The 56,197-nt window shown below is 69.2% G+C and carries 54 protein-coding genes and 2 riboswitches (2 of these 56 running past the window's edge); of the genes, 40 read left to right on the top strand and 14 right to left on the bottom strand.

Annotation, left to right across the window (positions count from 1 at the left end; all coding sequences use genetic code 11):
- Window positions 1-227, top strand: partial view of a DNA mismatch repair protein MutS gene (mutS, locus tag VGU03_RS02910; RefSeq protein WP_327478475.1) — the 3' end only. It extends 2,407 nt beyond the left edge of the window; the window shows 227 of its 2,634 coding nt (coding positions 2,408-2,634); its start codon lies beyond the left edge, outside the window; its stop codon occupies window positions 225-227.
- 72 nt (window positions 228-299) lie between these two features.
- Here the strand turns inward: mutS and VGU03_RS02905 are convergent, their stop codons facing one another.
- Window positions 300-929, bottom strand: coding sequence for a glutathione S-transferase family protein (locus tag VGU03_RS02905; protein WP_327478473.1), 630 nt, complete (start codon window positions 927-929; stop codon window positions 300-302).
- A 143-nt stretch (window positions 930-1,072) separates the two neighbouring features.
- Between VGU03_RS02905 and VGU03_RS02900 the strand changes: the two genes are divergently transcribed.
- On the top strand, window positions 1,073-1,711 hold the full coding sequence (locus tag VGU03_RS02900; RefSeq protein WP_327478472.1) for a TetR/AcrR family transcriptional regulator: 639 nt from the start codon (window positions 1,073-1,075) through the stop codon (window positions 1,709-1,711).
- On the opposite strand, the gene VGU03_RS02895 is transcribed toward VGU03_RS02900, so the two are convergent.
- Window positions 1,692-2,093: an RNA-binding S4 domain-containing protein gene (locus VGU03_RS02895; protein WP_327478470.1), complete on the bottom strand. Its 402-nt coding sequence runs from the start codon at window positions 2,091-2,093 to the stop codon at window positions 1,692-1,694. The genes VGU03_RS02900 and VGU03_RS02895 overlap by 20 nt on opposite strands.
- 7 nt (window positions 2,094-2,100) lie before the next feature.
- A complete protein-coding gene (locus VGU03_RS02890; protein WP_327478468.1) occupies window positions 2,101-3,000 on the bottom strand; it encodes an AEC family transporter in 900 nt (299 codons plus the stop codon).
- A 214-nt stretch (window positions 3,001-3,214) separates the two neighbouring features.
- Between VGU03_RS02890 and VGU03_RS02885 the strand changes: the two genes are divergently transcribed.
- The 3 genes from VGU03_RS02885 (at window position 3,215) to pnuC (ending at window position 7,303) form a co-directional block, all read left to right on the top strand.
- Window positions 3,215-4,351 carry a phosphotransferase enzyme family protein gene (locus tag VGU03_RS02885; RefSeq protein ID WP_327478466.1) on the top strand — a complete coding sequence of 379 codons (1,137 nt, stop codon included), beginning with the start codon at window positions 3,215-3,217 and terminating at the stop codon, window positions 4,349-4,351.
- A 55-nt stretch (window positions 4,352-4,406) separates the two neighbouring features.
- A riboswitch (TPP riboswitch) is annotated at window positions 4,407-4,504 on the top strand.
- 61 nt (window positions 4,505-4,565) lie between these two features.
- Window positions 4,566-6,728, top strand: a complete 2,163-nt coding sequence (locus VGU03_RS02880; RefSeq protein WP_327478464.1) for a TonB-dependent siderophore receptor — start codon at window positions 4,566-4,568, stop codon at window positions 6,726-6,728.
- The gene (gene pnuC, locus VGU03_RS02875) at window positions 6,728-7,303 is read left to right on the top strand and encodes a nicotinamide riboside transporter PnuC (protein ID WP_327478462.1); all 576 of its coding nucleotides are present in this window, start codon (window positions 6,728-6,730) and stop codon (window positions 7,301-7,303) included. Before VGU03_RS02880 ends, pnuC begins: the two co-directional genes overlap by 1 nt.
- Before the next feature lie 117 nt (window positions 7,304-7,420).
- Here pnuC and VGU03_RS02870 read toward each other — a convergent pair whose 3' ends face one another.
- On the bottom strand, window positions 7,421-7,882 hold the full coding sequence (locus VGU03_RS02870) for a metallophosphoesterase family protein (protein ID WP_327478460.1): 462 nt from the start codon (window positions 7,880-7,882) through the stop codon (window positions 7,421-7,423).
- Window positions 7,883-8,169: 287 nt separating this feature from the next.
- Here VGU03_RS02870 and VGU03_RS02865 point away from each other — a divergent pair, with 287 nt between their 5' ends.
- On the top strand, window positions 8,170-8,325 hold the full coding sequence (locus tag VGU03_RS02865) for a hypothetical protein (RefSeq protein ID WP_327478458.1): 156 nt from the start codon (window positions 8,170-8,172) through the stop codon (window positions 8,323-8,325).
- A gap of 187 nt (window positions 8,326-8,512) precedes the next feature.
- Here VGU03_RS02865 and chaB read toward each other — a convergent pair whose 3' ends face one another.
- The 4 genes from chaB to VGU03_RS02845 all read right to left on the bottom strand — a co-directional run bounded on the left by chaB (window position 8,513) and on the right by VGU03_RS02845 (window position 13,123).
- Window positions 8,513-8,740: a putative cation transport regulator ChaB gene (gene chaB, locus VGU03_RS02860; protein WP_327478455.1), complete on the bottom strand. Its 228-nt coding sequence runs from the start codon at window positions 8,738-8,740 to the stop codon at window positions 8,513-8,515.
- An 82-nt stretch (window positions 8,741-8,822) separates the two neighbouring features.
- On the bottom strand, window positions 8,823-9,437 hold the full coding sequence (locus tag VGU03_RS02855) for a DNA-3-methyladenine glycosylase (protein WP_327478453.1): 615 nt from the start codon (window positions 9,435-9,437) through the stop codon (window positions 8,823-8,825).
- Between the two features lie 50 nt (window positions 9,438-9,487).
- Window positions 9,488-11,755, bottom strand: coding sequence for a DUF5916 domain-containing protein (locus VGU03_RS02850; protein WP_327478451.1), 2,268 nt, complete (start codon window positions 11,753-11,755; stop codon window positions 9,488-9,490).
- 111 nt (window positions 11,756-11,866) lie between these two features.
- The gene (locus tag VGU03_RS02845) at window positions 11,867-13,123 is read right to left on the bottom strand and encodes a multidrug effflux MFS transporter (RefSeq protein WP_327478449.1); all 1,257 of its coding nucleotides are present in this window, start codon (window positions 13,121-13,123) and stop codon (window positions 11,867-11,869) included.
- Window positions 13,124-13,357: 234 nt separating this feature from the next.
- Window positions 13,358-13,450, top strand: a riboswitch (Fluoride riboswitch).
- 73 nt (window positions 13,451-13,523) lie between these two features.
- On the opposite strand from VGU03_RS02845, the gene crcB reads away from it, so the two are divergent.
- The 11 genes from crcB to VGU03_RS02790 all read left to right on the top strand — a co-directional run bounded on the left by crcB (window position 13,524) and on the right by VGU03_RS02790 (window position 23,787).
- Entirely contained in the window at window positions 13,524-13,910 is a 387-nt protein-coding gene (crcB, locus tag VGU03_RS02840) for a fluoride efflux transporter CrcB (protein WP_327475772.1), read from the top strand.
- 15 nt (window positions 13,911-13,925) lie between these two features.
- Window positions 13,926-14,261, top strand: coding sequence for a DUF190 domain-containing protein (locus VGU03_RS02835; protein ID WP_327478447.1), 336 nt, complete (start codon window positions 13,926-13,928; stop codon window positions 14,259-14,261).
- 35 nt (window positions 14,262-14,296) lie between these two features.
- Entirely contained in the window at window positions 14,297-15,430 is a 1,134-nt protein-coding gene (gene cfa / locus VGU03_RS02830) for a cyclopropane fatty acyl phospholipid synthase (protein ID WP_327478445.1), read from the top strand.
- Between the two features lie 70 nt (window positions 15,431-15,500).
- Window positions 15,501-16,373, top strand: coding sequence for a TraB/GumN family protein (locus tag VGU03_RS02825; protein WP_327478443.1), 873 nt, complete (start codon window positions 15,501-15,503; stop codon window positions 16,371-16,373).
- A gap of 152 nt (window positions 16,374-16,525) precedes the next feature.
- Entirely contained in the window at window positions 16,526-18,763 is a 2,238-nt protein-coding gene (parC, locus tag VGU03_RS02820; protein WP_327478441.1) for a DNA topoisomerase IV subunit A, read from the top strand.
- 229 nt (window positions 18,764-18,992) lie between these two features.
- A complete protein-coding gene (locus VGU03_RS02815; RefSeq protein WP_327478440.1) occupies window positions 18,993-19,406 on the top strand; it encodes a hypothetical protein in 414 nt (137 codons plus the stop codon).
- 80 nt (window positions 19,407-19,486) lie between these two features.
- The gene (locus VGU03_RS02810) at window positions 19,487-19,774 is read left to right on the top strand and encodes a biotin--protein ligase (protein WP_327478438.1); all 288 of its coding nucleotides are present in this window, start codon (window positions 19,487-19,489) and stop codon (window positions 19,772-19,774) included.
- On the top strand, window positions 19,771-20,547 hold the full coding sequence (locus VGU03_RS02805; protein WP_327478436.1) for a lipoate--protein ligase family protein: 777 nt from the start codon (window positions 19,771-19,773) through the stop codon (window positions 20,545-20,547). Before VGU03_RS02810 ends, VGU03_RS02805 begins: the two co-directional genes overlap by 4 nt.
- A gap of 224 nt (window positions 20,548-20,771) precedes the next feature.
- On the top strand, window positions 20,772-21,797 hold the full coding sequence (locus VGU03_RS02800) for a glycosyltransferase family 2 protein (protein WP_327478434.1): 1,026 nt from the start codon (window positions 20,772-20,774) through the stop codon (window positions 21,795-21,797).
- Complete coding sequence (locus VGU03_RS02795) at window positions 21,794-23,284, top strand: lipopolysaccharide biosynthesis protein (protein ID WP_327478432.1); 1,491 nt, start codon at window positions 21,794-21,796, stop codon at window positions 23,282-23,284. Before VGU03_RS02800 ends, VGU03_RS02795 begins: the two co-directional genes overlap by 4 nt.
- 125 nt (window positions 23,285-23,409) lie before the next feature.
- Entirely contained in the window at window positions 23,410-23,787 is a 378-nt protein-coding gene (locus tag VGU03_RS02790; RefSeq protein WP_327478431.1) for a VOC family protein, read from the top strand.
- 19 nt (window positions 23,788-23,806) lie between these two features.
- Here the strand turns inward: VGU03_RS02790 and VGU03_RS02785 are convergent, their stop codons facing one another.
- Window positions 23,807-24,295, bottom strand: a complete 489-nt coding sequence (locus tag VGU03_RS02785) for an 8-oxo-dGTP diphosphatase (RefSeq protein WP_327478430.1) — start codon at window positions 24,293-24,295, stop codon at window positions 23,807-23,809.
- A gap of 123 nt (window positions 24,296-24,418) precedes the next feature.
- On the opposite strand from VGU03_RS02785, the gene VGU03_RS02780 reads away from it, so the two are divergent.
- The 5 genes from VGU03_RS02780 to VGU03_RS02760 all read left to right on the top strand — a co-directional run bounded on the left by VGU03_RS02780 (window position 24,419) and on the right by VGU03_RS02760 (window position 29,767).
- The gene (locus VGU03_RS02780) at window positions 24,419-25,222 is read left to right on the top strand and encodes a phosphodiester glycosidase family protein (RefSeq protein ID WP_327478429.1); all 804 of its coding nucleotides are present in this window, start codon (window positions 24,419-24,421) and stop codon (window positions 25,220-25,222) included.
- On the top strand, window positions 25,219-27,636 hold the full coding sequence (locus VGU03_RS02775; protein WP_327478427.1) for a penicillin acylase family protein: 2,418 nt from the start codon (window positions 25,219-25,221) through the stop codon (window positions 27,634-27,636). Before VGU03_RS02780 ends, VGU03_RS02775 begins: the two co-directional genes overlap by 4 nt.
- Window positions 27,637-27,960, top strand: a complete 324-nt coding sequence (locus VGU03_RS02770; RefSeq protein WP_327478425.1) for a hypothetical protein — start codon at window positions 27,637-27,639, stop codon at window positions 27,958-27,960. It begins immediately after the preceding gene.
- A 16-nt stretch (window positions 27,961-27,976) separates the two neighbouring features.
- A complete protein-coding gene (locus tag VGU03_RS02765) occupies window positions 27,977-28,402 on the top strand; it encodes a YciI family protein (protein ID WP_327478423.1) in 426 nt (141 codons plus the stop codon).
- A gap of 105 nt (window positions 28,403-28,507) precedes the next feature.
- Window positions 28,508-29,767 carry an RNA polymerase sigma factor gene (locus tag VGU03_RS02760; RefSeq protein WP_327478422.1) on the top strand — a complete coding sequence of 420 codons (1,260 nt, stop codon included), beginning with the start codon at window positions 28,508-28,510 and terminating at the stop codon, window positions 29,765-29,767.
- Between the two features lie 35 nt (window positions 29,768-29,802).
- On the opposite strand, the gene dapE is transcribed toward VGU03_RS02760, so the two are convergent.
- The 3 genes from dapE to dapD form a co-directional block, all read right to left on the bottom strand.
- Window positions 29,803-30,936: a succinyl-diaminopimelate desuccinylase gene (gene dapE / locus VGU03_RS02755; RefSeq protein WP_327478420.1), complete on the bottom strand. Its 1,134-nt coding sequence runs from the start codon at window positions 30,934-30,936 to the stop codon at window positions 29,803-29,805.
- Between the two features lie 187 nt (window positions 30,937-31,123).
- Entirely contained in the window at window positions 31,124-31,480 is a 357-nt protein-coding gene (locus VGU03_RS02750) for a Spx/MgsR family RNA polymerase-binding regulatory protein (RefSeq protein WP_327478418.1), read from the bottom strand.
- The gene (dapD, locus tag VGU03_RS02745) at window positions 31,477-32,304 is read right to left on the bottom strand and encodes a 2,3,4,5-tetrahydropyridine-2,6-dicarboxylate N-succinyltransferase (RefSeq protein WP_327478416.1); all 828 of its coding nucleotides are present in this window, start codon (window positions 32,302-32,304) and stop codon (window positions 31,477-31,479) included. Before dapD ends, VGU03_RS02750 begins: the two co-directional genes overlap by 4 nt.
- 145 nt (window positions 32,305-32,449) lie before the next feature.
- Here dapD and VGU03_RS02740 point away from each other — a divergent pair, with 145 nt between their 5' ends.
- A complete protein-coding gene (locus VGU03_RS02740) occupies window positions 32,450-33,565 on the top strand; it encodes an HD-GYP domain-containing protein (protein WP_327478414.1) in 1,116 nt (371 codons plus the stop codon).
- Window positions 33,566-33,613: 48 nt separating this feature from the next.
- Here the strand turns inward: VGU03_RS02740 and glnD are convergent, their stop codons facing one another.
- Both glnD and map read right to left on the bottom strand, forming a co-directional pair.
- Entirely contained in the window at window positions 33,614-36,256 is a 2,643-nt protein-coding gene (glnD, locus tag VGU03_RS02735; RefSeq protein ID WP_327478412.1) for a [protein-PII] uridylyltransferase, read from the bottom strand.
- A gap of 149 nt (window positions 36,257-36,405) precedes the next feature.
- On the bottom strand, window positions 36,406-37,170 hold the full coding sequence (map, locus tag VGU03_RS02730) for a type I methionyl aminopeptidase (RefSeq protein ID WP_327478410.1): 765 nt from the start codon (window positions 37,168-37,170) through the stop codon (window positions 36,406-36,408).
- 315 nt (window positions 37,171-37,485) lie between these two features.
- On the opposite strand from map, the gene rpsB reads away from it, so the two are divergent.
- The 17 genes from rpsB to dnaE all read left to right on the top strand — a co-directional run.
- Window positions 37,486-38,370, top strand: a complete 885-nt coding sequence (gene rpsB / locus VGU03_RS02725) for a 30S ribosomal protein S2 (protein WP_327478408.1) — start codon at window positions 37,486-37,488, stop codon at window positions 38,368-38,370.
- A 60-nt stretch (window positions 38,371-38,430) separates the two neighbouring features.
- Window positions 38,431-39,312, top strand: coding sequence for a translation elongation factor Ts (gene tsf / locus VGU03_RS02720; protein WP_327478406.1), 882 nt, complete (start codon window positions 38,431-38,433; stop codon window positions 39,310-39,312).
- A gap of 314 nt (window positions 39,313-39,626) precedes the next feature.
- Complete coding sequence (gene pyrH, locus VGU03_RS02715; protein ID WP_327478404.1) at window positions 39,627-40,349, top strand: UMP kinase; 723 nt, start codon at window positions 39,627-39,629, stop codon at window positions 40,347-40,349.
- Between the two features lie 63 nt (window positions 40,350-40,412).
- A complete protein-coding gene (frr, locus tag VGU03_RS02710; protein WP_327478402.1) occupies window positions 40,413-40,970 on the top strand; it encodes a ribosome recycling factor in 558 nt (185 codons plus the stop codon).
- Between the two features lie 211 nt (window positions 40,971-41,181).
- A complete protein-coding gene (gene uppS, locus VGU03_RS02705) occupies window positions 41,182-41,895 on the top strand; it encodes a polyprenyl diphosphate synthase (protein ID WP_327478401.1) in 714 nt (237 codons plus the stop codon).
- 34 nt (window positions 41,896-41,929) lie between these two features.
- The gene (locus VGU03_RS02700) at window positions 41,930-42,754 is read left to right on the top strand and encodes a phosphatidate cytidylyltransferase (RefSeq protein ID WP_327478399.1); all 825 of its coding nucleotides are present in this window, start codon (window positions 41,930-41,932) and stop codon (window positions 42,752-42,754) included.
- 23 nt (window positions 42,755-42,777) lie between these two features.
- Window positions 42,778-43,956, top strand: coding sequence for a 1-deoxy-D-xylulose-5-phosphate reductoisomerase (locus VGU03_RS02695; protein WP_327478397.1), 1,179 nt, complete (start codon window positions 42,778-42,780; stop codon window positions 43,954-43,956).
- Between the two features lie 39 nt (window positions 43,957-43,995).
- On the top strand, window positions 43,996-45,333 hold the full coding sequence (gene rseP, locus VGU03_RS02690; protein WP_327478395.1) for an RIP metalloprotease RseP: 1,338 nt from the start codon (window positions 43,996-43,998) through the stop codon (window positions 45,331-45,333).
- A 159-nt stretch (window positions 45,334-45,492) separates the two neighbouring features.
- Complete coding sequence (bamA, locus tag VGU03_RS02685; protein ID WP_327478393.1) at window positions 45,493-47,889, top strand: outer membrane protein assembly factor BamA; 2,397 nt, start codon at window positions 45,493-45,495, stop codon at window positions 47,887-47,889.
- A 132-nt stretch (window positions 47,890-48,021) separates the two neighbouring features.
- Window positions 48,022-49,065: a UDP-3-O-(3-hydroxymyristoyl)glucosamine N-acyltransferase gene (gene lpxD, locus VGU03_RS02680; RefSeq protein WP_327478392.1), complete on the top strand. Its 1,044-nt coding sequence runs from the start codon at window positions 48,022-48,024 to the stop codon at window positions 49,063-49,065.
- Entirely contained in the window at window positions 49,058-49,531 is a 474-nt protein-coding gene (gene fabZ / locus VGU03_RS02675; RefSeq protein WP_327478391.1) for a 3-hydroxyacyl-ACP dehydratase FabZ, read from the top strand. The genes lpxD and fabZ overlap by 8 nt, the downstream gene beginning before the upstream one ends.
- On the top strand, window positions 49,528-50,301 hold the full coding sequence (gene lpxA / locus VGU03_RS02670; RefSeq protein WP_327478389.1) for an acyl-ACP--UDP-N-acetylglucosamine O-acyltransferase: 774 nt from the start codon (window positions 49,528-49,530) through the stop codon (window positions 50,299-50,301). The genes fabZ and lpxA overlap by 4 nt, the downstream gene beginning before the upstream one ends.
- 111 nt (window positions 50,302-50,412) lie before the next feature.
- Window positions 50,413-51,636: a lipid-A-disaccharide synthase gene (gene lpxB / locus VGU03_RS02665; protein WP_327478387.1), complete on the top strand. Its 1,224-nt coding sequence runs from the start codon at window positions 50,413-50,415 to the stop codon at window positions 51,634-51,636.
- Between the two features lie 64 nt (window positions 51,637-51,700).
- Window positions 51,701-52,312 carry a ribonuclease HII gene (gene rnhB, locus VGU03_RS02660; protein WP_327478500.1) on the top strand — a complete coding sequence of 204 codons (612 nt, stop codon included), beginning with the start codon at window positions 51,701-51,703 and terminating at the stop codon, window positions 52,310-52,312.
- A gap of 70 nt (window positions 52,313-52,382) precedes the next feature.
- The gene (locus VGU03_RS02655; protein ID WP_327478386.1) at window positions 52,383-52,916 is read left to right on the top strand and encodes a TlpA disulfide reductase family protein; all 534 of its coding nucleotides are present in this window, start codon (window positions 52,383-52,385) and stop codon (window positions 52,914-52,916) included.
- 183 nt (window positions 52,917-53,099) lie between these two features.
- Window positions 53,100-53,309: a hypothetical protein gene (locus VGU03_RS02650; RefSeq protein ID WP_327478385.1), complete on the top strand. Its 210-nt coding sequence runs from the start codon at window positions 53,100-53,102 to the stop codon at window positions 53,307-53,309.
- A gap of 84 nt (window positions 53,310-53,393) precedes the next feature.
- A protein-coding gene (gene dnaE, locus VGU03_RS02645; RefSeq protein WP_327478384.1) for a DNA polymerase III subunit alpha crosses the window boundary here: on the top strand, window positions 53,394-56,197 show its 5' portion. Its footprint extends 739 nt past the window's final position; only the first 2,804 of its 3,543 coding nucleotides appear in the window; its start codon is at window positions 53,394-53,396; the stop codon falls past the right edge of the window.

Here is a 56,197-nt window from a genome sequence, read left to right as displayed (position 1 = left end):
TTCCCAAGAGCGTGATCGCTGATGCGCGCCGCACGCTGGCCGAGCTGGAACGCGGCGCGCAGCTGACGCCTGCGCCCAAATCGAAGGCGGATACCTCCCCGCAACTGGGCCTTTTCACGCCACCTGGCCCGTCCGCGGCGGAGCAGGCCTTGCGGGACCTCGACCCGGACGCCCTGGCGCCGCGCGAAGCGCTGGACGCGCTCTACCGCCTCAAAGCGCTGCTTTGAAACGGTAGGGCGCGCCGCGCCAGTGGATCGACGCGCCGGACGGCGGCGTTTTCCGCCGCTCCGGCGCCATCCTCAGGCTACGGCCGGCAGCGGTTCGGGGAACGGCTCGCGCCATCCCGGCAGCGCCATCATCCGCTCGTGCCAGCGAACGATGTTGGGGAAATCCTCGATCGGCAGCCTGATCTCCCTGGCCCATGGCAGCAGCACGCCCACGCTGAAATCGGCGACGCTGAGCTTGTCGCCGGCGACGAAATCCCGCGTTGCCAGATGGGCATCCAGCACTGCGGCGAAGTTCCGGAAAAAGCCGGTGGCTTCTTCGACGGCGGCAGGCTCGGGCTCGCCGCGACCGATGTAGCGCTTGATCAGGTTCTCGAAATAGAGCGCCGAGCCGTGGCGCGAGAAGTGCGTGAGATCCCAGCACAACCAGCGCAGAACCTCGACCTGCCCCGGTGCGTCCGCCGGCCACAGGTCGGAGCCGGCCTTCACCGCCAGGTGCACCATGATCGCCGTGCTCTCCCACAGCACCAGGTCGCCGTCGACCAGCACCGGAACCTTGCCGTTCGGATTCATGGCGAGGAAATCCGGCGTGCGGTGCTCGCCCTTGCGCAGATCCACCCGGACATATTCCACCGGGAGGTCCAGGTATTTCGCCAGGGCGCAGACCTTGCGCGGGTTCATCGTCTCTGCGTAATACAACTTCATGTCGTTGCCTCCGTGGGGATGAAGGAGCGCGTCGCCCCTTTGGGAACGAGCCGAGTTTGCCCACGCCCTACATATGTTCAAGAACATATTTTGCGGGCGCAGTAGGCTGGCGCCGCTTCGTTCCGTCCCCACAGGTGGCCACCATGCCCTACACCGCCGAACACAAGCGCAGCACGCGGGCGCGCATCGTCCAGAGCGCGCGCGAACTGTTCAACCGCAAGGGGTTCGTGGACGTCTCGATCGACCAGATCATGGCGCGCGCCGGGCTCACCCGCGGCGGCTTCTACAGCCACTTCAGCACCAAGGAGGAGCTGTTCGTCGAGGCGATCATGGCCTACCGGAATTTCAATCCCGCCACGCGCTGGAAGGGCTTGGCGTTCGATCCGGCCCGGCAGGGCAAGGCGCGCGCGCGGCAGCTGGTCGACGCCTATCTCTCGCAGGCGCACCTGGACGACCTGGAAGGGCATTGCCCGATGATCGCGCTGCCCTCGGACGTCGCCCGCGCCAGCCCGCGCGTGAAGCAGGCCTATCGCCAGTTGCTCGAAGGTATGGCCGGGATCTTCACCGACGGCCTTTCCACCGATTGGTCCGCCGACGCACGCAAGCGCGGACTGGCGCTCGCCGCGTTGTGCATCGGCGGCATGGTGCTCGCGCGCACGTTCGAGGACGAGTCGTTCCGCCGCGAGGTGCGCGAAGCGGCGCGCGGCACGGCGCTCGAACTGGTCGACCGCCGGCCCGCCGGGCGCCGACGCCGCGCCGGCGCTACGACTGCTCGTCCTTGAACTTCTGGATCAGCCGGCGCGCCTGCTTGTCCGGTCGCGTGGACGGTCGCAACAGCCCGCTCGCGCCGAGCCTGCGCTGCACTCGCGCCGCCTCGCGGCCGGCCAGGCTGGCCTCGGTCTCGCGATAGAGCGTCTGGGCGACCGGCGCGGAGCCACGCCGTTCGGAGAGCGCCTGCACCACCACCTCCAGGCGCTCCTCGCCGCGGCTGATCTGGAGCCGGTCGCCCGCGTGCAGCAGCTTGGCCGGTTTGCAGTCGGCGCCGTTGACGTCGACCTTGCCGCCGTCGATGGCCTGCTTGGCCAGGCTGCGCGTCTTGAAGAAGCGCGCGGCCCAGAGCCAGACGTCGGCGCGCACGCCTGCCGGTGTTTCGTTCGGGTCCAAGTCCACCTCAACGCAACAGGAAACTGCCCAGCGGCACGCTGAGCAGGGAAAGCACGATGCCCGCACCGAGGATGGTGTTGGCCAGCGGCGGATCCAAGCCGTATTCGTCGGCCAGGATGGTGGCCGACACCATCGGCGCCATCGCCGCCTGCAGCACGCCCACGGTCAGCACCAGCCCGCCGACGCCGGCGGCGATGCCGAGCGCCCAGCACGCCAGCGGCGCCAGCAGCAGCTTCCAGCCCAGGCCCAGGCCGGCCGCCGCGAGCTGGCGCTCGCCCGGGTGGAACTTGAACTGCAGGCCCACCGAGAACAGCGCCAGCGGCGTCAGCGTGGCGCCCAGCGGCGCGAATACCGCCGTTATCGCCGGCGGCCAGCCGCCGAACATGCCTACCGCGATGCCGACCAGCAACGCCACGAACGCAGGGAAGGTGGCTATGCGCCGCGCGATCGCCGCCGGTTGCGGCGTGCGTCCGGCGTACAGGCAGGCCACCACGATGCCGACCGAAGCCAGCAGCGGGAACGCGCCCAACTGGTCGGCCACCACCGCCAGCGTCAGCCCGCTCTGGCCGTACAGCGCCTGCATCAGCGGATAACCCATGAACGAGGTGTTGCCCAGGCCGCACACCAGGATCACCGCGCCGGTGCGCTCGCGCGACCAGCGCAGCCGCGGCCCCAGCCAGCCGAACAGCAGCCACGCGCCGCCGAAGGTGAGCCACATCGCCGCGACCGGAAACCACAGCTGCGGATCGAAGCTGAGCCTGGGTATCAGCTCCAGCACCAGCGCCGGCAGCGCCACGTTGATCACCCACCAGTTAAGCCCCGCGGCCAGCCCCGCAGGCGGCCGCGCAAGGCGCGCCACCAGCGCGCCCAGCACCAGGCAGGTGAACAACAGCAGCAGCGCGCTCATCGGCTCTTTGCGTTGCGGGGGAAACGTGCATTAGACGCGATCGGGCCGGGGCGCGGAAGGCTGCGGAAGACGCCACACGCCCGATCCTTTCGCCGCGGATCGAGGGAAAGGCGCGGACAGGTGGACAGGGCGCTCTTGGGAGAGACGCACAAACAGCAGCGGGAAAACCCGAACGCCAGTCCATAATGGTGAGCCCCGCCGCCGCCCGACACGCATGACCGACACCGAGCACCTCGTCCACGGCCTGGCCGCCGACGACGTACCACCCGACTGGCCGCCGCTCGCCCTGTCCGAGGTGTCGGCGCTGCTGGCGCGCTATCCGCAGCTGGCGCCGGCGTGCGCGATCGGCTGGCACAGTCCGCGGCCGCTCTCCGCGGCCGGACTGGTGGAGACCGGGCGCGGCCGGGTGTTCGTCAAGCGCCACCACCGCAGCGTGCGCACCGGCGCCACGCTGGCGGAGGAACACGCCTTCGGCGCGTGGCTGCGTGCGGCGGGCCTGCCGGTACCCGCGGTGCTGGCCGACGCCGACGGGCTGACCGCCATCGAAAGCGGCGACTGGACCTACGAGGTGCACGCGCCCGCCGATGGCGTCGATCTCTACCGCGAGACGATCTCCTGGGAGCCGCTGCCCAACCTCGCGCACGCCTACCGCGCCGGCGCCATGCTGGCGCGCCTGCACGACGCGGCCGCGGGCTATGCCGCGCCCCAGCGCAGCACGCACGTGCTGGTGGCGCGCAGCGAGATCATCGCATCGGCCGATCCGCTGGCCGCGCTCGCCGCGCAGCTGCCCGAACGCCCCGGCCTGGCCGCCTGGCTCGAACCGCGCGACTGGCGCACCGAGCTCGGCGAAGCGCTCGCGCCCTTCCACGCCCGCGCGCACGCTCGCCTGGCTGCGCAGCCGCGGCTGTGGACGCACGGCGACTGGCACGTCTCCAACCTCTGCTGGAGCGGCGCCGGCGACGGTGCCGAGATCACCGCCGTGCTCGATTTCGGCCTCGCCGCGCGCACTTTCGCGCTGTTCGACCTGGCCACCGCGATCGAACGCAACGCCATCGCCTGGCTCGCGCTCGATACCGGCCCCGCGGCGGCACACCCGGAAACCGCGCGCGCGCTCGTCGCCGGCTATCGCACGCAGCGTCCGCTCGGCGCGGACGATATCGATCTTCTGGCCGACCTGCTGCCGCTGGTGCACGTGGAGTTCGCGCTGTCGGAAGTGGAGTACTTCAGCGCCGTCACCCGCTCGCCGGCCAGCGCCGAGGTCGCCTGGCACACCTTCCTGCGCGGGCATGCGGCATGGTTCGCCACGCCGCCCGGACAGGCCATGCTGCAAGCGATCCGGTCGTTGCGCTGAGGCGCCGCGATCGCGCATCGGCTGGTTTGGACGTCCGTTCCGTGTTTCAATAGCCGCCTTGAAGCGGGGGTGCCCGGCGAACGGCCGGGCTGAGAGAGTCCCTTGGAACCTGATCCGGTTTGTACCGGCGTAGGGAGCTTGATTCGGAGTCGCGCGTCCGCCTGGGCGTGCGTTCCGCCGTCGCTTCGTCCATTCCCTTGACGACGAGCCGACGATGAACCTCCCCCGCACGCCCCTGCTGCTCGCCCTGGCCGCCGCACTGGTCCCCGCCGCGCGCGGCGCCGACCTGCCCGACGCCGCCCAGGCCAAGGACCTCGCGCCCGTGCGCGTGGAAGGCAAGACGCACGGCGACCGCCACGGCACCGCCATCGACGCCTACGGCAACGCCGCATTGCACGACACGCCCGCGGCCGTCACGGTGATCGCGCGCAAGCAGCTGGACGATCGCCAGATCCGCACCCTGAGCGAACTGGCGCGCGAGGACGCCTCGCTGGGCGACAACTACGCTCCGGTCGGCTACTACCAGGACATCGCCATCCGCGGCTATCCGCTGGACCTGGCCACCGGCCTGCGCTTGAACAATCTCACCATCGCCGGCGAACAGCGCATCGCGCTGGAGGACAAGCAGCAGGTGGAGGTGCTCAAGGGCCTGGCCGGCCTCGAGGCCGGCGTGATGGAGCCCGGCGGCGTGGTCAACTTCGTCAGCAAGCGCCCGGCCGAGGTGCGCGAGGCGACGCTGGGCACGGATACCCACGGCTCACGCTACGGCGCGCTGGACGTGGGTGGCTGGCTCACGCCGACGTTCGGCCTGCGCGCCAACCTCGCCTGGGAAGATACCCATTCGTACGTCCATCACGCCGACGGCCGCCGCAACTTCTATGCGGTCGCCGCCGACTGGCGCATCACGCCCGACGCCACGCTGGAGCTGGACAGCGACTACCAGACCAGCGCACAGCGCTCGGTGTCCGGCTACCAACTGCTCGGCGGCAACGCGATTCCCGGGCACGCCGACCCGACCCGCATGCTGGGCTTCGAACCGTGGCAGCGACCGGTCTCGATCCAGGCCGCCAACACCAGCGCGCGCTTCAGCTACGCCTTCAGCGACGACTGGCGCCTGCGCCTGGCCGCCGGCCACAGCCGCAGCGTGATCAACGACAACGTGGCCTTCGCCTACGGCTGCTTCTATTCGCCGGCTTGCGTCAGCGGCGAGCCCGGCAACTTCTTCACGCCCAACGGCGACTACGACGTCTACGACTACCGCAGCCCCGACGACACGCGCATCGATGACGAGGCCCGCGCGACCCTCGAAGGCCACTTCGATACCGGCGGCGCAAGCCACCAGCTCACCCTGGGCGCCAGCGCGTTCCGCCGCCTCAACGACCAGCGCGCGGATGTCTACGATTACGTGGGCACCGCCAACATCGCCGACGTCGATCCACCGTATTTCGCCCCCTCGCCGAACCAGCCCGGTCCGTTGGAACGCCGCCTGACCAGCTGGCAGCATTCGTTGTTCGCGCTGGACCGCCTGCACCTGGGCGAGCAGTGGCAGGTCATCGCCGGCGGCCGCTTCCTGCGGCTGCACGAGCGCGCCTATGACAGCGCCGGGGCGCCCGAGCGCGACACCCGCATGAGCCGCGCGCTGCCGCAGGCCGCCGTGCTGTGGCAGCCGAGCGAGCCGCTCACCACCTACGTCAGCTACAGCGAAGGCCTGTCGCTGGGCATGCAGGCGCCGTACTGGACCAGCAACGACGGCCAGACGCTCGCGCCGCGCCTCTCGCGCCAGCTCGAGGCGGGCGTGAAGTACCAGGTGGGCGGCGCGCTGGATCTCAGCGGCGCGCTCTACCGTATCCGCCAGCCCTACCAGTTCGCCCAGCCGGATGCCTCGCCCGCCGGCTTCACCTTCGTGCAGCACGGCGAGGAGGTGCATACCGGACTGGAGCTGGGCGCCCATGGCCGCATCAGCGAAAACCTGAGCCTGACCGCCAGCGCGAACGTGATCCGTGCCCGCGCGCAGGACACCGGCACCGCCGCGTACCAGGGTCACCAGGTCGCCAACGTGCCGCGCCTGCGTACCGCGGTGTATGCGGACTACCGGCTGCCCTTCGCGCCGCAGCTCAGCCTGCTCGGCGGCTGGCGCTACGCCTCGCCCAACGTCGCCACCCCGGACGGCCGCGTGCGCGTGGCGGCCTACCACGTGTTCGACGCCGGCCTGCGCTACGCCACCACCATCGGTGGCCATGCGCTCACCGCGCGCCTGTCGATCGACAACCTGTTCAACCATTTCTACTGGCGCGATACCGGCAGCGCGTACGGCGACAGCTACCTGTTCCCCGGCGCGCCGCGGCTGGCCCGCCTGTCGGTAAGCTACGCCTTCTGATGGACGCGATCGAGCTCATCGGAGCGGGCTTGAGCGCGTGGGCCGTGTGGCTCACCGCGCGGCGGCGTGCCTGGTGCTGGCCGGTCGGCTTCGCCTCGGTGCTGGTCTATGGCTGGATCTTCGTCCACGCCAAGCTCTACTCCGACGCGCTGCTGCAGGGTGCCTTCGCCGGATTGATCGTGTACGGCTGGCTGCGCTGGCTGCGGCACCTGGGCAACGACGGTCGCGTGGTGGTCGCGCCCCTGCCGCCGCGCCAGCTCGCCGCGCACCTGGCGCTGGGACTGGCCGCCGCGCTCGCGCTCGGCTACGTCATGCACCGCTGGACCGACGCCGCGCTGCCTTGGCTGGACGCCGCGCTGACCGCCTTCAGCCTGGTCGCCCAGTGGTGGCAGGGGCGGCGGCACGTAGCGGCGTGGTGGCTATGGATCGCGGTCGACCTGGTCTACGTGGGCGAATACGTCTACAAGGATCTGGCGATCACCGCGGTGCTCTATGCCGGCTTTGTGGTGCTGGCGGCGATCGGCCTGCGCGACTGGCGCAAGGCGCTGCCCGAAGCCCACCCTGCCGTCGGTTGAGTTCCGGCTGGCCGGAACCTGCAGCATCCTCCCGGGAGCCTCGCCCATGGCTGCATCGCAAGGGTTGGGGTTGCTGCCGGCCAGACGAGCCGCGCCGGCCTGTGGGCCGTCGATCGTTCAGCCGTCCAGCTCGACTACCCGCGGCATCACCTCGCGCCCGTCGATCAGCAGTTCGCCCACGCTGATCGGCAGCTTGAAGCGCCGCCGCCCGGCGCTGCCGGGGTTGACGTAGAGCACGCCTTCGCGTTCCTCCACCAGCGGGCGGTGCGAGTGCCCGGACACCACCACGTTCACGCCGAGCGCGGACGGCGATACCGCCAGTTGCTTGAGGTCGTGCAGCACGTACAGCCGAACCGGGCCGACCTCCAGCTGGGTGGTCTGCGGCAATGCGGCGATTTCCGCCTCGCTGTCGTTGTTGCCGCGCACGGCGGTGACCGGGGCCAGCGCGGCCAGCGCATCCAGCAGTGCGCCGCCGCCGATGTCGCCGGCATGGATGATGCGCTCGCAGCCGCGCAGGAATTCGACGGCCGCCGGGCGCAGCAGGCCATGGGTATCGGAGATCAGGCCGATGCGACGCATGGCGCGGGAACCTCGTGATGGGCGAAGGGCAAGCAGGCTAGCGCAGGCGGCGCGACCGATTCGTCACGGCGACCCGTCATGCGCGTATGCACGGCTCGCGACGCTACCCGGATCGCCGCGACCGCTGTCCGCCACGCTGTCCGTGTGCGGGCGTCCGCGGACAGCCGCGCGGCGCGGCGGTCTTTCGCAGAATCGCGCCGTAGCGCCATTTACGAGGGATCAAACCTTTGGCACGGCTTGTGCCATCCCATCCGCGAAAGACCTTCCATCCATCGCGGAGCACCACCATGAAATTCGAAACCCTGATGCTGCACAGCCTGTTCGCCGCCTGCCTGCTGCTGTGCGTGGGCGTGATGAGCGCCATGCTGGTCCTGCCCTCGCCCACTTCGCTTGCGGCCTCCAACGCGAAGGCCACGGCGGTGGTGGCCGATGCGGCCGGCTGAGCCGCCGGCGATGCACCGAAGTCAGGTCGTGATCACCCGGCCCTCGTTGGCCGTGGTCCGATCCGCCGGTGCATCGCCGACTCGCGGCTGGTACACGGCCGCATCGCCCAGGCCACACTGCGGCTGACCCGGATGACCGGCGGACCGAGCCACATCGCACGCACGCGCCCCGCGCCATGCCAGTCGCCTACTTGGGGTGCCACTTGTCGTCCTGGCCCTTCTCGTACTCATTCTTCACTGCCGACCAGGCGACCTTGAACGACACCTCTTCGCGCGACTCGCTGCCACGGCGCTTGTCCGGATCGGCGTATTCGTCCCAGGCGCTGTTGAACGCCTCCTTGAAGATCTCCTGCGCGTGGCTCGGCAGGTTGTCGCGCACCGATTCGGGCAGGTCGTGGGTGGATTTGTAGGGCATGGCGAGGCCTCCGGGTGGATCGGCCGCACCGTCTGCTCCGGCGCATCAAGACGATGTCAAGCGGCGATGGACGCGCGCGCGGCTATCTAGACACGTGCCGGTCGCCCATCACGTACCAGCGCCAGGGCTCCGCAGCGGCGCGGGTAATGCCGATGCGGGGAGAGACCCCGGGCTCGGCCGGCGGCGGCGTGCCGTCGTCCACCAGGGTGAAGCCGGCGGCGCCCTCGACCAGGTCGATGCCGTCCTGCGCGCCGGCGATGCCCATCGCCTGGCAGAGCCGCGCCGGACCCCGGCACAGGTCGCGATCGTGCCGGCAGGAGGGCCTCGCCGCGCGCATGGCCGGCAATCCGGTCAGCGGTGCCAGCGCCCGCAGCAGCACCGCCACGCCCTCGCCTTGCTCGCCGCACACCGGGTTGCAGCACCAGTGCATGCCGTAGGTGAAGTACACGTACAACAAACCCGGCGGACCGAACATGGTCGCGTTGCGCGCCGTGCGCCCGCGCCAGGAATGCGCGGCCGGGTCGATCGCCCCTGCATAGGCCTCGGTTTCCACGATGCGACCGCTGCGCCCGTCGACGCCTAGCAGCACCTTGTTGAGCAGCGCCGGCGCCACCACGCGCGGATCGCGCCGGTAGAAGTCGCGCGGCAGCACGGCGGCCGGGCGGCCCAGCAACGAGGCGATGAAGTCGGGAGTCATCCGCGCAGCATGCCGCGCACCGCGTCAACGGGTCGATGCCCTGCGCCGGCCTACAGCTCGAAGCGATAGGCCAGCTTGACCAGCAACTGCTCGCTGTCGCGCAAGGCGAAGCTGCGGCCGAACTGGCTGCCGGCCTCGTCGAAGCGCGGATCGAGCGCGTAGCCGCCGCGCCCGTACACCACGTACAGGTCCGACAGCGGCGCCAATTCGTAGCGATAGCGGATCTGGAAACCGAGCTGGCGCACGCTGAAGTCGGCCACCGGGTCGGCCACCGCCACCGCGCGCATGTCGCCGTTGACGCGGTAGGCCTGCAGCAGCCGTGCATCCAGCCCCAGCGCCTGCAGCCGCACGCGCAGTTCCTGGCGGTTGCCGATGTTCCAGTTGAGGCCCGCGTCCAGCAGGATCGAGTGGCCATCGAAGCTGCCGACCAAGTTGTCGTGCTGCCAGATCAGCCAGTCGGGGCTGAACTGGTAGTCGATGCCGGTGAACACGCTGAAGGCGTCGTTGATGAAGTAGGTGGGCTGGAGGATGGTCTCGTAACCGATGCGATGCAGGCCCACGCGGTCGCTGCCCTTCAGCGTCACTTCCGACTTCCACGACCAGTCGCCCTTGCGCGGGCTCTTGCGCTCCCAGTCCAGCAGCGCGGTGGGCGGCGTGTGCAGCGCGCCGTGGCCGCGGGTGAGCAGGTCGTCGTGGGCAGCCGCGTCGACCCTGAGCTGCCAGTCCGATTCGCCGCCGTCGCGCAACTGGCTTTGCAGGACCGTGCGGAACTGCCGCTGCAGCGGCAGGCCGTGGTCGTTGTCCATGGCGATGATGCGCCAGCGCCACAGGTGCGAGGCGTAGGCCGAATCGGCAGGCAGATCGGCGTAGCGCCGGCGCACTTCCCAGTGCGCGTAGTTGAGGCTGTTGCGCGGCAGGTAGCCGAAGTCGTTAAGGTCGAGCCGGTCGTCGAAATGCATCGCCAGCCACTGCTGGCTCCAGCGCTCGTTCATCTCGTACTCGACCACCGAGGTGGCGCCCATGCCGCGCACGGTGCGCCCCTGCTGGTCGATCGCGCTGCCGACCACGTTGCTGGTGACGGAGAGCTGCGCGTTGGGCTGCCAGCGGTGGTCGATGCCCAGCACGTCGGCGTCGCGGCCCAGCCAAGGGCGCTCCACGCGGGTGGCGAGCATGCCCAGCGTCTGCGTGCCGAAGTCGTGGATCAGCCGCAGCGCGGAAAAGCTACGCCCGGCATCGCCGCTTTCCTGCGCCGCCAGCACGCCATAACGGGTGGCGCCCACGCTACCGTTGAGCTTCACCGCGCCGGTCACATCGCCGGCGCCGTTGCCGTCGTCCGCCGGCCCGCCCACGCGGCGGGTGTAGATCAGCTGGCTGTTGTCGATCAGCATGCCGAAATCGAAGATGCCCTGGTTCTCGGTGAAGAAAGGCCGCTTGTCGGTGAAGAAGGTTTCCTCGGCGCCGAAGTTCACCACCAGGTCGTCGCTCTCCACCTGGCCGAAGTCGGGGTTGATGGTGGCGGTGAGCTGGGTCTGTCCGTTGGGCTTCCAGAAGATGTCGGCGCCGCCCTTGAAATTGTTGTCGCGGTGCACCTGGTCGCGCACGGCCACCATGTAGGGCGTCACCGCGAACAGCGGCTGCGTGTAGGCCGGCAGGGTCACCGGCCTGAAATCGGAAACGAAGCGCGGCTTGTTGAAGCTCGCCACCGGCCAGGCGTCGCGCTCGCCGGTGGAACCGATCACGCGGTCCAGGTACAGGCCGATGGTGCGCTGGCCGCCGACGGCGCTGCGCATCGGCGCGATGTACCAGGGGATCAGTATCTCCACGCTCCAGCCCTGCGCGTCCTCGCTGACGGCGTGCTTCCAGTTGCCGTCCCAGTCGGTGTTGAACTGGTTCTGCTGGGTCACCACCGCATCGTTGATGTCGTTGGAGAGGGTGACCATGAAGTTGTAGGCGGTGCGCCCGTCGCCGTCGAAATCGACCATCAGGTTCACGCGGTCGACCTGCGCCTGCTCGTCGCGGCGGATGCGCTGGTGCGTGCGCGGCACGCCCGGCGGCTGGATGCAGCGGAAGGCGATCGCCAGGCCCTCGGGCGTGGACAGCACCCACGCCTCGGTCGGCAGGCTGCCCGGCTCGCCGTTGAGCGGCTGGGTCTTGCGGAAATCGGTGATGTGCATGGCGCCCTGCCACTCCACCGGATCGATGTGGCCGTCCACCTCGACCGCCATGGCCGGCAGGGCCAGCAGGGCGACTGCGGCGGCCAGCGCGCGCGCGGCGAGAAGGCCACGGGGCCGGGACGGTCGGGGGGCGAAAGGGCGCATCGGAGACTTGGGCAACCGGGGACGAGGCGCAGCATAGACAGCCGGCGCTGCCCGGCCGACTGGCGAAAGTCACGCGAGGGCGCGTGTCCGCGGACAGCGCGGGCCGCGCGCTCAGCGCGGTTCGGCGATCTGCGCCTGCAGCTCGATGTCGCGCGGCTGGGGCTCGCGCCGGCGGCGGCTCATGCCCAGGTAGATCGCCCAGGTCAGCGCGCCGACCACCGTCACCACGCTGGCGCCCCACGCCAGATGCAGCATGTCCACCGACAGCAGCGGCGAGAACACGCCCGCCACCACGCTGCACAACAGCAGGCTGGCGAAGGCCTGCACCGAGGAGACGCCGCCGCGCTGGTGCGGGAAGCGGTCCAGCAGCAGCAGGGTCAGCGTGGGGAACGCCAGCTGCACGCCCACGCCGTGCAGCACCAGCGGCAGCATCGACCAGGGCAGCCGCGGCGAGGGCAAGGCCAACGCGAGCGCCAGATGCCCCACGCAGGCCAGCAGCATCACCCCATAGCCCAGGTTCACCGTGAAGCCCACGCCGCGCCGGCCGGCCAGCCGGCCGGAAATCCAGGCGCCGCCGACCAGCCCCGCCACCACCGGAATGAATAGCCACGGGAAGCCCTGCGCCGACAGTCCCAGCAAGCCGCGCACCACGCGCGGTGCCGAGGCGATGTAAAGGAACAGGCCGGAGAAGTTGACCGTCACCGATACCAGCAGCGGCCAGAACGGCCCGTCGCGGCCGAATGACGCGTAGCTGGCCAGCAGCGGCTTGAGCGCGAAGCGGGTACGCCGCTGCGGCGGATGGGTCTCCTCCAGCAGCAACACCAGCAGCAGCGCCAGCAGCGAGGTGAACCCCACCAGCACCCAGAAGATGCCGTGCCAGCCGTCCAGCCCGAGCAGTTGCGCGCCGACCATCGGCGCGATCACCGGCGCCACCGAAAAGATCATCATCACCCGCGACATCAGCCGCTGCGCCGCCTCGCCCTCCAGGCTGTCGCGGATCACCGCGCGCCCCACCACCAGTCCCGCGCCCGCGCAGGCGCCCTGCACCCCGCGGCAGAGGAGCAGCATGCCGAAGGACACCGACAGGGCCGCGCCCACCGAGGCCAGCGCATAGCCCAGCATGCCCGCCACGATCACCGGCTTGCGCCCGATCGCGTCGGAAATGGCGCCGTGGAACAGGCTCATCGCCGCGTAGGTGATCAGGTAGACGCTGAGCAGCTGCTGCAGCGCCACCGGCGCCACCCCGAACGCGGCCCCGATCAGCGGAAACGCGGGGAACACCGCGTCGATCGAGAACGGGCCGATCATCGACAGGCCCGCCAGCAGCCACGGGAGACTGCGCCGGATGGGAGGATGGGTGGTGGTCATGGGAGGGCGCCGGGAAGCGGTAGCGAGTATGCCACGCGCGTCGGCGCTGATCCGGCGTGCACGGCGGCTTCTCGCAGGGTTGCCCCATGCCTGTCGGCGCCTTCCCCACGCTCGCGGGGGAAGGGTTCGGTGGCCGGCGAGACGGCGGGTGATCCTCCACCCTTCCATGGGGAAGCTGCCCGCAGGGCTGATGGGAGCGCCCTTTGCCGCCCGCCTTCCCCATCCGCTAGCATCCTGCGCCGGGGAGATGGCATGCCTCCCGTTCCGCCGGAACGAACCGCCCACGCAGCACTTCAAGGATGCGGGGCTGATGATGCCTGCACACCGGATCGTCTCCGGGTGCGGGCGCGTGCCCGCAGCGCGGACGTCCGAACGACTCGGGTCTTTGAGGAGCGCTCTCGTGGGCTACACCGGATTTCTCGCGATCGGTTTCGGCGGCGCGCTCGGCTGCTGGCTGCGCTGGCTGCTGGGCAACCTGCTCAACCATGTCTTTCCCACGCTGCCGCCCGGCACGCTCGCGGCCAACCTGATCGGCGGCCTGCTGATGGGCTGCGCGATGGGCGTGTGGGACCACTTCCAGACGCTGCCGCCGGAGCTGCGCCTGTTCGTGTTCACCGGCTTCCTGGGCGGCTTGACCACCTTCTCCACTTTCTCGGCCGAATCCTCCACCCTGCTGCTGCGCCAGCAATACCTCTGGTTCGGCGGCCACCTGCTGATGCACCTGGCCGGCTCGGTCGGCCTGACCCTGCTCGGCATCGCGCTCACCCGCGGCCTGCTGCGCCATTGACCCAGGGAGTCCGGCATGAGCGAGACCACGATCGAGGGCGTGCAGTTGTGCTTCTACGCCCACCTGCGCGCGCGCCACGACGGCAGGCTGCTGTCCGAGTGGCTGCTGGAGCAGGCCCGGCGCCTGGGCATCGGCGGCGGCTCGGTGTTCCGCGCCACTGCCGGCTTCGGCCGCCACGGCGTGCTGCACGAGGAGGCGTTCTTCGAGCTGGCCGACGACTTGCCGGTGAAGGTGGAGTTCCTGCTGCGGCCGGAGCAGGCCGAGGCTTTCGTGGCCGCCGTGCGTGCCAAAGGTGTCGACGTGGTCTATGCAACCTCGGCCATACGCTTTGGAGTTCTGGGCGCGAAGTGAAGCGCGCCGCATCCGACAGGAGCGCTGGAATGCCGATGCGTCAGCAGTCCCTGCAACGCCGTGCCATCGACCTGCTCGCCCTGGCCGGCGTGCGCGCCGGCGAAGCGCCGCCCTGCGACCTGTGCGTCCACGACGAGCGCCTCTACGCGCGCGTCTTCGCGCACGGCTCGCTCGGCCTGGGCGAGGCCTACATGGACGGCTGGTGGGATAGCGACGACCTGCCGGGCCTGTTCACCCGCCTGCTGCGTGCGCAGATCGACGAGGAGCTCAAGACCCTCGACACGCTGATCGCCCACCTCAAGGCCCGCTTCATCAACCTGCAGCGCGGCGAGCACGCCTTCGAGATCGGCAAGGCGCACTACGATCTGGGCAACGACCTGTTCCAGGCCATGCTCGGCGAGCGGCTGGTGTACTCGTGCGGCTACTGGGCGCAGGCGAACAACCTCGATGACGCGCAGGTCGCCAAGCTCGACTTGGTCTGCCGCAAGCTGCGATTGAAGCCCGGCCAGCGCGTGCTCGACATCGGCTGCGGCTGGGGCGAGGCGCTCAAGTACGCGGCGCAGACCTACGGCGTCGAGGGCGTGGGCATCACCGTCTCGCAGGAACAGGCCGACTACGCGCGCACGCTCTGCGCCGGCCTGCCCATCGAGATCCGCCTGCAGGATTACCACCAGCTCGACGAACCGTTCGACGCGATCATGTCGATCGGCATGTTCGAACACGTCGGCGCGCTCAACTATCGCAGCTATTTCGAGGTGGCGCGCCGCTGCCTGCGCGAGGATGGCCCCGATGGCGGAGGGCTCTTCGTGCTCCATTGCATCGGCAACAACGGCGCGCCCTCGCGGCCGGACCCGTGGATCGAGAAATACATCTTTCCCAACTCGATGATCCCGGCCATGAGCCAGGTCGCGGCGGCGCTGGAAGGCCTGTTCGTGGTCGAGGACTGGCACAACTTCGGCGCCGACTACGATCGCACCCTCACCGCGTGGCAGGCCAACGTCGACGCCGCCTGGCCGGCTCTCTCGCACCGCTACGACGAGCGCTTCCGGCGCATGTGGCACTACTACCTTTCGGTGTCCGCCGCCGTGTTCCGCAGCCGGCGCGACCAGCTCTGGCAACTGACGCTGAGCCCGCGCGGCGTGCCCGGCGGTTACCGCGTGCCGCGCTGAGGCAGGCCCCCGTCGCATCCTTGCGGGCATGCAGGCAAGATCGGCGCCACCGCCGACTCCGGATGCGCCGATGAAGCTCCGCCTGATCCGCCGCCTCGCCTGCCTGGGCGTGCTCCTGGCCATCGCGCTCCCCGCGCGGGCGCACCCGGGCCTGTGGGTGGTCAAGGACGCCGACACCACGATCTACCTGTTCGGCACCGTGCATCTGCTGCCGCACGACACCGACTGGCATTTCCCGGCGCTCGACCAGGCCCTGGCCGGGAGCCAGAAGATGTATGTGGAGATCGTCGACGACGACCAGGCCAACATGGCCGCGCTGGTGCTGCGTTACGGCATGGACATGGCCCATCCGCTCTCCGGCCTGCTGACGCCGTTCGACCGCGGCCGCCTGGAGCGCGCCGCGCGGCTGGCCAAGGTGCCCGGCGGCATGGCCTCGCTGGAGGTGATGCGCCCGTGGCTCGCGGCGCTCACGCTGACCCTCGCCCCGCTCACCCAGGCCGGGCTCGACCCGGCCCAGGGCGTGGATCGCCAGCTGCGCGCGGCCATGGAAAAGGCCGGCAAGCCGGTCAGCGGGCTGGAGACGGCCGAGCAGCAGATCCGCTTCCTCGCCGACATGCCCCAATCCATGCAGCTCGCCCTGCTGCGCTCCACCCTGCGCGACACCGACCGCGCCAGCGTGGAGCTCAAGGCCTTGATCGATGCCTGGAAGGCCGGCGACGACGCGGCCATCGCGCGCCTGGAAAACGACCTCATGAAGCGCGAGGACCCGCAGCTCTACCAGCGCCTGCTGGTCGAACGCAACGAGGCCTGGGCCCGGCAGATCGCCGGGATGCTCAAGCAGCCTGGCACCGTGTTCATCGCCGTGGGCGCCGCCCACCTGGCCGGGCCGGACAGCCTGCAGGCCCAGCTGAGGAAGCAGGGCGAGACCGTCGAACGACAATAGCTTCGGGCCCGGGAATCCGGGAATGGCGCGTTCGCGCGGAGCCGTAGCCATCGACAGGCAAAGCCGGAGCGCTGCCACGCATCGGGCCACGCTGTCCCCTCTGCGGCCGATCTGGCACCATCGGCCGGTTACCCGTGCCAGAAACCCCCTGCATGAACCTGCAAGCCAATTTCGAACAGATCCCGCTCAAGGAATACGCCGAGCGGGCCTACCTCGACTACTCGATGTACGTGGTGCTGGACCGCGCGCTGCCCTTCGTCGGCGACGGCCTCAAGCCCGTGCAGCGGCGCATCATCTACGCGATGAGCGAGCTGGGCCTGGCGGCGACGGCCAAGCCCAAGAAGTCCGCGCGCACCATCGGCGACGTGATCGGCAAGTTCCATCCGCACGGCGACACCTCGTGCTACGAGGCGATGGTGCTGATGGCGCAGCCGTTCTCGTACCGCTATCCGCTGGTCGACGGCCAGGGCAACTTCGGCTCGCCGGACGACCCGAAGAGCTTCGCGGCGATGCGCTACACCGAATCGAAGCTGAGCCCGATCGCCGAGGCGCTGCTGGGCGAGCTGGCGCACGGCACGGTCGATTGGGTGCCCAACTTCGACGGCACGCTGGAGGAGCCCTCGTGGCTGCCCGCGCGCGTGCCGCACGTGCTGCTCAACGGCTCGATGGGCATCGCCGTGGGCATGGCCACCGACATCCCCCCGCACAACCTGCGCGAGGTGGTGGCCGCCTGCATCGAGCTGCTCGACAACCCGGGCGCGACCGTCGCCGACCTGGCCCAGCACATCCCCGCGCCGGACTACCCCACCGCGGCGGAGATCATCACCCCGCGCAGGGAACTGCTGTCGATCTACCAGACCGGCACCGGCTCGCTGCGCGCCCGCGCGGTGTACCAGGTGGAGGACGGCAACATCGTCATCACCGCGTTGCCGCACCAGGTCAGCCCATCGAAGATCCTCGAGCAGATCGCCGCGCAGATGCGCGCCAAGAAACTGCCGATGGTGGAAGACCTGCGCGACGAGTCCGACCACGAGAACCCGATCCGGCTGGTGGTGGTACCGCGCTCCAACCGCGTGGATGCGGCCGAGGTGATGCAGCACCTGTTCGCCACCACCGATCTGGAGAAGAGCTACCGCGTCAACCTGAACATGATCGGCCTGGACGGCCGCCCGCAGGTCAAGGACCTCAAGAAGATCCTCACCGAGTGGCTCAGCTTCCGCACCGACACGGTCACCCGCCGCCTCACCCATCGCCTGGGCAAGGTCGAGCGTCGCTTGCACTTGCTCGAAGGCCTGCACATCGCCTATCTCAACCTGGACGAGGTGATCCGCATCGTGCGCTCGGAAGACGAGCCCAAGCCGGTGCTGATGAAGCGCTTCAAGCTCTCCGACGAACAGGCCGACTACATCCTCGAGACCAAGCTGCGCCAGCTGGCGCGGCTGGAGGAGATGAAGATCGAGGCCGAGCGCAATCAGTTGGAGGAGGAGCGCGCGCGCATCAACGTGCTGCTCAAATCCCCGACCAAGCTCAAGGGCCTGATCAAGGAAGAGCTGCGCGCCGATGCGGCCAAATACGGCGACGCGCGCCGTTCGCCGCTGGTCGAGCGCGAAGTGGCGCAGGCGCTGGACGAGAGCGCGCTGGTGGCCAGCGAGCCGGTCACCGTGGTGCTGAGCCAGAAGGGCTGGGTACGCGCGGCCAAGGGCCACGACGTGGACGCCGAGGGCCTCAACTACCGCGAGGGCGACGGCCTGCTGGCGGCGGTGAAGGCGCGCACCACGCAGCAGATCGCGGTGATCGATTCCACCGGGCGCAGCTACTCCACGCCGGCGCACACGCTACCTTCGGCGCGCGGCAACGGCGAACCGCTGACCGGCCGCTTCAGCCCGCCGTCGGGCGCGAGCTTCGATGCGCTGGCCGCTGGCGACAACGACACGCGACTGATCCTCGCCACCGACCACGGCTATGGCTTCGTGACCCGCTTCGAGGCGCTCACCGGCCGCAACAAGGCCGGCAAGCAGATCATCAGTCTCACCGAGGGCGCGAAGATCCTCGCTCCCCAGGTCAGCGCCGACCCGGCGCGCGACCGCATCGTGGCGGTCACCACCGAGGGCCATCTGCTGATGTTCTCGGTGGCCGAGCTGCCAGAGCTGGACAAGGGCAAGGGCAACAAGCTGATCGACGTCCCCAAAGCCAAGCTCGCGGCGGGCATCAAGGTGGTCGGCATCGCCGTGGTGGCCGAGGGCAAGGGCGAAGTGACGCTCTACGCCGGCCAGCGCAAGCTGACGCTGAAGTGGTCCAGCCTGGTCGAATACGGCGGCAATCGCGCCACGCGCGGCGGCCTGCTGCCGCAGGGCCTGCGCCGTGTCGAGCGCATCGAGACCACGGGCTGAGGTGGCGCATCGGGAGACGGGGCGCGCTCCGGCCTGCCCCGTAAACCGGAGAAAGGACCCATGCAGCCGCCGCGCTGAATCCTCCCCTTGCGATCGCGGGAGGAGGGCCGCCAGACGGAATGGGGCGCCTGCGAGGAACCCGAACTTTCGCGCCGAGACCCACTCCAATGCCGGTACACCTGAAAGGTGCTCCGCACGTTCACCCAGGCACCGCCCCCCGGAACCCGCCATGCGCCCCCGATTCCCGCTCGCCCTGCTCCTCGCTTCCCTGCTGACGGCTCCGGCCTGGTCGCAAGACGCCAGGGCGCCGCTCAACCTCAAGCTGCCGCCCAGCGACCTCCCCGCCACCGCAAGCACGGCACCCAGGCCGGCCAGCGCGCCCGGCGTCTACTACGGCGACCACAGCGGCCGCACCGCCGCCGACGACCAGGCGGAAGCCACTCCCGCCTGCGATGACGCTACCTTCAACAAGCCGCAGCTCCACGGCAGCGTGGGCATGGGCGTGATGAGCGGCCGCCACGTCGACGGTAGCTACCAGCAGGGCACGGTCAATCTCAGCAAGGCGTTCGGCAGCTGCGACCACCCCACCGGCGGCGTCAGCCTGTCGATTGGCACGGGCAGCGGGCATTTCCACGGTCACTGACCGCTGACGCGCACGGCGCCGCTGCGCTAGCCTTCGCTTTGGGCATCGGCAGAGGGACATCCGTGCACGGCGAGTACAAGATGCCCGGCGGCAAGCTGGTCGTGGTCGACCTGCGACTGTGCGAGGGCTGCCTCCGGGGCGTGCAGGTCAGCGGCGATTTCTTCCTGGAACCGGACGAGGCGCTGCACGCCATCGACGCCGCGCTCGAAGGCCAACCCGTCGATGCCGACGAGCAGGCGCTCGCCGCCGCGATCCGGACCCAGCTCGCGCCCGGCGTGATGATGTACGGGGTTTCGCCGGAGGCCATCGCGGTCGCGGTCCGCCGCGCCATCGATCCATACCTCACCCGCCAGGAAAGCGACGCATGACCCGCACGCTGTGGCACGACCACGACTGGCACCTGATCCACGCGGCGCCGCAATCGCCCGCGCTGCACATGGCGCTGGACGAGGTGCTCACCCACGAGGTCGGCGCCGGCCACCGCCCGCCCACGCTGCGCGTCTGGGAGTGGGCCGCGCCCGCGGTGGTGATCGGCCGCTTCCAGTCGCTGCGCAACGAGGTCGACGCCGAGGCGGCCCGCAGCCACGGCATCGAGGTGGTCAGGCGCGTTTCCGGTGGCGGAGCCATGTTCATCGAGCCGGGCAACACCATCACCTGGTCGATCTATGCGCCGCTTTCGCTGATCAAGGGCATGAGCTTCCAGGAAGCCTATGCCTGGATGGATGCCTGGACGCTCGAGGCCCTGGGCGAACTGGGCATCAAGGCCTGGTACCAGCCGCTCAACGACATCACCTCCGAGGGCGGCAAGATCGCCGGCGCGGCGCAGGCGCACCGTGGCGGCGCTGTGCTGCATCACGTGACCATGGCCTACGACATCGACGCGGCCAAGATGCTCCAGGTCCTGCGCATCGGCCGCGAGAAGCTTTCGGACAAGGGCACGCAAAGCGCGGCCAAGCGCGTCGATCCGCTGCGCAGCCAGACCGGCCTGTCACGCGCGGCGATCATCGATCACATGATCGCCACCTTCCGCCGCCTGCACGGCCTGGCCGAGGACACCCTGCGCCCCGCCGAGCTGGCCGAAGCGGCGGAGCTGGCACTAGGCAAGTTCAGCCGCGAGGAATGGACGGCCGACGTCGCCTGAGCGCCCGCACCAGGCGGATCATTTACGTCAAAGCCGGCCAAATTGACGCCATCGTCAATTGGATTTCACGCCAATGCGATTATCGATCTGCTTAATCGACTGAAACGCTTTGCAAAAAACTCGTTGATAAGGGGCAACTAAGCTTGCGGGCGCGAAACTGTATGCGTGCGCCAGAGCTCGCCGGCGCATTCACAAAACCTTGTCGCCGACCCGGAAAACGCCTAGTGGCCTACATTACCAACGCTGCGCCCGCGCTCGCCGGACGGGCCAGCATCATTATTTCCGTCTACAACGTCGCTCCCTACCTCGCCCAATGCCTGGAATCGGCCGCGAACCAGGATTACGTCGAGGTGGAAATCATTGCCGTGGATGATGGTTCCACGGACAGCAGCCGGGCCGTGCTCGGGGATTTTGCGGCCAGCCATCGCAATGTGACCGTCGTGAGCACGCCCAACCAGGGCCCGTCCGCGGCGCGGAACACCGGCCTGAGGCTGGCCAAGGGCGAATACGTGCTCTTTCTCGACGGCGACGACTATATCGAAAAAAACACCGTATCCCTTTGCGTCGAGAAAATGAAGGATCATGGTGTCGACATAGTTTTCTTCGCCGCCCGCTCGTTCTGCGATGGCATGACCACGCCACCGACCGGTGAATTCAATTACGAGAGGCTGCCGGAACTTACCGGAAAGCCGATGCTTGCGGAGCAGTTCTTCATCCTGTCGAGGAAATACCACAATTACCTGCCGTCGCCCTGCCTCTACGTTTACCGCAGGGACCGGTTCGCGGGAATAACGTTCTACCCGGGCATCCTGCACGAGGACAATCTGTTCACGACGCGGCTGCTGCTGGAGCGCAGGGATGCGAAGGTCTACTGCCTTCCCGATCGGCTTTTCAACCGACGCCTGCGGCCCGATTCCATCATGACCCAGAAGAAGCAGCCCAGGCATGTGGAGGGCTACATGGAAGTGGCGCTGGAGCTTTCCCGGCTGGACGTCGCGCGCGAGAAGAGCGAAACCGGAAAGTCGCTCAACCATTTCATCCAGAACATGATCCGCAGTGGCCTCGCGCAATGGTGGATCGCGTATCCGCCGATGCTGCCGCTGGCGCAGCGCAAGCGGCTGCTGCGGGTGCTCTCCCGCGTGAACCCCAGGTACATCAAGCCGGTGTGCATCCTGATCTGCCTGTTTCCCGAACTGCTGCTGGTCGGACATCGGCTCAAGGGCGCGCTGCGCCGCGAGGCATACGAATGAGTGCGGCCACGCTGTACGCGGCGATCGCCAAGAGCATGCTCGGCCGTGCCGGCGTCTATGCGGCCAGCCTGTTGTCGATGGTGGTGCTGGCGCGCATCTTCACGCCGCGGGATTTCGGCACGGTGGCCTCCATCGCGGTGTTCTCCACCTTCTTCCAGCTGATGACCGAGGCGGGACTGGGTCCGGCGATCATCAACCTCAAGACGCTCACGCCGCGGGACCGGAACGGACTGTTCGGATTGACCGTGCTTACCGGCGCCGTGCTGGCGATGGTGTTCGAGGCGGCCAGGCCGTTGTGGCAGGCGTTCTACGGCATGCCGCGGGTGGGCGAGGTGGTGCCGTACGTGTCCGCTTCGCTGCTGTTCTATTCGGCCGCGATCGTGCCCACCGCCTTCCTGCTGCGTGACCAGGCGTTCTACCGCATCGCCAACGCCGGCATCGTGTCGGAGCTGGTGTCCACCGGGCTGTCGCTGGTCCTGCTGCGGCTGGTCGATCCGCTGCACGCGTTGGCGGCGAAGAGCGCCTTCAGCGCTGCCACCAACTTCCTCATGACCTACCTGTTCTCGGGCCGGACGCAGTTCGGCCGGCCCCAGTGGGGAACCCGTTTTTCGGCGATCCGGCCCCTGCTCTCGTTCTCCGGCTATCAGTTCGGCTTCAACGTCCTCAACTACTTCTCGCGCAACCTGGACAACATCCTGGTGGGCCGCTACCTGGGCACGGCGTCATTGGGCGTGTACGACAAGGCCTATCGCCTGATGCGCTATCCGCTGGTGCTGATCACCTTCGCCATGACGCCGGCCATCCAGCCGGTGGTGCAGCAATACGCCCACGACAAGGCCAGGGTCGAGGCGATCCACCGCGAGTTCATCTGGAAGCTTTCCCTGCTCGGCGCTGCCGCCGGCCTGCTCATCTTCCTGCTCGCCGGAGAGATCGTGGCGTGGCTGCTGGGCCCGCAGTGGACTGCCGTGGTGCCGGTCGTGCGGATACTCGCCATCGCCATTCCGGTGCAGGTGGTGCTTTCCACCAGCGGCAGCTTCTTCCAGGCGCTGGACCGCACCGACCTGCTGTTCGCCGCCGGCGTAGCTTCGTCCGTGGTAATGGTCTCGGCGATCGTGTGGGGCGTGCTGCAGCGCGACCTGTCCAAGCTTTCCTGGGCGCTGGTGGTGGCGTTCCACATCAACTTTTTCCTGGCCTACTACATCATGTACTCGCGCATCTTCGGCAAGGGCCTGCGGGCCTTCCTGGCCAAGCTCGCGCCAGCCGCCGTGGTGGTGATGGGCATGGTGGCCTTCCACCATTCGTTCTCCGCCACGGCCGCATCCGCCGTCCCTCCGGCCGCCCCCGCGTTGGATAGCCGTGCACGGCGGGTGGCCGGAACGCCGCCGCGTCTCCCCCCCTGCCATGTGCTCCGCAACGGTGGTTCGCCGCAGGGTGATGGCGAATCGAGCCACGACGGCTCCAACCTGCACGACTGCATCGACGGTTGAGCCGCCGCCGCCGGCCGGGATCGGCATCCGAATCACTTTGTTCCGCGCGGCAGGCACCTTACCTTTCACGTCGGCACGACGCGTGTTCGCAGGAAATCCGGTTCCACTCCAGCGAGGCCAAGGCTATGCGAAACCCCGTCGGCTGGTTCGAAATCTACGTGCAGGACGTGCGGCGCGCGAAGGCTTTCTACGAGGCGGTACTCGCCGTAAAGCTGGAAAAGTTGGACGCACCCGACTCTAGTCCGATCGAGATGTGGGCCTTCCCCATGCACCAGGACGGCGCCGGCGCGGCCGGTGCGCTGGTGAAGATGGATGGCGTGCCCTCGGGCGGCAACAGCACGCTGGTCTATTTCTCCTGCCAGGACTGCGCAGTGGAAGCCGGGCGCGTCGCCGCTCGGGGCGGCAAGGTCATGAAGGACAAGTTCTCGATCGGGCCCTACGGCTTCATCGCGCTCGTCGTCGACACCGAAGGCAACATGATCGGCCTGCATTCCATGCACTGATCGCTACAGCGGCCGCTGCTCAAAGGCGGCTGTAGGACCAGGACTGCATCCGGCCCTCCTTGTACGGCATCACGCCATGGAAGGGCCGCGGGTCCTGGTCGAACACCAGCGGCAGGAAGTGGCGGTCGCCCTCCCACATCGGCAGCTCCATCAGCCGCGCACGCGGTATCCATTCCAGCGTGCCCTCGTGGTTGCCGGCCAGGCAGCTGCCCTCGAACGCGTCGACGAGGAAGATGAAACCCAGCCAGTCCTCGCCCCGCTTGCCGAAGCCGGGCCAGTTGAGCGTGCCGCGCAAGCACATGGAGGTGCATTCGATGCCGGCCTCCTCGCGAATCTCGCGGCGCATGCAGGCGGCGATGTCCTCGCCCGGCTCCATCTTGCCGCCCAGGCCGTTGTACTTGCCCAGATGCTGGTCATCCGGCCGCGCGTTGCGGTGGATCATCAGGACCCGTTCGCGGTCGGGCGAGAGCACGTAGCCGAGCGTGGCGACGATGGGGGTGTAGGGCATGGCGGCGGCGCAAGGAAAACGCCAAGTCTAGCGCCCGCGCGCGTCAGTCCCCTGGCTGCATGCGTGAACGCTGCCGCTGCCATGGACTTGCACCGGCCGCGGCCGGGCGGCGACCATCGGGGCATGCCCCCTCTTGCATCACCCCTCTTTCACCTGCGCCGCCTGGCCTGGCTGGCGTTGCCGCTGCTGGCCGCGATGGCCGGCTGCGCGCCGCCGGCCAAGGCGCTCGACGGCGAGGAACGCGCGTTCGAAGGCCAGAACTACCAGGTCGTCAGCATCGACCTGAAGCGCGAGCCGCTGACGCTGCACTGGCGCACGCCGGGCAGCGGCGAGCCGTTCGGCGACATCGAAAACCTGCGCCAATGGGGCCAGAAACAGGGCCGCCGGCTGCTGTTCGCCGCCAACGCCGGCATCTATGACGGCGCCTCGCGGCCGCTGGGCCTGTACGTGGAGGACGGCAGGACGCTGGTGCCGCTGAACCTCGCGCACGGCAACCCCGCCTCGGGCAACTTCTCGCTGCTGCCCAACGGCGTGTTCGCGATCTATCCGGACGGCCACGCGGAGGTAAAGACCAGCGCCGCCTTCAAGGCCGACGGACGCAAGCCGCAGTGGGCCACGCAATCCGGGCCCATGCTGGTCATCGACGGCCAGCTCAACCCCGCCTTCGTGCACGATTCGGGCAGCCTGAAGTGGCGCAGCGGCGTGTGCGCGCGCACGCCGCACCAGGTGGTGTTCGCGGTGAGCGAGGCGCCGGTCAACTTCCATGCCTTCGCGCGGCTGTTCCGCGACGAGCTGGGCTGCCGCGACGCGCTGTTCCTGGATGGCACGATCTCGCAGTTCTACCTCGACGGCGAGGGCTATGCCGGCGCGCCGGCGTTCATGGTCAAGCCCTACGCCGGCATCTTCGCGGTGTTCGCGCCCGAATGAACGGCCGCCGCCTCCGCCTGTGGCGCGGCCTGCTGCTGGCGGCGCTGGTGCTGCTGGCGGCGGCCCTTGCGCTCGCCTGGTACCTGCTCGCCGGCAGCCGCGCACGGCTCGATGGCCGGCTTCGCGTGACGGCCCTCGCCGCGCCGGTGACGATCACGCGCGATGCCGCCGGCAGTGCCACCTTCGATGCGCGAAGCCGCGACGACGCCACCTTCGCGCTGGGCTTCGTGCATGCGCAGGAGCGCTTCTTCGAGATGGATCTGATGCGCCGCGCCGCCGCCGGCGAGCTGGCGGAGCTGGTTGGTCCGGCCGCGCTCGGGAACGACCTGGACATCCGCCGGCACCGCCTGCGTGCCGTGGCGCAGGCGGCCTATGCGGCGATGCCGCCGGCGCAGCGCCACGTGCTGGACCGCTACCGCGACGGCGTCAACGCGGGGCTGGCCGACCTGCGCCAGAAGCCCTGGGAATACTTCCTGCTCGGCGCCACGCCCCAGCCCTGGCGGTCGGAGGACAGCGGGCTGGTCATCGCCGCGATGTACCTGGACCTCAATGGCCAGGGCCACAACACCCGCGAACTGGAGTTGGCGCGCATGCACGCGGTGCTGCCCCCGTCACTGGTCGATTTCCTGCTCGCACCCGATCCGGACTGGGAAGCGCCGCTCACCGGCGGCCTGTCGCACCCGCCGTTGCTGCCCGACGCCTCGGTGTTCGACCTGCGCAAAGGCGCGCCGGCCATGGCGGGCGCCACGCAACCCTCCCGCACGCTCGCGCCCGTGCCGGAGGAGCGCTACCCGGGCAGCAACAGCTTCGCCGTCGCCGGCGCGCTCACCGATACCGGCGCGGCGATGCTCGCCAACGACATGCACCTGCGCCTGCGCGTGCCGGACATCTGGTTCCGCGCGCGCCTGCGCTACCCCGACGCCACCGCACCCGGCGGCGTGCGCGACGCGGTCGGCGTCACCCTGCCCGGCACGCCGGCCCTGGTGGCGGGCTCCAACGGGCAGGTCGCCTGGGGTTTCACCAACAGCTACGGCGACTGGCTGGACTGGGTGCGGATCACCCGCGACGGCGCTGACCCGGCCCGCTACAAGGTGCCGGGCGGCTGGGCGACGATCGAGCGCCATGCCGAGCGCATCCGCGTCAGGGGCGCGCCCGACCGCATGCTGGACGTAGAGGACACCCGCTGGGGTCCGATCCTGGCCAGGGACACCGATGGCACGCCACTGGCCCTGGCCTGGATCGCCCACGACCCGCGCGCCTACAACCTCGGCCTGATGCAGCTCGAGCGCGCACCCAGCGTGGCCGCTGCGCTGGAGCTGGCGCCGACCATGGGCATGCCGCCGCAGAACCTGCTGGTGGCCGACCGCGAGGGCCACATCGGCTGGACGCTCGCCGGCAACGCCGTTCCGCTGCGCGCGCCCGGCAGTGAACCGCAGCGGCCGGCGGACTGGTCGCAACCGGGCAGCGGCTGGCAGGGCTGGGCTGCGCCGGGGCAGTATCCGCGCGTGGTCGATCCGCCCAACGGCCGGCTATGGACGGCCAACAACCGGACGGTCGACGGTCCCGCTCGGGAACTGCTCGGCGACGGCGGCCACGACCTGGGCGCACGCGCGCAGCAGATCCGCGACGACCTGGCCGCGTACGGCATGTTCACCACCGGCAACCTGCTCGACATCCAGCTGGACGACCGCGCGGCATTCCTGACTCCGTGGCAACGCCTGCTGCAGGACACCCTGGCCGGCTCGCGCGATCCGGCGCTCGAGCCGCTGCGCAAGCTCACCGCCACCTGGCGCAACCACGCCTCGCCGGACAGCGTGGACTACCGGCTGGTGCGCGCCTTCCGCGAGCAGGTGCACGCCCTGGCGCTGGCGCCGTTCGTGGCGCGCGTGCAGGCGCGCTATCCGGATTTCTCCTGGCCCTTGGGCGGCGGCAACGGCGAGGCGGCGGTGTGGTCGTTGCTGCGCAACCAGCCCGCGTGGCTGCTCGACCCGCGCTACAGGGACTGGCAAGCGCTGTTGCTGGATGCCGCGCACCGCGAGGTGGCGGAACTGGGCGCGCAGCCCGGCGGCCTGGCTGCACGCCGCTGGGGCGAGGTCAACCGCGCCGGCATCCGCCACGCGTTGTCGCCCGCGCTGCCGGCCTTCCTCGCGCACTTCCTGGACATGCCCGACGACCCGCTGCCCGGCGACGCCAACATGCCACGCGTGGCCGCGCCTGGCTTCGGCGCCTCCGAACGGCTGGCGGTTTCGCCCGGGCACGAGGCGCAGGGGATACTGGAAATGCCCGGCGGGCAGGCGGGCAACCCGCTGTCGCCCTACTACGGCGCAGGGCAGGCCGATTGGGTCCAGGGGCGCGCCACGCCGCTGCTGCCGGGGCCGGTGAAGTGGACGCTGGTGCTTGGGCCGGGCGAGTAGGTGCTTGCGGCGCAGGATCACCAGCTCGCCCCAGATCCCGACCAGCTCGCCCGTGCCAGAATCGCCACCCGTCACGCGCAGGCTCGGTGCGCCACGCTCCATCAACCCCACCAGGCGACAGCGCAGGTCGAGACGGGCGCGCCGCGTGGGCTGGGCTCGCTCTCGCTGGGCTATTTCGACCAGGCGCACTTCATCGGCGACTTCACGCGGCTGGTAGGCCGTCCGCCGGGCGACCATGCCCGGCGCGAAGGGCCGCGCCGGGGCATGTCGAATTCCATCGCGGTGGAGCGTCGTATCAACGCGAGCCGGCGCCCGCCGGCATGAGAGCGGGAGAAGACGTATGCGATGCATGGTGATGGTCCGCGCGACGGCCGAATCGGAGGCCGGCGTGATGCCCAGCCAGCAGCTGCTGGCGCAGATGACGGCGTTCAACGAGGAACTGGTGAAGGCCGGCGTGATGCTGGCCGGCGAAGGGCTCAAGCCCAGCTCGCAGGGCAAGCGGGTGGTCTTCGCCGGCGGCCGCCGCAGCGTGGTCGATGGCCCCTTCGCCGAGGCCAAGGAACTCATCGCCGGCTTCTGGCTGTGGCAGGTGCGCTCGATGGACGAGGCGCTGGAATGGGCACGCCGCTGCCCGGCGCCGTTCGAGGGCGATTGCGCCATCGAGATCCGCCCCTTGTTCGAGGCCGACGACTTCGGCGAGGCCTTCACTCCGGAACTGCGCGCGGCGGAAGAACGCATGCGCGAAGAGCTGGCTGGGAAGATCTGATGCCTGCCTAGCGTCCACGGCCGGCGAAGCCTTCGAGCCCCGACACGCGCATTGCCGGCGGGCTTTCACTTGCCGCCTCCGGCCGGCGATGGTCTGATCGGGGGCATGAGCCGAGCCGACACCCACCGTGCCATCGAAACCGTCTGGCGCCTCGAGGCGCCCAAGCTGGTCGCCGCGCTGATCCGCGTGGTGCGCGACATCGACCTGGCCGAGGAGCTGGCGCAGGACGCGCTGGTCGCCGCACTGGAGCGCTGGCCGACCGCCGGCGTGCCGGACAACCCCGGCGCCTGGCTGATGACCGCGGCCAAGCGGCGCGGCATCGACCTGTTGCGGCACCGCCAGCTGGTCGAGCGCAAGCACGCGATGCTGGACGGCGATCCGGAGCACGAGGCGTTCACCATGCCCAACCTGGAAGCGCTCGACGACGACATCGGCGACGACCTGCTCCGGCTGATCTTCACCGCCTGCCATCCGGCGCTGTCGACCGAGGCCCAGGTCGCGCTCACCCTGCGCCTGCTCGGCGGCCTCACCACCGAGGAGATCGCGCGCGCCTTCCTCGCCGCCGAACCGACCATCGCCCAGCGCATCGTGCGCGCCAAGCGCACGCTGGCCGACAAGCGCGTGCCCTTCGAGGTGCCGCGCGGCGAGGAGCTTTCCGGTCGGCTGGCCGCGGTGCTCGGCGTGATCTACCTGATCTTCAACGAGGGCTATACCGCCACCACGGGCGAGGACTGGATGCGCCCGGCGCTGTGCGAGGAGGCCCTGCGCCTGGGCCGCACGCTGGCCGGGCTGATGCCGCGCGAGAGCGAGGTGCTGGGCCTGCTGGCGCTGATGGAAATCCAGGCTTCCCGCGCCCGCGCCCGCACCGATGCGCAGGGCCGTCCGGTGCTGCTGATGGATCAGAACCGCGCGCTGTGGGACCAGTTGCTGATCCATCGCGGCCTGGATGCACTCGAGCGTGCGCGCAGGCTCGGCGGCGCCGATGGTCCCTACGCGCTGCAGGCCGCGATCGCCGCCTGCCACGCCCGCGCCGCCACCGCCGAGGCCACCGACTGGCCGCGCATCGCCGCGCTCTACGCCAGGCTCGCGCAGGTGGCGCCTTCACCGGTGGTGGAACTCAACCGCGCCGTCGCCGTGGCGATGGCCGAGGGGCCGGCCGCGGGGCTGGCGCTGGTCGATGCGCTGCGCGCGGAACCTTCGCTCGCCAGCTACCACCTGCTTCCGGCCGTGCGCGGCGACCTGCTCGCCAGGCTCGACCGTCCGAGCGAGGCGCGCGCCGAATTCGAGCGCGCCGCCGGGCTTACCCGCAATGCGCAGGAACGTGCGGTGATGCTGCAGCGGGCGGCCGGGTGCATGGCGGGATAAGGCAGCCCTGGCTCTGCTTGCCGCGAGGGCTGCGGCTAGGCCAGCAACCGCTCGCAGATCGCCAGGTAAAGCCCCGGCAACCGCTCCAGCTCATCCACCGCCACGCACTCGTCCACCTTGTGGATGGTCGCGTTGACCGGCCCCAGCTCCACCACTTCGGCCCCCAGCGGCGCGATGAAGCGCCCGTCCGAGGTGCCGCCGCCGGTGCTCTGCTCCGGCTCCACGCCGCACAGGTCCAGGCACACGGCCCGCATGGTTTCGCGCAAGCGTCCGCCGGCGCGGCTCAGGAACGGCTCGCCCGAAAGGTTCCAGTCCAACTGCCAGTCCAGGCCATGGCGATCCAGGATCGCCTCGGCTCGTGCGCGCAGGTCGGCGGCCGTGCTGGCGGTCGAGTAGCGGAAGTTGATCTGCGCCGCCAGCGTGCCGGGAATCACGTTGGTGGCGCCGGTGCCGGCGTTGAGGTTGGACACCTGGAACGAGGTCGGCGGGAAATCGGCATTGCCCTCGTCCCAGCGCGTGGCGGCCAACTCGGCGAGCGCGGGCGCGAAGGCGTGGATCGGGTTGCTGGCCTTTTCCGGATAGGCCACGTGACCCTGCACGCCACGCACGGTCAGCGTGCCCGAGAGCGAACCGCGCCGCCCCACGCGGATCAGGTCGCCCAGCCGCTCCTTCGAGGAGGGTTCGCCCACCACGCACCAGTCCAGCCGCTCGCCACGCGCGCGGAAGGCCTCGGCCACACGACGCACGCCGTCGAGGTTGGCCGGTCCTTCCTCGTCGCTGGTCAGCAGCAGCGCGACCCGTCCCGGATGCCGGGGGTGCGCGGCGACGAAGCGCTCCAACGCCACCACCATGGCGGCGACCGAGCCTTTCATGTCCGCCGCGCCGCGGCCGTACAGGCGCCCATCACGCAGCGCCGGATCGAAGGGAGGCGAGCTCCAGGCATCTTCCGGTCCGCTGGGCACCACGTCGGTATGGCCGAGGAAGACCAGCGTGGGGCCATCGCCGCCATGCGTGACCCAGAGGTTGTCCACTTCGCCATAGCGCAATGGCTCGATGGCGAAGCCGGCGGCCACCAGGCGGCCGGCGATCAGCGCCTGACAACCGGCATCCTCGGGGGTGACCGAGCGGCGGGCGATCAGGTCGCAGGCAAGGTCAAGCACGTCGCTCACAGGATTCTCCAAGCCTTGTCCGAAACCTACGTCCCCACCGGCGTTACCCGATCGGCGTCATTCCCGCGAAAGCGGGAGTCCATTTTGGCCGGGCACTCCAGAGCGCGATGGAGTCCCGCTTTCGCGGGAATGACGCCATATGGAGGAACAGGCGCATGCATGGCCAGCGCAAACGGCATGCCTGTGCTCACCTGCCGAACAGCTTCTTGAAGCCGTTGTCGGTGAAGCCCACGCTCACCGCGCCGTCGTCCTGCGCCACGACCGGCCGGCGCACCAGGGCGGGATACTCTTTCAGCAGCAAGGTCCACTCCGGATCGCTGCCCGGGTTCTTGCGTTGCGGCAACAGGTTGCGCCAGGTGGTGCCGGCCTTGTTGACGAGCTTCTCCCAGCCGCCCAGCTGCTGCGCCCAGGCCTTGAGCGTGGCCGCCGGCACCGGGTTCGCCCGGTAGTCGACGAATGCGTGCGGCACTTCGAAGCGCGCCAGCCAGTTGCGCGCCTTCTTGCAGGTGTCGCAGTTGGGCAGGCCGTATAGCGTGACGCTCACTGCGCGCTCCTCAGCAACTCGTTGATGCCGGTCTTTGCCCGCGTCTTCTCGTCCACCCGCTTGACGATCACCGCCGCGTACAGGCTGTGGCTGCCGTCCCTGGCCGGCAGGCTGCCGGCCACCACCACGCTGCCGGCCGGCACGCGGCCATAGCTGACCTCGCCGGTGGCGCGGTCGTAGATGCGGGTGGACTGGCCGAGGAACACGCCCATGCCGATCACGCTGCCCTTCTCAACCACCACGCCCTCGACCACCTCCGAGCGCGCGCCGATGAAGCAGTCGTCCTCGATGATGGTCGGGTTCGCCTGCAAGGGCTCCAGCACGCCGCCGATGCCGACGCCGCCGGACAGGTGCACGCGCGCGCCGATCTGCGCGCAGGAGCCGACCGTGGCCCAGGTGTCGACCATGCTGCCGGCGCCGACGTAGGCGCCGATGTTCACGTAGCTCGGCATTAGCACCGCGTCCCTGGCGATGTGCGCGCCGCGGCGCACCAGCGCGCCGGGCACCACGCGCGCGCCGAGGCTTTCTAGCTCCATGTCGTTGCCGTGGCCGAAGCGCAGCGGGACCTTGTCGAAGGCCAGCGCCGGACCGCCGTCGACCACGCGGTTGCCGTTGATGCGGAAATACAGGAGCACGGCCTTCTTCAGCCACTGGTTGACCTTCCAGCCGCCCTGCCCGTCCGGCTCGGCCACGCGTTGCTCGCCCGATTCGAGCAGGTCCATGACCTGGGCGAGCGCCGGGCGCAGATGGGTTTCGATCTCGCTCTGGCTGAGCTCGTTGCGGCGTTCGAAAGCGTGGTCGATCAGGGTGTCGATGGCTGGCATGAAAGGCTCGCGGGTGGGGATGGCGCCAAAAGGCAAGTATACGAAGCGACACCCAACCGTGACCGGGTGCTCAAGTTCGGCACGCGCTGGCCGATCTTCAATCGCTCCCGCCAGCCCCTGCGGCGCGCGGGTCCAGGAGAATCCCATGCCACGGCGTCCGATCGACCCGGCCGAACTGACCGTCGGCCAGCCCCTGCGCTTCAACGCCTACGACGCCAGGGGCAAGCTGCTGCTGCCCCTGGGCCAGGTGATCGGCAGCCAGGCGCAGATGGAGAAGCTGCTGCAGCACGGCCTGTTCTACGGCTCCGAAGAAGAATGCCGTGGGCCGTTCCTGCCGCCGGCACCCTCGCCGCTGGCGCTGGTGCGCGAGGCGCGCGAACGGCTGCAGGCGCTGCTGTCCGATCCTGCCCCCACGGATTTTCCCGGCACGCTGGCCGACATCGCCGAGCAGGTGCGCGAGGCCTGCCGGCGCAACCCCGACGTGGCGCTGGCCAGCATCCTGCTGCAGGCCGAGGGGCCCTACGGCGCCCGCCACGCGGTCAACACCGCCATCGCCTGCCAGCTCACCGGCAGTGCGCTGGAGCTGGACGCCACCGAGCTGGCGGCCACCGTCTGTGCCGCCCTGACCATGAACATCGGCATGTTCGGCCTGCACGACGAGCTGGTCGCGCTCGAAGGCCCGCTCTCCGAAGAACAGCAGGCCGCGGTGCGCGCGCACTGCCAGCTCGGCGTGGCGCGCCTGCGCGACCACGGCATCACCAGCGCCGCCTGGCTCAACGCCGTGCGCGACCACCACGAACGCGCCGACGGCAGCGGTTACCCAGGCGGCAAGCGCGGCGAGGAGATCGGCCGACCGGCGCGGCTGCTGGCGCTGGCGGACGTCTATTGCGCGCGCGTGTCCGCCCGCGACTACCGTTCGCCGCTGCAATCCACGCTGGCGCTGCGCTGGCTGTTCCTCAACGAAGGCCAGGCGCTGGACGAACGCCTGACCAGGGCGTTCATCAAGACGCTGGGGATCTACCCGCCGGGCACCGGCGTGCGCCTGCGCAACGGTTCGGTGGCGGTGGTGGTGCAGCGCGGTCCGGCCGGGCACCAGCCGGTGGTGGCCTCGCTCACCACGCACGACGGCCTGCGCATGGGCAGCCCGATCCGCCGCCGCGGCGACGTGGAAGCGCACGCCATCGCCGAAGTGGTGAACCTGGCCGCGCTGGACATCGAGGTCGGCATGGAGGCCTTGTGGGGCGAAGAGGCGCGCGTCTGAGCGCACCGCGCCGGCAGGCGGACGCCGCCGCCAGCACGCAGCCCTGGCTCAGCGCTGCCCCAGCCGGGCCAGCAGGGCCTGGCGCAGGCGTTCCTGCAGAGCCTCGTCCAGCGGCGCGTCGCTGCGGTCGGTGAGCTGGAAGAAATCCTCCACCCGTTCGCCGAAGGTGGCGATGCGTGCGTCGTGCACACGCACCTGCGCCTCGACCATCGCCTGCGCCACGGCGGCGAGCAGGCCGGGCCGGTCGGTACAGACCAGCGCCAGCTGGGTGCGCCCGCCGGCGGCGTGGAAGCCGATCCGCGGCGTCATCTGGAAGTGCCTCAGCTGCCGCGAGGCGCTGCGGCGGGCCGGATGCACCGGCACCGTCTGCGCCAGCGCGCGGGCCAGGCGTTGCTGCAGCTCCTCCGCGCGCGCCGGCGTGGCCGGCTGCTGGGTTTCGGTGTCCAGCAGCAGGAAGGTGTCCTGCGCCATGCCATGTGGCGAGACCAGCACGCGTGCTTCCACCACCGACAGGCGCAGGCGGTCGAGCATCGCCGTGACGGTGGCGAACAGGCCGTCGCGGTCGGGCGTGTAGACGAACAGTTCGGTGGTGCCGCGCACCGAGAGCGGATGCACCGCGATCAGCGGCACGGCGCCGTCCGCGCGCAGGACCGCCGCGGTCTGCCAGGCGATCTGCTCGGGCCGGTGGCGCAGGAAGCTCGCCTGCGGGAAGCCGGCCCATACGCGCCTCACCGTGGCGGCGTCGAAACCGTCCGCCCCGAGCAGCGGCAGCGCGTAGTCCTGGCATTCGCGCACGCGGGTGGCGGCGTCGCGCGGCAGCTCCACGTCGCTGCGCAGCGCGTAGCGGGTGGCGCTGTAGAGGTCGGCCAGCAGGCGGTCCTTCCAGCCGTTCCACAGCTTGGGGCTGGTGCCGATGATGTCGGCGATGGTCAGGAGATAAAGCTGGCCCAGCTGTTCGCGGTTCTCCACCACCTCGGCGAAGCGCGCCACCACGTCCGGGTCGGTGATGTCCTGGCGCTGCGCGGTCACGCTCATCACCAGGTGGTGGCGCACCAGCCAGGCGACGCGTTCGACGTCGTTGGGCGGCAGGCCGAGCTTCGTACAGAACGCGCGCGCCTCCTCCTCGCCCAGCACCGAGTGGTCGCCGCCGCGGCCCTTGGCGATGTCGTGGAACAGCGCCGCCAGCAACAGCACCTCGGGCGTGGGCAGCGTGGGCCAGATCTCGCAGGCCAGCGGGAACTGCGCCTGCGCGGCCGGATCGGCGAAGCGGGCCACGTTGTGCAGCACGCGCAAGGTGTGCTCGTCGACCGTGTAGACGTGGAACAGGTCGTACTGCATGCGTCCGAACACGCAGCCGAAGGCGGGCAGGATCGCCGCCAGCAGGCCATGGCGGTTCATGCGCCACAGCGCATCCACGGCGCGCGCGCCGTGGCGCAGCAGGCGCAGGAACGCCGCCAGCACTTCGCGGTCGTCGGCCAGCGCGCCGTCGTGCAGCGCGGTGGCCTGGTGGATGCGGCGCATGGTCTGTGCGGTGAAGCCGACGATGCCCGGCTCACCCAGGCGCGCGACGAAGGCCTCCACCAGCGCGGCCGGCTCACGCACGAACAGCTCCGGATCGCGCGCCGCCAGCCGCTTGCCGTAGCGCAGGAAATGCCGGCCGACCGCCACCGGCGCCTGCGGCGGCTCGAGCATCTCCTCGAAGCGCTCGACGATCTGCACGCCCAGGCGCTCGACCTGGCTGGCCGCGCGGTAATAGCCCTGCATGAACTGCTCCACGCCCAGGTTGGTGGCGTGCTCGTCGACGAAGCCCAGCCGCGCGGCCAGCGCGCGCTGGTAGTCGAACAGCAGCCGCTCCTCGGCGCGACCGGCCTCCAGGTGCAGTGCGTAGCGGTAGCGGCGCAGGGTGGCCTCGGACTGCTCCAGCGTGACGCGCTCGGCCGGATCGAGCAGGCCCTCGCCGGCCATCGCCTCGAAGCCGCCGGCATGCGCCAGGCGCTGGCCGAGCCAGCGCAGCGCGTCGAGCGTGCGCAGGCCGCCGGGTCCTTCCTTGAGGTTGGGCTCGAGGTTGTAGGCGGTGTCGTCGAAGCGCGCGTGGCGCGCATCGCGTTCGGCCAGGCGCACGGCGAGATAGGCGGCCGGCGGCCACAGCGCCGGGTCGTCCACGATCGCGCGCAGCTCCGCGTCCATCGCCGGGTCGCCGGCCAACCGGCGCGCGTCGAGCAGGCTGGTGAATACGCTCGCCTCCTGCGTGGCGAGGGCGCGGCACTGCAGCGGATCGCGCACCGCATGCCCGACCTTCAGGCCCACGTCCCACAGCGTGGCGAAGCACTGCTCGAGCGCGCGCAGGCGCGGCGGCTGCGCTTCGCGCACCAGCGCCAGCAGGTCGACGTCCGAATGGGGGAACAAAAGGCCGCGGCCGAAGCCGCCGACGGCGAACAGCGCCGCGCCCTCGGCTTCGCCCAGGCAGGCGGTCCAAACATGGGCGACGACGCGCCCGACCGCTTCGCCACGGCGCCTGGCCAGCGCGCCGGCATCGGCGCCGTCGCGGAAGGCGGTGGCGAGCGCGCGGTCGATGTCCTCCAGGAGCTGGCGCAGCGCATGGCGCGCCTCCACCGACACGCCCGAGCGCGGAACGGCGGGCGGCAGACGGGGTAGCGGGGGCAAGGCAACCATGGCCTGGGCGAGGTTCATCGGCTCATCCGCGATCCGGCTCCCACTCCCCCGACGGCGTCACCGTTGGGGGAGTGGGCTGGGAGAGGGGCTCTCAGGCAAGGCGAAAGGCCTCCCCCTCACCCCAACCCTCTCCCCCGAGCGGAGCTCGGGAGAGAGGGAGCAAAACGTCAGGCGTCCGGCCAGGGCGTCAGGATCTCGAAGCCGTCGTCGGTCACCGCCACCGTGTGCTCCCACTGCGCCGAGAGCGAGTGGTCCTTGGTGACCACCGTCCAGCCGTCCGGCAGCTGCCGGGTCTGCGGCTTGCCGGCGTTGATCATCGGCTCGACGGTGAAGGTCATGCCCTTCTTCAGCTCCACGCCGGTGTCGGGCTTGCCGTAGTGCAGCACCTGCGGCTCGTCGTGGTAGATCTTGCCGATGCCGTGGCCGCAGTACTCGCGCACCACCGAGAAGCCGGCCGCCTCGGCGTGTTTCTGGATCGCGTGGCCGATGTCGCCCAGGTGGGCGCCCGGGCGCACCTGCTCGATGCCGCGCATCATCGCCTCGTAGGTGGTGTCCACCAGGCGCTTGGCCAGCACCGAGGGCGCACCCACGAAGTACATGCGGCTGGTATCGCCGTGCCAGCCGTCCTTGATGACGGTGACGTCCAGATTGATGATGTCGCCGTCCTTGAGCACCTTGCCCGGCGTAGGAATGCCGTGGCAGATCACGTGGTTGACCGAGGTGCACAGGGTCTTGGGAAAGCCGTTGTAGCCCACGTTGGCGGGTACCGCCTTCTGCACCTTGACGATGTGCTCGTAGGCGATCCGGTCCAGATCCTCGGTGGTGACGCCTGGCTTGACGTGCTCCTTGAGCAGCGCCAGCACTTCGGCCGCCAGCTTGCCGGCGACGCGCATGCCTTCGAGGTCCTGGGGAGATTTGAGGGTGATGGCCATGGAATCCGCTTCGGAGGGCGCGGCGGTGCCGTAAGGCCGGCAGCTTGCCGCGAAGCCGGCGCGCCGGCTACAATTACACGGTTTTGCAAGCCGTTGAAGGCCTTCGAGAAGGTCCGCGGCGCAAGACGAAACGGGATTGTAGCGCCCATGCGCTGCCAAGCCCAACCAACGCCACACACGCATCGGCACCGCCTTCGGGGTGCCGCGGGCCGTCTTCACGGGCCGCGGTCGAAGCCGGGGATGCGTGGAGGTCCCAACCCCCGGGCCCTGCCGTTATCCAACACGGCTTACGGCCCAACAATCAGGAATACCACCATGGCTCAAGTCACCATGCGCCAGATGCTCGAAGCTGGCGTGCATTTCGGTCACCAGACCCGCTACTGGAACCCGAAGATGGCTCCGTACATCTTCGGCGCGCGCGGCAAGATCCACATCATCAACCTCGAAAAGACCCTGCCGCTGTTCACCGACGCGATGAACTTCCTGTCGGGCCTGGCGCAGAAGCGCGGCACCATCCTGTTCGTCGGCACCAAGCGCTCGGCCCGCGAGCCGCTGGCCGAAGAGGCCGCCCGCGCCGGCATGCCCTTCGTCACCGCCCGCTGGCTGGGCGGCATGCTGACCAACTTCCGCACCGTCAAGCAGTCGGTCGCCCGTCTGAAGGAGCTGGAAGCGGCCGAGACCGACGGCTCGTTCGAGAAGCTGGTCAAGCACGAAGTGCTGGCCCTGCGCCGCGAGCGCGACAAGCTGGAGAACTCCCTCGGCGGCATCAAGAACATGAACCGCCTGCCCGACGCGCTGTTCGTGGTCGACATCGGCCATGAAGACATCGCCGTGCAGGAAGCCAAGAAGCTCGGCATCCCCGTGGTCGCGGTCGTTGACACCAACTACAACCCGGAACTGGTGGACTACGCCATCCCGGGCAACGACGACGCCATCCGCGCCATCCAGCTGTACGCCCGCGCCGCCGCCGACTCGATCCTGGAAGGCAAGGCTGCCGCTCCGGACGCCGCCCACGGCGACGCCAACGAGTTCGTCGAACTGGACGAGGAAGGCAACCCGGTCGCCAAGGACGAGCGCAAGGCCGCCCCTGCCCGTCGCGAGCGCGACAGCCGCGGTCCGGCCAAGAAGGGCGCCGGCGCGCCGCGTCGTGACGGCGGCCGTGGCCGCGGCGGTCGCGAGCAGACCGAGTCCGCCGAGTAAGCCTTTCACGCTGCCGTGGCGGCCCGCCCGCCACGGCACACCCAGATTCGAGGATTTCAGATGAGCAATATCTCCGCACAACTGGTCAAGGAGCTGCGCGAGCGCTCCGGCGCCGGCATGATGGAATGCAAGAAGGCGCTGGTCGAAAACAACGGCGACATCGACGTCGCCATGGAATGGCTGCGCAAGTCCGGTCTGGCCAAGGCCGACAAGAAGGCCAGCCGCGTCGCCGCCGAAGGCCGCATCGTCGCGGCCTACAAGGACGGCGCCGCCGTGCTGGTCGAGGTCAACTGCGAGACCGACTTCGTCACCAAGAACCCCGACTTCGTCAAGTTCAGCGACACCGTCGCCGACGTCGCGCTGAAGTCCGGCGCCACTGACGTGGCCGCGCTGAACGCCGCCGCCTACCCGGGCGCGGCCAGCGTGGAAGAGGCCGCCAAGGGCCTGGTCGCCACCATCGGCGAGAAAATCGAAGTGCGCCGCATGGCCCGTGTGCAGACCGACGGCAAGATCGGCAGCTACATCCACGGCGGCCGCATCGGCGTGCTGGTGGCGCTCAAGGGCGGCTCCGAGGAACTGGCCAAGGGCGTGGCGATGCACGTGGCGGCGATGAACCCGCCGTACGTGCGTGCCGAGGACGTGCCGGCCGACTTCATCGCCAAGGAAAAGGAAATCGCGCTCAGCCAGATGTCCGACAAGGACAAGGCCAAGCCGGCCGAGATCCTGGAGAAGATCATCTCCGGCAAGATCAACAAGATCGTCTCGGAAGTCACCCTGCTCGGCCAGGCCTATGTGCTGGACACCAACACGACCGTGGGCGAGGCGCTGAAGAAGGAAGGCGCCGACGTGCAGCAGGTCGTGCGCCTGGCGGTCGGCGAGGGCATCGAGAAGGTGGAAGAGGATTTCCACGCCGAAGTGATGAAGCAGGCCGGTCTGGCGTAAGCGCCGCGCTCGGTTTTGCTTGAAGGGGCCGCGGGAAACCGCGGCCTTTTTTGTTGGCGCGCCCGGCACGTGAGCCTACCCCGCGAACGCGGGGGAAGATGCCGGCCGGCGGATGGGGCGCTTTTGGGCGCGATGCCTGGCCCTTACTCGCGCCATCCATGGCGCTCGCCCTTCCGGCCTACCCCCGTGGCACGGGGAAGGATCGAGTGAGCCCGCGAACCCACATTGCGCATGAACTGCAGCCGCGTCACGCCTGCCGGCCACACCATGCTCCCGCTACAATGTGGCGGTTTACCTTTCAATCCGGAGACCCCATGAGCGACCAGCCCAAGTACCGCCGCATCCTGCTCAAGCTCTCCGGTGAAGCACTGATGGGCGAGGCGGACTACGGCATCGACCCCAAGGTGATCGGCCGCCTGGCCATCGAGATCATCGAGGTGCGCAAGGCCGGCGTGGAAGTGGGCGTGGTGATCGGCGGCGGCAACATCTTCCGTGGCGCAGGCCTCGCCGCCGCCGGCATGGACCGGGTCACCGGCGACCACATGGGCATGCTCGCCACCGTGATGAACGCGCTGGCGATGGCTGACGCGATCGAGAAGCGCGGCGGCTACGCGCGCGTGATGAGCGCGATCCAGATCCATGACGTCTCCGAGGATTTCATCCGCCGCCGCGCCATCCGCCACATCGAGAAGGGCCGCATCGCGCTGTTCGCCGCCGGCACCGGCAATCCGTTCTTCACCACCGACTCGGCCGCCGCCCTGCGCGCGGTGGAGATCGGCGCGGATCTCCTGCTGAAGGCGACCAAGGTCGACGGCGTCTACACCGCCGACCCCGCACGCGACGCCAGCGCCACCCGCTACGAGCAGCTCACCTACGACGAGGTGATCCAGCGCAACCTGCAAGTGATGGACACCGCCGCCATCGCCCTGTGCCGTGACCACGGCATGCCGCTGCGCATCTACGACATGACCGTGCCGGGCAACCTCATGCGGATCATGCAGGGCGAATCGGTCGGCACGCTGGTCACGGCCGGCTGACCGGGCCGGTGGCGCGCTCGCGCTGCTATACTCGCCAGCTTCACGCAACGCCGGGTGATCCCCATGCTCAACGACATCAAGACCGATGCCCAGACCCGCATGGGCAAGAGCATCGACGCGCTCAAGCACGACCTGACCCGCCTGCGCACCGGCCGCGCCAGCACCGCGCTGGTGGACCACATCAAGGTGCCCTATTACGGCTCGGACATGCCGCTGAACCAGGTCGCCTCGGTGTCGCTGGCCGACGCGCGTTCGATCCAGATCTCGCCGTTCGAGAAGAGCATGGTCGGTCCGATCGAGAAGGCGATCATGGCCTCCGACATCGGCGTCACGCCGACCACCGCCGGCACGGTGATCCGCCTGAACATGCCGCCGCTGACCGAGGAGCGCCGCAAGGAGCTGGCCAAGCACGTGGCGCACGAGGGCGAGAACGCCAAGGTCGCCATCCGCAACATCCGCCGCGACGCCATGCAGAAGGTCAAGGACCTGCTCAAGGACAAGCAGATCAGCGAGGACGAGGAGCGCCGCGCCGACGACGAGATCCAGAAGCTGACCGACCGCTTCGTCAAGGAAGTCGATGCCGTGGTCAAGGCCAAGGAAGACGAGCTGATGGCGATTTGAGCGGCATCCCGCTCGTCGCCATGACCGCCCCCGCGCGCCCTCAGCCTGCTCCCTCTCCCCTCCGGGGAGAGGGCCGGGGTGAGGGGCGGTTCTTGCGAAAGACCTCCGCCCAGGCCCGCACGAGCAAACTCCTCCGCGAGCCCCGGCCCCTCATCCGACCCTTCGGGCCACCTTCTCCCCGGAGGGGAGAAGGACTTAGTCGCGCACACTCATGACCATCCCCCGCCACATCGCCATCGTGATGGACGGCAACGGCCGCTGGGCGAAGGCGCGCCTGCGACCGCGCAGCTTCGGCCACAACGCCGGCCGCAAGGCGGTGCGTGAAGTCGTGGAAGGCTGCCTGCGCCAGGGTGTGGAGGCGCTCACGCTGTTCGCCTTCTCCAGCGAGAACTGGCGCCGTCCGGACGAGGAAGTCGGCGCCCTGATGGAATTGTTCCTGCGCGCGCTGGACAAGGAGGTCGACGAGCTGCACGAGCAGGGCGTGCGGTTGCGCTTCATCGGCGACCTCGCCGCGTTCAACGCCCCATTGCGCAAGCGCATGGAACTGGCGATGGCGCGCACCGCCGACAACCTCAAGCTAGCGCTCAACGTGGCGGTCAACTATGGCGGCCGCTGGGACATCGTGCATGCCGCGCGCCAGGCGGCGATTGCCGTCGCCCAGGGCGAATTGCGCATCGAGGACATCGACGAGGCGCGCTTCGGCGGCTATACCTGCCTGGCCGAACTGCCGCCGCTGGATCTTTTCATCCGCACCGGCGGCGAGGTGCGCGTCAGCAACTTCCTGCTCTGGCAGATCGCCTACGCGGAGCTGTATTTCACCGATACCTTGTGGCCAGACTTCGACCAGGCATGCCTGGCCCGTGCCATCGAGGACTTTGCCCGTCGGGAACGCCGCTACGGGCGTACCGGCGAGCAGATCGCCTGATCCGTATGATCGGGCGATAACCGAAGGATCCTCGATGCTGCTCAAACGCACCCTCACCGCCGTCCTGTTCGCGCCCGTAGTGATCTTCGTGGTCCTGCTCTCGCCGACCTGGTTGCTGGCGCCGATCGTCGCGCTTGCCGTGCTGGCCGCACTGTGGGAATGGGCGCGACTTTCCGGCTTGCGCAGCCGTCGCACGCGGGGCGTACTGCTCGGCGTGACGTTGGCCGTGCTTGCGCTGCTGTGGTGGCTGCGCGCCTCTCCGCTTTGGCCATTCATGCTGGTGGTCGGCGTGGCCTGGTGGGCTCTGGCGTGCCTGTGGCTGAACCACTTCGCGTTCGCCGCCGCGCCCACCGCAGAGAACCGCAACCTCAAGCTGCTGGCCGGCGCCTTCGTGCTGTTGCCGGCGTTCGTCGGCCTGCTGACCATCCATGGCAGCGAACCGCCCGGGCATTGGCACTGGTGGACGTTGCTCGCCCTGCTCATCGTGTGGGCGGCCGACATCGGCGCTTATTTCAGCGGGCGCTTCCTGGGCAAGCGCAAACTCGCGCCGAACATCAGCCCGGGCAAGACCTGGGCCGGCGTGTACGGCGCATTCGTCGCCGGTGCGCTGGTCACCGTGATCGGCGGATGGCTGCTCGGCGCGACCGGTTGGCGCCTGCTCGGGCTGGCGCTGCTGGCGGTGTTCACCGTGGCCGCTTCGGTGGTCGGCGACCTGGTCGAGAGCCTGATGAAGCGCCACGCCAAGGTGAAGGATTCGGGCCGCATGTTCCCCGGCCACGGCGGCCTGCTCGACCGCATGGACAGCGTGTTCGCCGCGGTGCCGGTGTTCGCGCTGGGCAAGCTGCTGCTGGGCCTATGAGTACGGTGCCTGCAACTGCCCAGATGCCCAGACGCGTGGCCGTGCTGGGCGCCACCGGTTCGATCGGCGGCAGCACGCTGGACGTGATCGCCCGCCACCCACAGCGTTTCCGCGCCAGCGTGCTGGTGGCCCACCGCAACGTCGAGGCGTTGGTCGCGCTGTGCGCGACGCACCGGCCGGAACTGGCGATCATCGCCGACCCGGCACTGGAAGCCGCCCTCGCCCGCGGGCTCGCCGCCGCCGGCGTGCGCTGCGAGGTGGCCAGCGGCGCCGGGGCGATCACCGCCGCGGCGGCGGGTCCGCTGTGCGACACGGTGGTGGCCGCCATCGTCGGCGCCGCCGGGCTGGAATCGACGCTGGCCGCCGCGCGCGCGGGCAAGCGCCTGTTGCTCGCCAACAAGGAATCGATCGTGATGGCCGGCGAGCTGCTGCTGGCCGCGCTGCGCGAGGGCGGCGGCGTGCTGGTGCCGGTCGACTCCGAACACAATGCGATCTTCCAGTGCCTGCCCGGGGGCCGGCCCGAGCTCGATGCCAAGGGCGTGCGGCGGCTGATCCTGACCGCTTCCGGCGGCCCGTTCCGCGGCAGGAGCCGCGCCGAGCTCGCCGGCGTCACCCCCGAGCAGGCCTGCAGGCATCCCAACTGGGTGATGGGCCGCAAGATCTCGGTCGACTCGGCAACGCTGATGAACAAGGGCCTGGAGGTCATCGAGGCGCACCACCTGTTCGGCGCCGCGCCCGAACGCATCGAGGTGGTGGTACATCCGCAGAGCATGATCCACTCGATGGTCGAGTACGTCGACGGCTCGGTGCTGGCCCAGCTGGGCAATCCCGACATGCGCACGGCGATCGCCCACGCGCTGGCCTGGCCGGAGCGCATCGAGGCCGGCGTGGCCCCGCTGGACCTCACCGCCTGCGCAGCGCTGGCCTTCGAGCAGCCGGACCTCCAGACCTTCCGCTGCCTGGCGCTTGCCTTCGCGGCTCTGCGCGAGGGCGGCGACGCGCCAGCCATGCTCAACGCGGCCAATGAAGTGGCAGTGGAAGCCTTCCTGGCCGGCGCGTTGCCGTTCCTCTCGATCGCCGACCTGGTCGAGGGCGTGCTTGCGGAACTGCCGCCCCAGCCCGTGGTCGATGTCCCGACCCTGCGTGAACGCGATGCGCAGGCGCGTGCCGCCGCGCGACGCAAGTTGCGCACGGCTTGCTGATAAGCTCGCACCATCAAAGAAGTTTTCCCCAGGTTTTCGATGAATCCCTTCTTCGGCTCGGTGTTCTGGTTGCTGGTCACGCTGGGCGTGCTGGTGACCTTTCACGAATTCGGCCACTACTGGGTCGCACGCCGCTGCGGCGTCAAGGTGCTGCGCTTCTCGGTCGGCTTCGGCCGGGCGGTCTGGAGGCGGATCGGCCGCGACGGCACCGAATACCAGGTCGCGATGATCCCGCTGGGCGGCTACGTGAAGATGCTCGACGCGCGCGAGGGCGAGGTCGACCCCGCCCTGCGCGAGGTGGAGTTCACCAGCAAGAGCGTGTGGAAACGCATCGCCATCGTGGTCGCCGGCCCGGGCTTCAACCTGGTCTTCGCGGTGGCCGCGCTGTGGCTGATGTTCATGCTGGGGCGCCCGGACGCCGCGCCCGTGGTCACCGCCACGCCGGGCAGCATGGCCGCCCAGGCGGGCATCCAGGCCGGCGATCGCCTGCTGCGCGTCGATGGCGAGCCGGTGACCACCATGAGCGATGCGATGGACGACGTCGCCACCGCCCTGCTCGGCCGCGAACCGCTGCCGCTGGTCGTGCGCGGACGCGACGGCAGGCAACGCGACGTGGTGCTGCCGCTGCAGGAACTGCCGGCCGGGCGCAGCATCGACCAGTACTTCGACAGCTTGGGCCTGAAACTCGGGCCGCTCCCCGCGATCGCCGGCCAGGTGATGCCGGACCAGCCGGCCGGCCGCGCCGGCATGCGGGTCGGCGACGTCCTGGTGGCCGTCAACGGCACGCCGCTGGCCGACTTCGAAGCGTTCGCCAAGGCGGTGAAGGAGGCGGCGCCCAAGTCGCCGCAACTGGACATCACCGTGCGGCGTGACGGGCAGCTGCTGCACCTGCCCGTGCTGGCGCGGTGGGAGTCGCTGGAAGGAAGCCCGAAACAGTGGTCGGTGGGCGTGGGCGCCGAAAGGGCGGTGCGCCGCTACGGCCCGGCCAGGGCGCTGCGTGCCGCGCTGCAGGCCACCTGGGACAGCACCCGCCAGACCTTCACCATGATCGGCAAGATGGTCAGCGGGCAGGCCTCCACCCGCAACCTCTCCGGCGTGATCGGCATCGCCCAGGTCGCCAACCAGTCGGCGCAGATGGGCCTGCCCTGGTTCCTCAACTTCCTGGCGCTGGTGTCGCTGAGCCTGGCGATCCTCAACCTGCTGCCGATCCCCGTCTTGGACGGCGGACACCTGCTGTATTACCTTATCGAGTTGGTCAAAGGCAGCCCGGTAAGCGAGCGGACCCAGATGATCGGCCAGTACATCGGCCTGGTCCTTTTGTTCACGCTGATGGGGCTGGCGTTCTACAACGACATACACCGCACCCTGCTTTCGTGACGCGCCCGCCCTTCCCCGCGGCTATCGGCCTACCGGCGGCGGCGACGCCCCGGGCGGGTGCGGATGCGTTCCGGGACGGGGCTCGGCTCCTCCCTCACAAGGCCCATGCTCGGAACGGCTCGCAAGGCCGCCCGTCGGAATAACCCACCGGAATCGACGATGAAGCGTATCGCCGCCCTGCTCCTGCTCGCCTCACTCTCCGCGAACGCCCTGGCGTTCGAGCCGTTCGTCGTCTCCGACATCCGCATCGATGGCCTCGACCGCATCTCGGCCGGCACGGTCTACAACTACCTGCCGATCAACAAGGGCGACCGCCTCACCGACGACGAGGCCGCGCGCGCGATCCGGGCCCTCTACCAGACCAAGTTCTTCAGCGACGTGGAACTCTCGCGCGAGGGCAACATCCTGGTGATCAAGGTGGTCGAGCGACCCTCGGTCGCCAAGCTCTCGCTGCGCGGCAACAAGGACATCAAGGAAGAGGACCTGCGCAAGGGCCTGAAGGAGATCGGCCTGTCCGAGGGCGAGACCTTCGACCGCCTCTCGCTGGACCGCGTGCGGCAGGAGCTGGTCCGCCAGTACTACAACCGCGGCAAGTACAACGTTTCGGTCGATCCGCACGTCACGCGCCTGGACCGCAACCGGGTGGCGATCGACATCGAGATCCGCGAGGGCAAGGCGGCGAAGATCAAGCAGCTGAACATCGTGGGCAACACCGCGTTCACCGACAAGCAGATCCGCGGGGACTTCGAATCGGACACCACCAACTGGATGTCCTGGTACTCCAAGGACGACCAGTACTCGCGCGAAAAGCTCTCCGGCGACCTGCAGAAGCTGCAGTCCTACTACATGGACCGCGGCTACGCCGACTTCGGCATCGACTCCACCCAGGTCACCATCGCCCCTGACAAGCGCTCCATGTACATCGCCGCGAGCGTCAAGGAAGGCGAGATCTACACCGTTTCGGACGTCCACCTGCTGGGCGAGCTGATCCTTCCCGAAGACATGCTGCGCCAGCTGGTCTTCATCAAGAAGGGCCAGACCTTCAACCGCAAGGCGGTGGAAGCCAGTTCCGACGCGATCAAGGCGATCCTGGCCAATATCGGCTACGCCTACGCCAAGGTCACCCCGGTGCCGAAGCTGGACAAGGAAAAGCGTACCGTCGACCTGACCCTCTACATCGAGCCGGGCCAGCGCGTGTACGTGCGCCGCGTGGTGTTCCAGGGCAACACCCGCACCGAGGACGACGTGCTGCGCCGCGAGATGCGCCAGCTCGAAGGCACCTTCTACTCGCAGGCCGCGCTCGACCGCTCCAAGATCCGCCTGCAGCGCCTTGGCTACTTCAAGAAGGTCGACATCGACAAGCAGCGCGTTCCCGGCACCGAGGACCAGGTCGACGTGACGGTGAAGGTGGAGGAGCAGTCCGCCGGCAGCCTGATGTTCGGCATCGGCTACTCGCAGTACTCGGGCATGATCCTCAACGCCTCGGTGTCGCAGAACAACTTCCTGGGCACCGGCGACAGCTTCAGCGTGGGCGCGGAGCATTCGAGCTACTACTCGCGCGTCACCGCCAGCTACTACAACCCGTACCTGACCGACAACGGCATCGGCATCGGCTATACGGCCACCTACTCGAAGACCGACTACGGCAATACCGATTTCGCCAACTACGAGAACAGCACCAAGTCGTTCTCCAGCTACCTCGGCATTCCGATCAGCGAGACCGACGGCCTGCGCGTGGGCCTGGGCCTGTCAAGCAACAAGATCAACACCTTCCCGGGCGTCACCCCGCAGGTACTGGTGGACTACCAGAACGCGGTCGGCAACCGGACCATCCACACCTGGACCGGCACGCTGGGTTGGAACCACGACACCCGCAACGGTTACTGGGCCCCCACCCGCGGCGGCCTGCTTTCGGCCAGCACCGAGGTGGCGCTGCCCGGCTCGACCGTGCAGTACTGGAAGTTCATGGGCGAGGCCAACCACTACTGGCCGGTCGGCGGCGGTTTCGTGCTCTACCTGGACGGCCAGGTCGGCTACGGCGAAAGCTACGGCAGCCAGACCTACAGCCGCACCTTCGGCGATTTCGTGGCAGGGCAGAAGTACGACTTCCCGTTCTGGGAGAACTTCTATTCCGGCGGCGTGCGCGACGTGCGCGGCTTCCAGGACAACACCCTGGGCCCGCGCGTGTGCATCGGCGCATCCGGCGCCACCAGCGTGCCCAGCGCCAACGGTACCTGCTCCAACGGCTACTACCAGTACGCCCAGCCGATCGGCGGCGCGTTCAAGGTGCTGGGCACGGCGCAGGTATTCATCCCGCTGCCGTTCCTCAAGGACATCAACACCGCGCGCGTGTCCGCCTTCGTCGACGTCGGCAACGCCTTCCAGAACTATCAGAGCTTCAGCGCCAGCGAGCTGCGCGCTTCGGCGGGTATCGCCCTGCAGTGGCAGGCGCCGATCGGCCCGCTGATCATCAACTTCGCCACGCCGATCCGCTCCAAGCCGGAAGACCGCCACTACGAGGAGCGCATCCAGTTCACCTTCGGCAGCCAGTTCTGATCCGGCCGCCGGCATGAAACCGAGGCGCGGCCTGCGGGTCGCGCCTTTCGTTTGGGCGGGCCCGATCGGTCGTTGCGGTGTCGTGCAGCCGCACGCCCTCACCTACAATGGCCCGCCTCAACCGGAGTGCCCATGAGCGAGCACAACTACACAGTGGCCGAGTTGGCCGGGAAGCTCGGCCTCGCCTTCCATGGCGACGGCGCGCGGCGGATCACCGGCGTGGGCACGCTGGCCTCGGCGCAGCCCGACCAGTTGAGCTTTCTTTCCAACAGCAAGTACGCGGCGCAGCTGAAGGCGACCCGCGCCGGCGTGGTCGTGCTGCGCGAGGACAGTCTGGCCGACTGTCCCACGGCCGCGCTGGTGGCCGCCGACCCGTACGTCGCCTACGCCCGGCTCGCCGCGCTGTTCGAGCGCCTGCCTGCCGCACCGCGCGGCATCCATCCGAGCGCGGTGGTCGCCACCAGCGCCAGGGTCAGTGCGAGCGCCAGCGTCGGCCCGCATTGCGTGGTCGAGGACGGCGCCGTCGTGGAAGATGGCGTCATCCTCGGACCCCACTGCATCGTCGGCCCCGATTGCGTGGTGGGCGCGCAGTCGCGGCTGGTCGCGCGGGTGACCCTGGTCATGCGCGTGACGCTGGGCCGGCGCGTGCTGGTGCATCCGGGCGCGGTGATCGGCTCGGACGGCTTCGGGCTGGCGTTCGAACGGGCTGCTCCTAATGAGGGTGGCTGGGTCAAGATCCCCCAGCTGGGCGGCGTTCGCATCGGCGACGACTGCGAGATCGGCGCCAACACCACCATCGACCGCGGCGCGCTGGAAGACACCGTGCTCGAAGAAGACGTGCGCCTGGACAACCAGATCCAGATCGCCCACAACGTGCTGATCGGCGCGCACACCGCCATGGCCGGCTGCGCAGCGGTCGCCGGCAGCGCGAAGATCGGCCGCTATTGCCAGATCGGCGGCAACGCCGGCGTGCTCGGCCATCTCGAACTGGCTGACCGGGTTACCATTACCGCCAAGAGCCTGGTCACGCATTCGATCCGCGAGCCGGGCGAGTATTCCTCGGGCGTGCCGCTGCAGGACAACCGGCAATGGCGCAAGAACGCCGCCCGCTTCAAGCACCTGGATGAGTACGCGCGCCGCCTGGCCGCGCTGGAGAAGGACAGTAACGATGAGTGATACCCCCTCGACGTGGGACATGCCGGTGAACGTGGAGCAGATCCAGAATCTGCTGCCCCACCGCTACCCGTTCCTGCTGGTCGACCGCGTGATCGAACTGGTGCCGGACAAGAGCGTGGTGGCGCTCAAGAACGTCACCATCAACGAGCACTTCTTCCTGGGCCACTTCCCGGGCCACCCGGTGATGCCCGGCGTGCTCATCATCGAGGCGATGGCACAGGCGGCGGGCCTGCTGACGCAGATCTCCAGCCGCATGAAGGGCGATCAGGGCAGCCCGCTGTTCTACCTGGCCAAGGTCGACAACGCGCGCTTCAACGCGCCGGTGGTGCCCGGTGACCAGCTTCGGCTGGAGGTCTCGCTCAAGCGCCTGATGCGCGGCATGGGCCTGTTCGTCGCCCGCTCGCTGGTCGACGGCAAGGAAGTGGCTAGCTGCGAGCTGATGTGCGCGGCGAGGTCCGACAAATGATCCATCCCACCGCGCAGATCGATCCGGGCGCCGTCATCGGGCGCAATGTCGCCGTCGGCGCCTACAGCGTGATCGGTGCGGAGGTGGAAATCGGCGAAGGCACGACGATAGGTCCGCATGTGGTGATCGAGGGCCCCACCAGGATCGGCCGCGACAATCGCATCTGCCAGTTCGCCTCGATCGGCGGCGCGCCGCAGGACAAGAAATTCGCCGGCGAGCGCACCGAGCTGGTGATCGGTCATCGCAACCTGATCCGCGAATTCGTGACGATCAACCGCGGCACCGGCGAAGGCGGCGGCTGTACGCGCATCGGCGACGACAACTGGCTGCTCGCCTACGTGCACATCGCGCACGACTGCCAGGTCGGCAACCACGTGGTGTTCTCCAACTACTCGGCGCTGGCCGGGCACGTGGAGATCGGCGACTGGGTGATCATCTCCGGCTACGCCGGCGTGCACCAGTTCTGCAAGGTCGGCGCGCACGCCTTCATCGGCATGGGCTGCCTGGTCGGTTCGGACGTGCCGCCGTTCGTGATGATGGCCAACGAGCAACAGGGCCGCCCGCGCGGGATCAACAGCGAGGGCCTAAAGCGCCGCGGCTTCGACGCTCCGCGCATCTCGGCGATCAAGCGCGCGTACCGCACGCTTTACATGGCCGGGCTCTCCATGCCTGAAGCCCGCCAGGAGCTGGCCACGCAGTCCCAGGACAACGACGACGTCCGCGAGATGCTGGAGTTCCTCGATCGCAGCGAGCGCTCGCTGGCGCGTTGAGCCGGGATCCGGGATTCGGATCCGGGATTGGAGATTCGCAAAGCAGTTGCACGAAGCCGCTGCCGATCTGTCTGCATTTATCGGTCGATAGCCGGCCGGCATCCAGTGAACGTGAGCACCGTGTCGAATCCCGAATCCCGAACCCCGAATCCCGGCACGCCGACCATCGCCCTCATCGCCGGCGAAGATTCCGGAGACCAGCTCGGCGCCGAGCTCGTGGCGGCCTTGCGCAGGCGCTACCCGGATGCCCGCTTCGTCGGCATCGGCGGGGCGCGCATGCAACGCGAGGGATTCGAGTCCTGGTACGACATCCACGAGCTGTCGGTGATGGGTTTCGCCGAGGTCGTCCGCCACTTGCCGCGTTTGCTGCGCCTGCGCAAGGCCTTGCTGCAGCGGCTGCTGCGGGCGCGCCCGGACGTGGTGGTCGGCATCGATGCGCCGGACTTCAACCTGGGCGTCGAGCGCCGCCTGAAGCAAGCGGGCGTGCGCACCGTGCACTACGTCAGCCCTTCGGTCTGGGCCTGGCGCGAGAAGCGCGCGGAGAAGATCGGCCACAGCGCCGACCGCGTGCTCTGCCTGTTCCCGATGGAACCGCCGATCTACGCGCGCCACGGCATCGATGCGCGCTTCGTCGGCCACCCCCTGGCCGACCGCTTCGCGCTGGTGTCCGATCGCTCGGGTGCGCGCGATGCCCTGCGGCTGCCGCACGATGCGCCCGTGCTGGCGGTCCTGCCCGGCAGCCGGCCTTCCGAGATCGAGCGCCTCGGCGCCGTCTTCATCGATGCCGCGCAGCGGGTGGCCGCTGCCCTGCCCGGCCTGCGCGTGGTGATCCCGGCCGCCAACGCGCAGGTGCATGCGCGACTGAGGGCCATGCTTGCGCAAGGCGAACAGGCGCCGCTCCTGCTCGACGGTCACGCCCACGAGGCCATGCTGGCCGCCGACGTGGTGCTGCTCGCCTCCGGCACCGCCACGCTGGAAGCGATGCTGGCCAAGCGGCCGATGGTGGTCGGCTACCGCGTGTCCCCCTGGAGCTACCGCATCGCCCGCGCCCTCGACATGCTCAAGACTGACGTCTACGCACTGCCCAACATCCTGGCGCGCGCCTGCGGGATGGGCGAGGAAAAGCTGGTGCCCGAGCTGATGCAAGACGACTGCACCGCGGCGAACCTGGCCGCGGCCACGCTGGCGCTGTTTGCCGACAGCGAACGGCGTGGGAAAGTGGTGGCCGCCTTCGAACAGCTGCATCGGACGCTGCGCGGGACGGAGGAAGGTGGCGCGGGCGAACGCGCCGCGGCTGCCGTGGCCGAACTGCTGGAGGCCCGCCATGTCGCCTGACGGCCTCGATGAAATCGCCGTGCTTCCTCTTCCGGCCGCCGAGCGGGATGAAGCCGGCCCGCCCATGCGCCCGCGCAAGCCCCGCCCGAAGGCCGCCCAGTTCGTTGCCGGAGTCGACGAGGCCGGCCGCGGCCCGCTCGCCGGCCCTCTGGCGGTCGCCGCGGTGATCCTCGACCCGCGCCGCCGGATCAGGGGCCTGGACGATTCCAAGAAGCTCACTGAAGCGCGGCGCGAGGCGCTCTACGCGCAGATCGTCGAGCGATCGCTGGCCTGGCACGTGGTGCTGGTCGAGGTGGAAGAGATCGACCGCATCAACATCTTCCAGGCCACCATGGCCGGCATGTGCCGTGCCGTTGCGGGCCTGAAACTGGCGGCGCAGGAGGCGCTGGTGGATGGCAACCAGTTGCCCAGGGAGCTGCCCTGCCCCGGCCGCGCCATCGTCGGCGGCGATGCGCTGGTGCCGGCGATCAGCGCCGCATCGATCATCGCCAAGGTCACCCGCGACCGGCTGATGCACGCGCTGGATGGCCATCACCCCGGCTACGGTTTTGCCAGCCACAAGGGCTACTCCACGCCCGAGCACCTGGCCGCGCTCAAACAACTGGGCCCCTGTCCCGTGCATCGGCGCAGCTTTGCGCCGGTGAAGCTGCTGTTCGACCAGGGCAGGCTGTTCTGACATAGGATGGACGGGTCGGCGCGAGGGGTTCGCACCGGCCGCGGCCGGGCCACCGGCCAAAGGGGGACATATGCGACGTGCCAAGGCCTTGTTGCTGGCCGGTCTGGTGCTTTCCTTCGGGGCTCGCGCAACCGTGCAGGAAGGGCAGGCGGCGCCGGACGTCGCCGGCGTAGACGCGCATGGCGACACGGTGAAGCTGTCCGCGTTGCGTGGCAAGGTCGTCGTGCTGAGCTTCTGGGCGACCTGGTGCGGCTACTGCATGAAGGAAATGCCGACCCTCGCCAGCATGCAGACCGTGGCCGACCAGAAACACCTGCCGCTGCAGGTCGTGCTGATCAACTACATGGAAGACCGCGACGCCTTCCGCGGCACCAGCCGTCTGCTCCGCAAGGAAGCACCCGGCGTGCTGGCGACCTGGGACCGCTACGGCGCGATCGGCAAGCAGTACGGTGCCGACCAAGGCATCCCGGTGATGGTGATGCTGCGCCGGGACGGCACCGTCGCCCACCTGCACGTCGGTTACGGCGAGGACATGCTCAACCCCTTGCTGGCCGAGATCAACGCGCTGCTGCAGGAACCCGCCGCCGCGCCCGGCAGCCATTGATCGAATGCCCGCAGCCGCCGCTCGGGGTAGCCGGGCGCGGCTGAAAAATAGGTCGGAGGTCTATACAACTTTTACTCCGATGGGAGCATCTTATGCTCGTGGAAAGAAGGCCAGCCGGCCTCTTCCAGCGTTCGCACGGACGCCCTCTCTCCACCGCGGATGCCCCTCCGCAGGAGCCGTGTCATGTTGTCCCGCTTCTTCCACGTGCGCTTCGCACTCAAGCCGTTTGCCCCACCCAGCACCGTGCTCACGGTGCCCGACCAGAACGAGCACCGGCAAGCCGAGGAGCTTGCCCATACCCATGCCGACTACGACCGCCAGCCACTGGAAACCAGCGGCTTCGATCACTACGTCGAGTGGAACGAGGATAACGAGCGGTTCTTCGTCCACTGAGCAGTGCCGCCCGCTGTCAAGCTTGTGGGAAACGGGCGCCGCAGCGTAGCCTTCACGGACTCACCCGGGGATGCTCCCGAGTCCTTGATGTCCGCGCGCTTCGTCCATTTCCACCTGCACAGCGAGTATTCGCTGGTCGACTCGACCATCCGCATCAAGGCGCTGGTCGATGCCTGTGTGCGCGAAGGCATGCCCGCGGTGGCGCTCACCGACGACAGCAACATGTTCGCGCTGGTGAAGTTCTACAAGGCGTGCAGCGGCGCAGGGCTGAAGCCGATCGGCGGCTGCGACCTGTGGATCGGCTCGCCGGACGATCCGCGGCCGTGGCGCCTGACCCTGGTGTGCCAGGACCGTGCGGGCTATCTCAACCTGTCGCGCCTGGTCTCGCGCGCCTGGCGCGAAGGCCAGCACGGCGGCAAGGCGCTGGTCGAGGCCGCCTGGCTGACGCGCGAGGCCACCGGCGGCCTGATCGCGCTGCTCGGCCGCGAGAGCGAGGTCGGCCGCGTCGCCGTGAGCCAGGGCGTGGATGCCGGTGTCGCGAAGCTGCAGCCTTTGGCGCGCCTGTTCCCCGACCGGCTCTATCTGGAACTCACCCGCTGCGGCCGCGAGGGCGAGGAGACCTGGAACACCGCCGCCTTGGCGCTGGGCGACGCGCTGGCGCTGCCGCTGCTGGCCAGCAACGACGTGCGCTTCCTCAGGCAGGACGACTTCGAGGCGCACGAGGCGCGCGTGTGCATCAACCAGGGCCGTGTGCTGGCCGATCCCAAGCGCCCGCGCGACTACTCCGACCAGCAATACCTCAAGTCCCCGGGCGACATGGCGAAGCTGTTCGCCGACCTGCCCGAGGCACTGGAGAACACGGTCGAGCTGGCCAAGCGCTGCAACCTGGAGCTCAAGTTCGGCACCTACTACCTGCCCGACTTCCCGGTGCCCGAGGGCTACGACCTCGACAGCTACATCCGCGAGACCGCGCGCGCGGGCCTGGCCGAGCGCCTGGCCAGCAACCCGCTGGCGCCCGGCTACACGCTGGCCGATTACGAGGCGCGGCTGGAACGCGAGCTCGACGTCATCATCCGCATGGGTTTCCCCGGCTACTTCCTGATCGTGGCCGACTTCATCAACTGGGGTAAGCAGAACGGCATCCCGGTGGGACCCGGCCGCGGCTCCGGCGCCGGTTCGCTGGTCGCCTGGGTGCTCAAGATCACCGACCTGGATCCGCTGCAGTTCGACCTGCTGTTCGAGCGGTTCTTGAATCCCGAGCGCGTGTCGATGCCGGACTTCGACATCGACTTCTGCATGGACCGCCGCGACGAGGTGATCGACTACGTGGCGCGCAAGTACGGCCGCGAGCACGTCAGCCAGATCATCACCTACGGCTCGATGGCGGCCAAGGCGGTGCTGCGCGACTCCGGCCGCGTGCTGGGCATGGGCTACAACGCGGTCGACAAGATCGCCAAGTTGATTCCGCCGCGCCCGCTGGACCTGACGCTGTCCGACGCGCTGGGCCGCTCGGAAAAGTCGAAGAAGGAACCGGACCGTGTCGTGCGCGAGTTCTGCGAGCTCTACGAGCAGGACGAAGAGGCGCGCACGCTGGTGGACCTGGCGCTCAAGCTGGAGAACCTCACCCGCAACGTCGGCAAGCACGCCGGCGGCGTGGTGATCGGCCCCAAGCCGCTCACCGAATTCGCGCCGATGTACTGCGAGCCGGGCGGCGGCGGCATGGTGACGCAGTACGACAAGGACGACGTCGAAGCCGTCGGGCTGGTCAAGTTCGACTTCCTCGGCCTGCGTACGCTCACCATCATCGACTGGGCGATGAAGGCGATCAACGAACGCCGCGCGAAGGCCGGCGAACAACCGCTGGACATCGCCGCGCTGCCGCTGGACGACGCGCCGACCTACGAGCTGCTCAAGCGCGCGCAGACGGTGGCGGTGTTCCAGCTCGAATCCTCCGGCATGCAGCGCATGCTCAAGGACGCCAAGCCCGACCGCTTCGGCGACATCGTGGCGCTGGTGGCGCTGTACCGCCCCGGCCCGATGGACCTCATACCCAGCTTCGTGGCGCGCAAGCATGGCCGCGAGGAAGTGGAGTATCCGGACCCGCGCGTCGAGCCGATCCTGAAAGAGACCTACGGCATCATGGTCTACCAGGAGCAGGTGATGCAGATGGCGCAGATCGTGGGCGGCTACTCGCTCGGCGGCGCCGACCTGCTGCGCCGCGCGATGGGCAAGAAGAAGCTCGAGGAAATGGCGAAGGAACGCGCTAAGTTCCGCGAGGGTGCGGCCAGGGACGGGCTCTCGGGCGAGAAGGCCGACCAGATCTTCGACCTCATGGAGAAGTTCGCCGGCTACGGCTTCAACAAGTCGCACGCGGCCGCCTACGCGCTGGTGTCCTACCAGACCGCCTGGCTGAAGGCGCACTACCCGGCCGAGTTCATGGCCGCGACGATCTCCTCGGACATGGACAACACCGACAAGGCGGTGACGTTCCTGGACGAATCGCGCGCGATCGGGCTGACCATCCTGCCGCCGGACGTGAACGCGTCGGACTTCATGTTCGTGGCGGTCGAGCCGCGCGTCATCCGCTACGGCCTGGGCGCCATCAAGGGCGTCGGCCAGGGCGCCTGCGAGGCCATCGTGGAGGAGCGCCGGCGCGGCGGCGCGTACAAGGACCTGGCCGATTTCTGCCGCCGCGTCGACCCGACCAAGCTCAACCGCCGCGTGCTTGAGGCGCTGATCCTCTCCGGCAGCCTGGACGCGCTGGCGCCCACCCGCGCCAGCCTGATGCTGCAGCTGCCCGACGCGATCAAGGCGGCCGAGCAGCACCTGCGCGACAAGCAGTCGGGCCAGAACGACATGTTCGGGGCGTTGATGGGCAGCGCCGCGCC

This window comes from Frateuria sp. (genome assembly GCF_035944355.1).
GTDB lineage: Bacteria > Pseudomonadota > Gammaproteobacteria > Xanthomonadales > Rhodanobacteraceae > Frateuria_A.
The sequence above is the reverse complement of the archived record's forward strand: the minus strand, read 5'-3'. Positions and strand labels throughout refer to the sequence as shown.

Bases quoted from the DNA above. Each gene is read 5' to 3' on its own strand.
- VGU03_RS02695 (WP_327478397.1), top strand. From the start codon at position 42,778: ATGCCCAGACGCGTGGCCGTGCTGGGCGCCACCGGTTCGATCGGCGGC.
- pyrH (WP_327478404.1), top strand. From the start codon at position 39,627: ATGAGCGACCAGCCCAAGTACCGCCGCATCCTGCTCAAGCTCTCCGGT.
- lpxA (WP_327478389.1), top strand. From the start codon at position 49,528: ATGATCCATCCCACCGCGCAGATCGATCCGGGCGCCGTCATCGGGCGC.
- VGU03_RS02885 (WP_327478466.1), top strand. From the start codon at position 3,215: ATGACCGACACCGAGCACCTCGTCCACGGCCTGGCCGCCGACGACGTA.
- VGU03_RS02835 (WP_327478447.1), top strand. From the start codon at position 13,926: ATGAGCGAGACCACGATCGAGGGCGTGCAGTTGTGCTTCTACGCCCAC.
- frr (WP_327478402.1), top strand. From the start codon at position 40,413: ATGCTCAACGACATCAAGACCGATGCCCAGACCCGCATGGGCAAGAGC.
- VGU03_RS02865 (WP_327478458.1), top strand. From the start codon at position 8,170: ATGAAATTCGAAACCCTGATGCTGCACAGCCTGTTCGCCGCCTGCCTG.
- VGU03_RS02815 (WP_327478440.1), top strand. From the start codon at position 18,993: ATGCGCCCCCGATTCCCGCTCGCCCTGCTCCTCGCTTCCCTGCTGACG.
- VGU03_RS02650 (WP_327478385.1), top strand. From the start codon at position 53,100: ATGTTGTCCCGCTTCTTCCACGTGCGCTTCGCACTCAAGCCGTTTGCC.
- VGU03_RS02805 (WP_327478436.1), top strand. From the start codon at position 19,771: ATGACCCGCACGCTGTGGCACGACCACGACTGGCACCTGATCCACGCG.
- VGU03_RS02700 (WP_327478399.1), top strand. From the start codon at position 41,930: ATGCTGCTCAAACGCACCCTCACCGCCGTCCTGTTCGCGCCCGTAGTG.
- pnuC (WP_327478462.1), top strand. From the start codon at position 6,728: ATGGACGCGATCGAGCTCATCGGAGCGGGCTTGAGCGCGTGGGCCGTG.
- VGU03_RS02850 (WP_327478451.1), bottom strand. From the start codon at position 11,755: ATGCGCCCTTTCGCCCCCCGACCGTCCCGGCCCCGTGGCCTTCTCGCC.
- VGU03_RS02900 (WP_327478472.1), top strand. From the start codon at position 1,073: ATGCCCTACACCGCCGAACACAAGCGCAGCACGCGGGCGCGCATCGTC.
- VGU03_RS02845 (WP_327478449.1), bottom strand. From the start codon at position 13,123: ATGACCACCACCCATCCTCCCATCCGGCGCAGTCTCCCGTGGCTGCTG.
- VGU03_RS02655 (WP_327478386.1), top strand. From the start codon at position 52,383: ATGCGACGTGCCAAGGCCTTGTTGCTGGCCGGTCTGGTGCTTTCCTTC.
- VGU03_RS02810 (WP_327478438.1), top strand. From the start codon at position 19,487: ATGCCCGGCGGCAAGCTGGTCGTGGTCGACCTGCGACTGTGCGAGGGC.
- VGU03_RS02905 (WP_327478473.1), bottom strand. From the start codon at position 929: ATGAAGTTGTATTACGCAGAGACGATGAACCCGCGCAAGGTCTGCGCC.
- rnhB (WP_327478500.1), top strand. From the start codon at position 51,701: ATGCGCCCGCGCAAGCCCCGCCCGAAGGCCGCCCAGTTCGTTGCCGGA.
- VGU03_RS02870 (WP_327478460.1), bottom strand. From the start codon at position 7,882: ATGCGTCGCATCGGCCTGATCTCCGATACCCATGGCCTGCTGCGCCCG.
- uppS (WP_327478401.1), top strand. From the start codon at position 41,182: ATGACCATCCCCCGCCACATCGCCATCGTGATGGACGGCAACGGCCGC.
- VGU03_RS02825 (WP_327478443.1), top strand. From the start codon at position 15,501: ATGAAGCTCCGCCTGATCCGCCGCCTCGCCTGCCTGGGCGTGCTCCTG.
- lpxD (WP_327478392.1), top strand. From the start codon at position 48,022: ATGAGCGAGCACAACTACACAGTGGCCGAGTTGGCCGGGAAGCTCGGC.
- chaB (WP_327478455.1), bottom strand. From the start codon at position 8,740: ATGCCCTACAAATCCACCCACGACCTGCCCGAATCGGTGCGCGACAAC.
- VGU03_RS02760 (WP_327478422.1), top strand. From the start codon at position 28,508: ATGAGCCGAGCCGACACCCACCGTGCCATCGAAACCGTCTGGCGCCTC.
- fabZ (WP_327478391.1), top strand. From the start codon at position 49,058: ATGAGTGATACCCCCTCGACGTGGGACATGCCGGTGAACGTGGAGCAG.
- dapD (WP_327478416.1), bottom strand. From the start codon at position 32,304: ATGCCAGCCATCGACACCCTGATCGACCACGCTTTCGAACGCCGCAAC.
- VGU03_RS02790 (WP_327478431.1), top strand. From the start codon at position 23,410: ATGCGAAACCCCGTCGGCTGGTTCGAAATCTACGTGCAGGACGTGCGG.
- VGU03_RS02795 (WP_327478432.1), top strand. From the start codon at position 21,794: ATGAGTGCGGCCACGCTGTACGCGGCGATCGCCAAGAGCATGCTCGGC.
- VGU03_RS02890 (WP_327478468.1), bottom strand. From the start codon at position 3,000: ATGAGCGCGCTGCTGCTGTTGTTCACCTGCCTGGTGCTGGGCGCGCTG.
- rpsB (WP_327478408.1), top strand. From the start codon at position 37,486: ATGGCTCAAGTCACCATGCGCCAGATGCTCGAAGCTGGCGTGCATTTC.
- parC (WP_327478441.1), top strand. From the start codon at position 16,526: ATGAACCTGCAAGCCAATTTCGAACAGATCCCGCTCAAGGAATACGCC.
- VGU03_RS02855 (WP_327478453.1), bottom strand. From the start codon at position 9,437: ATGACTCCCGACTTCATCGCCTCGTTGCTGGGCCGCCCGGCCGCCGTG.
- tsf (WP_327478406.1), top strand. From the start codon at position 38,431: ATGAGCAATATCTCCGCACAACTGGTCAAGGAGCTGCGCGAGCGCTCC.
- glnD (WP_327478412.1), bottom strand. From the start codon at position 36,256: ATGAACCTCGCCCAGGCCATGGTTGCCTTGCCCCCGCTACCCCGTCTG.
- rseP (WP_327478395.1), top strand. From the start codon at position 43,996: ATGAATCCCTTCTTCGGCTCGGTGTTCTGGTTGCTGGTCACGCTGGGC.
- cfa (WP_327478445.1), top strand. From the start codon at position 14,297: ATGCGTCAGCAGTCCCTGCAACGCCGTGCCATCGACCTGCTCGCCCTG.
- VGU03_RS02765 (WP_327478423.1), top strand. From the start codon at position 27,977: ATGCGATGCATGGTGATGGTCCGCGCGACGGCCGAATCGGAGGCCGGC.
- VGU03_RS02880 (WP_327478464.1), top strand. From the start codon at position 4,566: ATGAACCTCCCCCGCACGCCCCTGCTGCTCGCCCTGGCCGCCGCACTG.
- VGU03_RS02740 (WP_327478414.1), top strand. From the start codon at position 32,450: ATGCCACGGCGTCCGATCGACCCGGCCGAACTGACCGTCGGCCAGCCC.
- VGU03_RS02775 (WP_327478427.1), top strand. From the start codon at position 25,219: ATGAACGGCCGCCGCCTCCGCCTGTGGCGCGGCCTGCTGCTGGCGGCG.
- map (WP_327478410.1), bottom strand. From the start codon at position 37,170: ATGGCCATCACCCTCAAATCTCCCCAGGACCTCGAAGGCATGCGCGTC.
- VGU03_RS02785 (WP_327478430.1), bottom strand. From the start codon at position 24,295: ATGCCCTACACCCCCATCGTCGCCACGCTCGGCTACGTGCTCTCGCCC.
- VGU03_RS02780 (WP_327478429.1), top strand. From the start codon at position 24,419: ATGCCCCCTCTTGCATCACCCCTCTTTCACCTGCGCCGCCTGGCCTGG.
- bamA (WP_327478393.1), top strand. From the start codon at position 45,493: ATGAAGCGTATCGCCGCCCTGCTCCTGCTCGCCTCACTCTCCGCGAAC.